Below are 48,145 nucleotides of genomic sequence, written 5' to 3' on the forward strand. Positions count from 1 at the left end.
TACACCGAAGAGGAAACCCGCGCCGTCGGCGAATGGGCACTGTCCAAGGGGATTTTCGTGCTGACCGATGAGATTTACGAGCATCTTACCTATGACGGTGTTGAGGCAGTCTCCATCCTGAAGGCAGTACCCGAGCTCGCTAACCTGTGCGTCATTCTCAACGGCGTGGCAAAGACCTACGCCATGACCGGTTGGCGTGTGGGCTGGATGATTGGCCCGCGCGACGTCATCGCTGCAGCCTCCAACCTGCAGTCCCACATGACCTCCAACGTCAACAACATCGCCCAGCGCGCAGCCCTTGCCGCGCTGACCGGCCCGCAGGACGACGTAGAAATTATGCACGCCGCCTTCGACCGCCGCCGCCGCACCATCGTAGATGGCCTGAACGCTATTGAAGGCGTGCACTGCCCCGTACCCACCGGCGCGTTCTACGCCTACCCGGATGTACGCGAACTGCTCGGCAAGGAAATTGAAGGCGTACGCCCGCAGACCACCGCAGAACTGGCTGAGCTCATCCTCGAAAAGGCTGAGGTCGCTGTGGTTCCCGGTGAGGCATTCGGCCCCAGCGGCTACCTGCGCCTCTCCTACGCGCTGAGCGACGAGGACCTGACGGAGGGTCTGGACCGCCTGCAGAAGTTCCTCGGTCAGGCACGCGACTAGTTCCGTCCCCCTCTGACCACGCCCGCTGAACCGTACAACTCACCTCGGTAGGGACTGCAGTTCAGTGGGGACAGCGGTTCAGGTGTGGGATGAACCGGTACAAAACGATCAATCACAGGGCTATTGACCGTTTTTTGTCCTAAAAACCGAGAACCCCACAAAGATTTAAAAATATTTTTAAAACTGCGGAGGCCTCCTACATCTTTTCAGGTGTGTGGAGGCCTCCGCTGCTTTTTTGGTGTCATACGTGGGAAGAGGCGGCTATTTGTATATCAAACCCAAACATACAGGTATAAAATACCTGAACTTTTATACAGAAATCCTGGCGTTCCCACGCCTCTCCACCACTACCCACACAACCCAAACACCGCTAAAATAGAGACTAAGAGAACGACCTCCCGACCAGTACGCATTCCGGTACCAGATTCGCGGAGGTCATAGTTATATACGCGCGCACAACACCCCAAGGCGCAAACATCCACAAGGAGCCAATATGAAGATCGGTCTGCTTACTTCCGGCGGCGACTGCCCCGGCCTGAACGCTGTCATCCGCGGCGCTGTCCTCAACGGCGTCAAGAAGTACGGCTACGAGTTCGTCGGCTTCCGTGATGGCTGGCGCGGAGTCGTTGAAGGCGACTACATGGACCTGCCCCGCCAGAAGGTCCGCGGTCTGGCGTCCCAGGGCGGCACCATCATCGGCACCTCCCGTACCAACCCCTTCGACGGCCCCAACGGTGGCCCCGAAAACATCGAAATCATGATGGAACGCCACGGTATCGACGCCATCGTCGCCATCGGCGGTGAAGGCACCCTCGCAGGCGCAAAGCGTCTAGCAGACGCAGGCCTGCCCGTCATCGGTGTCCCCAAGACCATTGACAACGACCTGCGCGCAACCGACTACACCTTCGGCTTCGACACCGCAGTGTCCATCGCAACCGAGGCGATGGACCGCATCCGCACCACCGGTGAATCGCACCACCGCTGCATGGTCGCCGAGGTCATGGGCCGCCACGTCGGCTGGATTGCACTGCACTCCGGCATGGCTGCAGGCGCACACGCAATCCTGATCCCCGAAGTCAAGGTCTCCATGGAGCAGGTTGCAAGCTGGGTCAAGGAAGTACACGACCGCGGCCGCTCTCCCCTGGTTGTTGTTGCTGAAGGCTTCATCCCCGAAGGCTTTGACGAGGTCATGGCAAACAAGGGTACTGAGAAGGACGGTCGTCCCCGCCTCGGTGGTATCGGTGACTACATCACCCACGAAATCGAGAAGATGACCGGCATCGAAACCCGCAACACCATCCTGGGTCACATCCAGCGCGGTGGCGCCCCCACCGGCTATGACCGTGTGCTGGCAACCCGCCTGGGCATGGGCGCAGTAGACATGGTTGCTCAGAAGCAGTGGGGCAAGATGGTCTCCGTTCAGGGTACCGAGGTCAAGTACGTACCCCTCGAAGAGGCACTGGACGGTCTGAAGTCCGTACCTCAGGAACGCTGGGACGAAGCATCCGTACTCTTCGGCCGCTAAACTCCTCAACCTCAGCATATTAGCTGGGCGCACATACTAAAACCGCGGAGGCGGGCACTCACAACGAATGTCCGCCTCCGCGGTTTTATGTAGGTCGTCAGATGCTATTGCCTAGCCAGATACTCTAGCGCTTCAAGAAATCTTGACCCGCCAAAGAACGACGCGCCACCTCACCGGACTCCGGCGAAACCACCGTCGTCTGAGCTACCGCATACTCAGTCGCCGGCGCCGGCGAACCATCGGGCAGGAAGTCGCCGCCATCAACCGCACGCAAAGGCGCCTGTGGATCAATACCGCGCTTGATCACAGCCAATGCAATCGGGCCCGCCTCATAATGCAACGCCACCGAGGTAATTCGACCAACCGGGCGGGACTTACCCTCCACAAACAGCTCACTACCTACCGCCGGAAGGGTGTGCTCCGAACCGTCAATATCCAAGAACACCAGACGGCGCGGTGGACGACCCAGGTTATGCACGCGAGCCACCGTCTCCTGGCCCTTGTAGCAGCCCTTATCGAAATGCACCGCGGTACGGGTATAATCCAGCTCCTGCGGAATGGTCTTATCGTCAGCTTCAGTGCCGTAGCGCGGGCGCCACGCCTCAATACGCAGAGCCTCCGCAGCCCACAGACCGGCAAAGCGGGCATCCGAAGATTCAGCCAGGGCGGGCAGAACAGCGCGCGGCACAATGCTCAAGAAACGCACATAGTCCGCACCCGGGTGATGATCGCCCGCCTCATCGTAACGGTAGCTGCCCGGTGCCGGAGTGTGCCAAGGGTCTTCCCACACCAGCGGCTTACCCTCAGCAAGCGCCGGATGCACTGAACCGTCCTGCAGAATCGGGTTGCGGGCGCTCTCCAGCACCGCATACTCATCACTGAGGTTCTGCACCTCAACGCGCATCATGAACTTCATGCGGTTCAGGTAATCGGTCAGCAGCTGCGCCTGGTCGCCCTCCACAATTAGCCAGAGTGCCTCGCCGTCTTCAATTGCGGCGGGTGCATACTCCACGCGGCCCTGAGGGGAAAGCAGCAGGAACTCACGACTCTCCCCGGCGGTCATGCCGGTCAGAATCTGCGAGGCAATGGAGGTCAGCCAGGTCTGGCGATCCGGCCCCTCAACACGCACCACGCCCAGGCAGGAGCGATCCACCAACACTAGCGGCTCCTGATCCTGTGCGGAGCGGTCAAAGCTGAGGGCGCGCTGCTCCAGCATCGGATTGCCGTAGTGTACGGCAACGCCAGTATCCAGTCCGGAGGCAGCAAAAGCGCCATGCAGGCTCAACAAGGGGCTCACCGGGCGGGCAGTCTCAGGTTGGGATACCTCAGCCTGAGACGCTTCAAACAAAGATTCAGTCACGGATGGTGCACCTTTCACGCAAAGAGTCTACCCCGCCACGTAGCGGGGCAGACAGAAGTTAACTACTCAGCACCGGGCTCGCCTACTCAGCACCGGGCTCGCCGGTAGGCTCGCCACCGCCCAAAGGCCCGAACATCGATGTGCCCAAGGAAGCACCGGTCATCGAGGAGGTCTTACGTAGCTCGGCGGAGGCGTGCTTGTGCAGCTTGCCCTCGGTATCTGCGATTTCCCAGTCCCACATGAGGTTACCGTTGACCAGGCCCCATAGTCGCACGGAGCCTGCGTACTCATGGGAAATCTCATCGCGCAACAGGTTACCGGTCTGCATACGAATCACAGGGCCCTTGACCATGCCCACGTAGTTTTCGCTAATGCCGCCGGGGTGCGCAATGGTCGCCAGCAGGGAGAAGCCGTCGTCGGCGTTGCGGAGAGTCTCTACGCTTGCCGCGTCAGCGAAGGCGGGAACAATGTCCTTGGGGACGATACCGAAGCCGCCGTCAGCATCGGTGAGGGGGCGGTCAATCTGCCAGAAGCCAGTCTCAACGGTGATGGGGCGCAGCTTCTGGCCCTCATCGTCGAGCAGGAAAGACTCGGCGCGGTATTCGATAAAAGGCAGGCCTTCCTGCTCAAAAGTAATGATCTGGCCGAAGGGGGTGTTTTCCTGACCTTCGTACCACATGGTTCCGGTACCTTCCCAGGTACCCAGCAGCCAGGAAAGGGGAACAAGTTCGGGGGTTAGATTCGTCGGAATTTCAATAGCCATACCCACCATTTTAGTGCCTGGATCATGACAAGCGCCCATTATGTCCACCTGTTCGCCCAAGGCACCGGGCGGGTTACGGGGCTTTATGATCCGCGCTATTAAGCAAACCCGGCAAAAATAAAACCCCCAACCGGAAGGGACCGGTGGGGGTTTACGCCGTCATTGGCGAGGCGGTACGAACCATATGGGGACACCACCTAAGCCCTGTGTGGGCGATACTTCTGCTCTGTGCAGGAAGACTACTTCTGACCGCTGAAGAGGCCACGCAGTACTGCGAATGCACCGATACCGATGCACACGGAGATAATAGCCATCAGCGACATGAAGAGAGCTTCGAGAGCCATAAGATTGTTATCCATGCCTTAAACCTACCATAGACTCCCCCTGAAAAGGGGCGCGGAATCAGTGCTAAAGACATACTGGACAGAGCTCTCGGCAACAACCTGCTCAGACGAATAAGTAACCAGTCCGGCATACGATACCTACTCCTGCTCTTTGCCGCTTCCACAGCTGCAGCATAGGCGGGCGAGTACACTAGAAAGAGCCTAATATTTTACCGGGGAAGGAGAGGGTGTGTACCGTATTGCGCTTCTGAGTGATACCGCCGCACAGGATATGATCCCCTCGCTGAGTCTACTTAGCCACAAGGTACACGTTTTCTCCCTCGACACCGCCCATACAGCCCTTGAAACCGAAACATTCGACCTGTTCATGGTCGATGCCCGCACCGCCCTCGTCAAAGCACACCGCTGCGCCCAGCTACTGCGCATCGCAGGTGTACAACTGCCGCTCATCGCACTCCTAAATGAAGGTGGCATGGCTGCTGTTGCCGCCTCCTGGCAGGTGGACGATATTGTCTCTGACCAGGCCTCCCCTTCCGAAATGGATGCGCGTCTACGTCTTGCCGTTAAAAGGGAAGCAACCACCGAAGAAGAAAACCAGCAGGAACGAGTGGTACGCGCAGGCAACCTCGTGATTGACACCCAGGCGTACTCCGCGCATCTTTCTGGTACAGCACTGAACCTGACCTTCAAAGAGTTTGAACTGCTCAAATTCATGGCGCTACACCCCGGACGGGTCTTCTCCCGTGCCCAGCTACTCTCCGAAGTGTGGGGTTATGACTCCTACTACGGCGGCACCCGCACCGTGGATGTACATGTACGTCGTCTGCGTTCCAAGCTAGGAACCGAGTACGAGCAGATGATCTCGACCGTCCGTAATGTTGGGTATTCCTTCAATATCACCCGCTAAATTTCGCGGCACCAACCACTCATTTGGTGTACCCACTCTGCCAGTTGCCCCGGTGCTGCACCGAGTACCAGAATGCGTAAATGTTCCGGTTCTTGTCATATTCGCCCAGGACGGAGAACAAACTCTCCAAAGAGCAACTATCCCCGGTAGAGTTGAACCAGAAGGCTACGAAAGAAGGCGATGATGGTACACAACCAGACACCCGATTCCTCCACCCTGCCCGATGCAAGCACCCCGGTATACGCAGAACCGCAGCTCACCGAAGAGCTACTAGAACGCTTCGATTCCTTCGCGCAGAAGGTTGCCCGCCATGACGGCGTCTCGGCGTTCTCTGAGCAGACCCGCATTGAGCTGAGTAAGGCACTCCACGAAAGCACCCTGACCCCTCCGCGTTTCTTTATCGCAGAGGACGAGGGCACCCTCGCAGCCGTCTTTGTGGCGCTTACCCCCACCAATGACGAAGATACCGGCGTGATTGAGGCAGCTGTCGCCCCCGAATATCGCGGACGAGGCGCCGGCAGTGCATTCTTCGACCATGCTGTCCGCCAGCTGGGCAATGACGCGACGCGACACCGTCTCTGGGTGCACGGTACCGCCACCGACACCGGCATTGAAAGCCCCGCCCACACCTTTGCGACCCTGCACGGCTTCAAGCCGGTGCGTGTGCTATACAAGATGGTTCTGCCTCTGGACGCTCAAACTCGTGAAGACCTTGTGGAACGCTCCGACGCGCGAACCCTGCCCGAAAACCTACGCATGCGCACCTTCACCAGTGTGGACGAGTTTCCCTGGCTACGCGTGAACGCTGCAGCGTTTGCGCACCACCCCGAGCAGGGCAAGCTCACCCTTGCTGATTTGCGCGAGCGCACCGGCTCCTCCTGGTTTCGTCCCGAGGGTTTCTTCATCGCCTCCGAGGTGGATGATGACTCCGCCATTGCGGCATTCACCTGGACTAAGATTCCGACCGGTCAGGAGCAGGGCAAGCTGTCCCCCTCCGGCGAGATTTACGTGGTGGGCGTGAACCCGCAAGCTCAGGGATGCGGTTTGGGCCGCACCCTCACTCTGCGTGCGCTGGCGTACCTGGCGTGCGCTGAGGATGACAATGGCGAGCCGCTGCGCGCCATTGACCTGTACGTGGACGCCGATAATGACACCGCCTATGCCCTCTACACTTCCTTGGGCTTTGGTGTGGCGACGGTTGATCGCATGTACGCTCCCGAGCAGCAAGATGCGCCTGCCGCATAGTTTCTGTACGCAGTCTTTGGCGTGCTTCTTTACGACTTATCCCCGATCAGAAAGGCAAGTACAGTATGGTACCCGCCCCCAATGGCCTGAATAAGGCGCCTAAGCCCAAGCCGTCTGAGCCTGCGCCCATGACCGGTGTCATTCACATTGGCCACGATATTTCAAAGATTGAGCGCGCCGAATCTCGCGGTGACCGCATTGAGAAGGGTGAGAAGCGCTCCTACTTCAGCTTAGAAGAGGAGTTCGGCCCGGAGCGTTTCTTCGACCGTGAGAGCAGCTGGCTAGATTTCAATACCCGCGTGTTGGAGTTGGCGGAGGACCCAAACCTGTTTCTGCTGGAGCGTCTGAACTTCCTGTCGATTGTGGCGTCTAACCTGGACGAGTTCTTCATGGTGCGCGTGGCCGGTTTGAAGCGTCGTATCGCCACTGGCTTGGCGGTGCCTTCGGCAGCCGGGCTGAGCCCCGAGGAGCAGATGGAAGAGATTGCTGAACGCGCTCACCAGCTGCAGGCTCGTCACGCTGATGTATTCCATAATCAGGTTCTGCCTGCTCTGGAGGAGCAGAACATCCGTATCGTGGGTTGGAACGATCTGGATACGGACGCTAAGCAGCGTCTACGCCAGGAGTTTATGCAGGATATCTTCCCGATTCTGACCCCGCTGGCGGTTGACCCGGCACACCCCTTCCCGTACATTTCGGGTCTGTCGCTGAACCTTGCGGTGCTGGTGCGTAACCCCCAGACCGGCAAGGAGCTGTTCGCTCGCGTGAAGGTGCCCGATCAGCTGGACCGTATGGTCTCTGTGGATGGTTCGCGCGCCGCCAACACTGCGGGCCGCGAAAGCCGCTACATTGCGCTCGAAGACATCATTGCTGAGCACCTGGATACCCTCTTCCCTGGCATGGAGGTTGTGGAGCACCACGTCTTCCGCGTGACCCGTAATGAGGATCTTGAGGTAGAAGAGGACGACGCCGAGAACCTGCTGAAGGCTCTGGAGAAGGAGCTTCTGCGCCGTCGTTTCGGCCCGCCGGTCCGTCTGGAGGTTGAGGACACCATCAACCCGACCATCCTGGATCTGCTGATTTCTGAGCTGAACATCCACGAGTCCGAGGTGTACCGTCTGCCGGCTCCGTTGGATTTGCGGGGCATGAGTGCGATTGTTCGTGCGAACCGTCCGGCTCTGCACTATCCCAAGCACATTGCGCACACGTCCCGCTGGCTCAACGCCACCGAGACTGCGAAGGCTGCGGACGTTTTCGCTGCCGCCCGCGATCACGACGTGCTGCTGCACCACCCGTACGATTCCTTCGCAACCAGTGTGCAGGCGTTCTTGGCGCAGGCTGCCGCCGACCCGCGTGTTCAGGCGATTAAGCAGACCCTGTACCGCACCAGTGGCGATTCCCCCATCGTGGATGCGCTGATTGAGGCAGCCGAGGCTGGCAAGCAGGTTGTGGCGCTGGTGGAGATTAAAGCTCGCTTTGATGAGGAAGCCAACATCTCCTGGGCTCGTAAGCTGGAGCGCGCCGGTGTGCACGTGGTGTACGGCATCGTGGGTCTGAAGACTCACTGCAAGCTGTCGCTGGTGGTGCGCCGCGAGGGTAACCACCTGCGCCGTTACGCGCACATTGGTACCGGTAACTACCACCCATCGACCGCTCGTTTCTACGAGGATTTGGGCATCATCACCTGCGACGAGCAGATTTGTGAGGATGTCTCCCGCCTGTTCAACCAGCTGTCCGGTTACGCGCCGAAGACCAACTACCAGTCGTTGCTGGTGGCGCCGCGTACTCTGCGTAGCGGCCTGATTGAGTGCATCGACCAGGAGATTGAGAACCACAAGGCTGGCCGCCCGGCGAAGATTCAGATCAAGTGCAACTCCATGGTGGATGAGGCCGTCATCGATTCGCTGTACCGCGCTTCGCAGGCCGATGTGCCGGTGGATGTGGTGGTTCGCGGTATTTGTGCGCTGCGCCCGGGCGTTAAGGGTCTGAGCGAGAATATTCGCGTCCGTTCGGTGCTGGGCCGCTTCTTGGAGCATTCGCGTGTGTTTGCGTTTGAGAACGGTGGCGATCCGATCGTATACATTGGTTCTGCCGATATGATGCACCGCAACCTGGACCGCCGCATTGAGGCGCTCGTGCCGGTGAAGGATCCGCGCCACGTGAAGTACCTGCGTGACATGTTCACCACTTATATGAGTGATTCTTCGCGTACCTGGCACCTGGATTCTGAGGGTAACTGGACCCGCCACGACACCGATGACAAGGGCAACCCGCTGCAGGATGTGCAGTCGTACTACCTAAGCTCGCGTTCCCGTAAGAACGTGGTGGATAAGGTCTAAGGATTTGCTGCTGACCTACCGGTGATTTCTGGTGGTGAACCCCGTCTGTTTCCGCGCTTTATGGTGTGGGGCAGGCGGGGTTTTCCGCGTGTCGTGCAAAAACGTGCGGTGGACTAGTGCACTTAGCACAAAAGTGAACAACAGGTTACGTTGAGATTACAACTTGACCGTTCTCTCACCTACAATTAGACGCGGAGCATGGTGCCCGTTGGCATTGTGCACAGCCTAGCGAAGAGGTTCAGAGAGAGATATGGCACCGCTGGATTCCCCCTCCATCTACTACTCGGCACGACGTTTTGACGCGATCAACACCATTGACCGCGCCCCCACGAACACTGCGGATATTGTTGCTTCTGGCGCGCTGATTTGGCGTATGCGCGACGGTGCGCTTGAGGTCCTCATCATTCACCGCCCCCGCTACGATGACTGGTCCTGGCCTAAGGGCAAGCAGGATCCGGGCGAGTCCCTGGCTGAGACCGCTATTCGTGAGATTCGCGAAGAGGTCGGTCTGCAGGTTGTTCTGGGTGTGCCCCTGGCGGTGACTTCCTACCCGGTGGGCGGCCGTCCGAAGGATGTTTTCTACTGGGCTGCGGAGCTTCCCGAGGGTGCCCGCGCCCTGGCGGATGAGGGTGAAGTGGATGAGCTGCGCTGGGTATCCACCGAGGTTGCTCGCGCCCTGCTGACCAACGAGGACGACCTGGCACCCCTGGAATCTCTGGAGGCTCTGGCTGAGGCGGATGCGCTGCGTACCCGCCCGATTCTCATTGCCCGCCACGCGAAGGCTAAACCGCGTTCGAACTGGGCTGCTGCTGAGGATGACCGTCCGCTCGCGGCGACCGGTAAGCGTCAGGCGTTGGCCTCTAGCCGTCTCTTTGCGGCGTGGGCTCCGAGCCGTATTATTTCTTCCCCGTGGTTGCGTTGCGTTCAGACCGTGACCCCGTACTCGGTGGATTATGGTGTGTCGGTGAAGGAGAAGAAGTCCCTGTCTGAGGCTGGCGCTCAGCGTCACCCGGCGCGTGTTGCCCGCACCGTGGCGTCGCTGTTCGATAAGGATTCTTCCTCCCTGCTGTGCACTCACCGCCCGGTGCTGCCTCAGGTGATGGATGTTCTGCGTGAGTACCTGTTTGAGGGTTCCGCGGAGGTTCTTCCGACTGAGGACCCGTACCTGGAGCCCGGCGATGCCCTGGTTCTGCAGGTGACTGAGGGCGATGACCCGCGTATTGTCTCGGTGGAGCGTGTACGCGCGGCCCTGGACTAACACCCATATACTTTGATCTTCTAACGGCGAGCGCGCTGGGCTTTATGCTCAGCGCGTTTGCTCTACCTGCGCCCATTCGAGGGTTTACAATAGAGGGGCGGTTGATTTGTGACCGTCTCTCACGTCTACTGACAGGATTCAAGGTTTTTCTTATGACTCACGCAATCCCCACTCCCTATGAAGATCTTCTGCGCGACATCCTGGAGGAAAACAAGGACGCCATCGCCGCCGACGCTCAGCGTTCCGACCGCACCGGCACCGGCACCTTCGGCGTGTTTGGCCGCCAGATGCGCTTCGACCTGCGGGATTCCTTCCCGCTGATTACCACCAAGCGTGTGCACTTCAAGTCGGTTGCTATTGAGCTGCTGTGGTTCCTGCGCGGTTCCTCGAACGTCCGCTGGTTGCAGGAGCGCGGCGTGACCATTTGGGATGAATGGGCCGACGAGAACGGTGACTTGGGTCCGGTGTACGGCGTGCAGTGGCGTTCGTGGCCGACCCCCGACGGAGGCACGATTGATCAGATTGCCAAGGTCATCGACTCGCTCAAGAACAACCCCGCCTCGCGCCGCCACATCGTTTCGGCGTGGAACCCGGTCGAGGTGGACAACATGGCGCTTCCGCCCTGTCACGCGCTCTTCCAGTTCTACGTGCACGAGCGCCCGGACGGCGTGAAGGAGCTCTCCTGCCAGCTGTACCAGCGTAGCGCGGACATGTTCCTGGGCGTGCCCTTTAACATCGCCTCCTACGCCCTGCTGACCTACCTGATTGCCGAAGAGGTGGGCATGGTTCCGGGCGAGTTCGTGTGGACCGGCGGTGACTGCCACATCTACTCGAACCACCTGGAGCAGGTGAAGAAGCAGCTGGGCTACGGCACCGATCCGGAGGGCAACCCCTACCCGCCGCGCGAGCCCTACCCGTACCCGAAGCTCGTTATTAAAACCAAGAAGCCTTCTATTTTCGATTACGAGTACGAAGACTTCGAGCTGGTGGATTACAAGCACCACCCGGGCATCGCCGCCCCGATTGCGGTCTAGCAAGTGTGAGGAGTCATGATGTATTGTCTGGGCGCTATCTGGGCTCAAACCGATGCCGGAGTCATTGGCCGCGCGGGGGATATGCCCTGGCGCGCCCCGGAGGATTTGGCGCATTTCAAGGCGGTTACCCTGGGGGCTCCGGTCATCATGGGGCGCCGCACGTGGGAGTCCTTCCCGCCGCGTTTTCGTCCCCTGCCGGGCCGCACGAATATTGTGATTAGCCGTTCGGTTTCTGAGGCTGAAGAACGCGATGGTGCCCTGTGGGTTCCCTCGCTGGATGCGGCACTGTACGCGGCTCGCGACGCCGTGGGCGCACCGGTCGAAGCTACCCCGGCAGATACCGCTACAGATACCCCCGCGGTTGATGCCTGGATTCTTGGCGGCGGCTCCGTCTACGCGGAGGCGCTCTCCCGCAACGACCTGCCCGCCTTCGGTCGGGTGGAAGTGGTGGAGCGTACGTTCTTCTACTGCCAGGAAGGCAACGAGATTACCGGCGATACGCGAGCGCCCGAACTGCAGCTCGCGGACTCTCACGGAAACTGCGCGGCAGGCTCCCCAAACGGATGCTGGCACGTGGTCTCCGAGACGGCCTGGGAGAAGAGCGAGAAGGGGTACCTGCTCGATGAGTCGGGCACGAAGAACCCCATGTACTTCTCCTTCCAGAGGCTCGAACGTCTCTAGCGTTGGCTCGGCTTCTCCGGCCCGAACGCATCTTTTAGGTACATCGCTCAAGCCCGCGGATACTTCACCCGGAGTGCCGCGGGCTTGAGCGTTTAACCCGCCCCGAGCGCCCCGAGGATAAGCCCCGGCGGTAAGCTCCGCGCCTCCGCGAGATGTTCCGTTCCGAATACCAGATTTTTTGTACGGTGTTATCCCGGATACGCCAACCTGAGAGTACACTGGGAACCATGAACTTTAATCCCGGTGACTCTGTAGGTTTTGTTGGCTGGCGCGGCATGGTGGGCTCCGTCCTCATGAAGCGCATGGTTGAGGAAGGCGACTTCGAGGGCATTACCCCCGTTTTCTTCACCACCTCTAACGTTGGTGGCCAGGCGCCCACCTTCGACGGCGTTCTCGAGCCGTCCGAGCTGAAGGACGCCTACGACATTGATGAGCTGCGCAAGCACTCCATCATCGTGACCGCTCAGGGCGGTGGCTACACCGAGGCCGTGCACCCGAAGCTGCGTGCGGCCGGCTGGGACGGCCTGTGGATTGACGCCGCCTCTACCCTGCGCATGAACGATGACTCCATCATCGTGCTCGACCCCATCAACCGCGAGGTCATCGACCGCGGCCTGGCCTCCGGCGTGAAGGACTACATCGGCGGCAACTGCACCGTCTCCTGCCTGCTGATGGGTCTGGGCGGCCTCTTCAAGAACGACCTGGTCGAGTGGGCAACCTCCATGACCTACCAGGCCGCTTCCGGCGGCGGCGCCCGCCACATGCGCGAGGTGCTCGCACAGTTCCGCGACCTGGGCAACGAGGTCTCTGAGGAGCTGAACGACCCCGCATCCGCAATCCTGGACATCGACCGCAAGATTCTTGCGAAACAGCGCTCCGGTGAGCTGGATTCTACCCAGTTCGGTGTGCCGCTCTCCGGCTCCCTGATTCCTTGGATTGACTCGGATTTGGGTAACGGCCAGTCTCGTGAAGAGTGGAAGGCTGAGGTCGAGACCAACAAGATTCTGGGCCGTTCCGACGATGACAAGATCACTATGGACGGCCTGTGTGTCCGTATCGCTGCGATGCGCTCGCACTCTCAGGCGCTGACCATCAAGCTCAAGAAGGACCTGCCGTTGGAGGAGATTGAGCGTATTATCGCTGAGGATAACCCCTGGGTCCGCTTCGTGCCGAATGAGCGTGAGGCTTCTATGGAGCAGTTGACCCCCGTGGCAGCTTCGGGTGCTCTGGAGATTCCGGTTGGTCGCGTGCGTAAGCTCGCTATGGGCCCCGAGTACATTAGCGCATTCACCGTGGGTGACCAGCTGCTCTGGGGTGCTGCTGAGCCGATTCGCCGTATGCTGCAGATTGCTATTGGCAAGCTCTAAAGCTCGCTGACAAGCTATAGAAAAGCCCTCGCTCTCATTCTCTTATCGGATGGGTGCGAGGGCTTTGTGTGTCTGCGTATAGCTTGCGCGGACCGGGTTAGTGCGGGCCTGGTTAGCGTGAGTAGGTTAGCGCTGGTTTGTGGCGGCCGCCTTACGTTCTGCCTGACGTACGGCTTTGCGTTCCTTACGCTGCTGTCGCCAGGCGCGGTAGCGGTACCAGGCGGTGAGCACCACGTGCTTCATGAAAATATTGGCGCGGTGTGCCCAGGTGAATTCAGTACCCCAAATGCCCAGGCCGATAAAGATGAACAGCCAGCCGGGGCCGGGGGTGACGAGCATAATCAGCCCGGCGATAAAGCAGAAGGTGCCTATGCCGATGACGAGTGGCTTGTAGAGATGACGCATAACCGGATGCGCGTGCATGCGCTCCTTGCGGGCTTCAAGCCAGCGGTGAAAGCGACTGGTTTCGCTTTCCTTGACTTCATCTTCAATGGTTTTCAGGGGTGGTCCTTCCAAACATGCCGTAGGTGGCTTTCACCAGGCGGCGGTGGTTAGAGAATAGCATTCACTGCTGTATAGCGGCTGTGAAAGATTTCGTCATGTATGAGATTTTTCGTCATCTTCAAAGTTTTTCATTTAGCGGCGTTCAAGTCGAAAATACCTTTATATACTGTAAGGGAACAATTCACCCGGCACTACGCCTAAACACTATGGAAGCGACCCAATACCGTGTCCTCCTCACGTCCCGTATCAACGGACTCACCCCGCACCAACGCTGTTGCACCCGCTGGTACCTCTGCGCCCGCCACTGAACGCAACGCCGCACCGACCCTCAACGAACGCCTCGAAAACCTGCCCTTCACCCGCGCCCACGGCAAGCTCCTGGGCATCTCGGGTCTCGGCTGGGCACTGGACGCCATGGACGTCGGCCTCATCTCCTTCGTCATGGCGGCACTCATCAAGGAATGGCAGCTCAGCCCCACCGAGGCCTCCTGGCTCGGATCTATCGGATTCGTCGGCATGGCGCTCGGTGCAACCTTCGGCGGTCTACTCGCCGATAAGCTCGGCCGCCGCTACATCTTCGCCCTCACCCTGCTGGTATACGGTCTGGCGACCGGCGCCTCCGCCCTGGCAACCTCCTTGGGCGTGCTGCTCGTCTTCCGTTTCCTGGTCGGACTGGGTCTGGGCGCGGAGCTTCCCGTGGCATCCACCCTAATTTCTGAGTTCTCACCGCGCGCTATTCGTGGCCGCGTCGTGGTTGCTCTGGAGGCTTTCTGGGCTCTCGGTTGGATTCTCGCCGCTCTCATCGGCACCTTCATCGTTCCGCAAGCGAACGGCTGGCGCTGGGCGCTTGCCATCGGCCTGATTCCCGCCATCTACTCGCTCGTAATCCGTATGGGAACCCCCGAATCAGTGCGCTTCCTGGAGTCAGTCGGCAAGCACGACCAGGCACGCCAAATCGTTGAACGTTTCGAGGCGTCCCCCGCGCTCTTCTCCCGAACCGGCAAGAATCAGACCGAAGATGCTTCCGTACACGGCGCGGTAGAAAGCGCCGACAATGCAGAATCTGCGAAGATTCACTCCATCTGGACTACCGGTCAGCGCCGCAAGACCATCGCCCTGTGCGTCATCTGGTTCTGTATCAACCTCTCCTACTACGGTGCCTTCATCTGGATTCCGGCGCTGCTGAACGCCCAGGGATTCAGCCTCGTGAAGTCCTTCGCGTTCACGCTCATCATGACCCTCGCCCAGCTACCCGGCTACGCGGTCGCCGCCTATCTCATCGAAAAGTGGGGTCGACGCGCAACTCTGGCGACCTTCCTGCTTGGCTCCGCACTGGCGGCGGCTGGTTACGGCATGGCGCACACCGAGGTATTCATTATCCTCGCCGGATGCATGCTCTCCTTCTTCAACCTGGGTGCATGGGGTGCTCTCTACGCCCTGAGCCCGGAAATCTTCCCGACCCACCTGCGCGGAACCGGCACCGGTGCCGCCGCCGGTATTGGCCGTATCGCTTCCATCACGGCACCGCTCATTGTGCCGCCGCTGGTCGCGTTCGGTGGAACTCCGCTACTCTTCACGCTCTTCTCCACCGCGTTCCTGGTAGCGGCGACCACCGTGTTCTTCCTCCCTGAACGCCGCGGCAAATCCCTCTAACGAGCTGCCCCCCTACACGATGAGCTGTCCCTCCTGAACGCTCTTTCCGAGCAATCAGAAGGGGACAGCTCATTTGTCATTTAAGCCCCTCTAACCGTGCACCACAACCTTAAACTATGAGAGGATACGTTCTATGCTCGATTCCTTCCTCTCAAACCCCTACCGCACAGAGTTCAGCCCCTGGCCTGTGAGCGAGCACTACGCTGCAGAACGTGCCGCAGGCGTGCCTGAAGCCATACTGCTACCCGGCGAACTCACTGTGTACCGCAACGATGGGGCAACCATGAGCTACTACTTGGATTGGCCCGAGGAATTCAACGAATACACCCGAGCAATTCCTCTACGCCCCCGCACCAAGAATGGCTACCCGCAGGACTTCATACTCAGCGTTGCCGTGCGCGATGGCCAAGCAATTTTTACTGTAACCACCCTCAGCTTCTGGGAGCAGCGCGACGGCCGACCCTATGAGCGTGAACCCATCGCCCGCGGTTACGTGGACGTCGCCTCCTATGAATCCTGCGGGGAATACGCAGGCAATTCCGCTGTGCCTGCACTCATCGGCTGGGATATCGCCGACCTCTACCCGGCACGCATGACGCTCATCCACGCCCTCTGCGAAGGAATCGCCAGCAGCATCATGATGGGCACCCGAATCCTCGCAGACGGAGAAGTACACATCAACCACAAGGACGGGGAATTCCTCGCTCTGCACGTCAACGCGGTGAGCACCGTAGGCGGCATAGTCCGCGCCCTCGTCATTGAGCAGGACCGTGTACCCAGCGGCGTATATACCGGCACCTCCGAGCGTACCGACCTGCAGACGCGCGCCTACTACGCCAACGTACTCTCTCCCGTTCCCGGCGAGTTCGGCAACCTTGTCTGGTCCCACAGCGAGGACGCGGAATACTACCCGTACCGCCCCACGCGCCATAAGCCGATTTTCCACGCCCCCAGCCCACCACAGAAGCTTCCCCTCGCGGTTCAGGTGCTGATGGAGCACCTTCCTGCCGCACCCCTGGCGGCAACGCGCACAGCGCCCAAGCGCAGGCCCTACCTGCCGGGGCAGGTGCGTATCTCTTCCCCTCGCCATTAGCTCAGCGGTCAATACTACGCTTCGGGCGGTCTCCAATAAAGAGACCGCCCGAAGCGTTTATTCTATGTGTCCTCGCGCCATGAGAGGCGAGAAGTTAAGCGTTTAGATTTCGCCATTGACCACGACAGGCTCAGGAACCAGGGTCACACCAAAACGTTCACGCACGCCGTCGCGCACAGCACGGGCAATAGCGAAGATATCCTCAGCGGATGCGCCGCCGCGGTTCGTAATCGCAAGGGTGTGCTTGGTCGACAGGCTTGCGCGACCCTGAGCAATCTCACGAGACTCACCCTCCAGGCCGAAACCCTTATCGAAGCCTGCGTGCTGAATCAGCCAAGCGGCCGAGAGCTTCACGTGATCGGGGTCCTCAACACCCGCGGTGAACGGGGAAGTCTTCACGACCACCGGGAAGTTCGGGGCACCCTCAGGCAGGGACTCCAGGGTAGAGCGCGGAACGATCGGGTTGGTGAAGAAGGAACCGGTGGAGAAGGTGTCACGGTCCTCGGGGTTGAGCACCATGCCCTTGGAGCCGCGCAGCTCCAGCACCTTCTGGCGCACCAGAGCGGATTCGGCACGCTGACCAGGCTCAACGCCCAGGCTCCTCGCCAGCTCAGCGTAACGAATCGGGGAGGACAGGCTACCGAGGGTGAACTGGAAATCAACGGTCAGCACCACGTAGCGGGGCGAGCCATTGACGGTTGCGCGCTTGAGTACCGAGTCGCGGTAGCCGAAGCGCAAATCTGCGCTCGCGAAGGTCTTCTGAGTATTCTTTTCGCGGTCCCAGGTACGTACGGAGGCAATGAACTCGCCCACCTCAACGCCGTATGCACCGACGTTCTGCACGGGGGTTGCACCCACGGTGCCGGGGATGCCGGAGAGAGCCGCAGGGCCAACCCATTCATTATCGATGCTGAGCTTCACGAAGTCGTCCCAGATGGTGCCCGCCTGCACGCGCACGTTCGCGCCGCCGCATGCGGGGATGGGCAGCACCTCTACGCCTTCTGAGGCGATGTGCACGACGGTTCCGTTGAAGCCTTCGTCGGAAACCAGCAGGTTGGAGCCGCCACCCACGATGAGGACGGGTTCGCCTGCGGCATCTGCAGCGGAGACTGCTTCGATAATTTCTGCTTCGGAGGTGGCGCGGACGTAGGTCTTGGCGGGGCCACCTACCTGGGCGGTGGTCAGTTCGCTCAACAGCTTTTCAGTCATAACTTAAGAATACCGGCCGTTGTGCGGGGTCAGCACCCACCACACGTTAAAGTCACGAAAACCTTATAATGATTTTATCTTCATTTTCCGGCGCGCCTCCCACAAAAAAGAAGTGCTACCACCCGCCGGCGAGTGCGCAGCCGAACGCACAAAAGCCCCGGCACTACCGCATCGGGGTAGCGCAGGGGCTTTCACACTGTTGCTTTTACAGGGTTGCTTTCACACGGCTATCTGCAAGCGCAGAAACTCTATGCCGAGAGACGAACCACAGCCTGGCTCTTCATCAGAACCTTCTGCTCCTTGCCTTCCTCATCACGAGCGGTGACTGTCAGGTCAATGCGGGCGGTACACTCTTCCTCATTCAGGGCACCCACCTTACCGCTGATGGTCAGGGCGTTCGTGGGGGTGTCGGGGTTTTCACCGCCAGGTGCATCCGCCACGGGAACGGGCTTGGTGAATCGAGTCTGGTAGTCCACAATCGCGCCGGGATCACCCACCCAGTCACTCACGAGCTGCACTGCGGTACCCATGGTCAGCATGCCGTGAGCAATCACGCCGGACAGTCCCACAGACTGAGCGAAACGCTCGTTCCAGTGAATCGGGTTGAAGTCACCGGATGCGCCAGCATAACGCACCAGCGAAGCGCGGGAGATCTCCACGGTACGCGAACCGATGTCCTGGCTCTTTTCAAGATCTTCAAAACGCACCATTAGTTTTCCTCCTCAGCACGAACCAGCAGGGAAGAGATGCAGGTGGTGACCGGCTCGCCCTGCGCGTCAACGATTTCTTCGCGGGTGGTCAGCATTGCGCCAGCACCCATGACGCGTACGGAGTCCACGTGAACTTCGGTGCGCAGCTCATCACCGGCAACGATGGGGCGGTGGTGGGTGAAGCGCTGGTCGGCGTGCACCACGCGAGAGAAATCAATACCGGCGGAATCATCGTTGATGAGTGCCGCGTCAGCTGCCTGCGCCAGGATAATGGCGAAGGTCGGCGGGGCAATCACATCTGCGTACCCTGCCGCGCGGGCTGCCTCAACGTCGTGGTGGAGGGGGTTTTCTGCGTGAACTGCTCGGGCAAATTCGCGGATCTTTTCACGGCCGACAACGTAGGTGTTCTCGGACGGGTAGACCCTGCCTACAATCTCAGGGTTAATGCTCATGGTTTCAGTCTACCGTTCTTATGCACAGTGTTCAGCTCAAATGCACAGAGTGGACAGACCACTGTGCAGATAACCGGTATGCAGGCAGCCAGAATGTAGGCGTGCAGTATTTCGTCGCATTTTTACCTACTAGCGAAGGCGCCCGGCACACCCCTACCCCTACAGCCTGAGCAAGCGTATGCTGAACGGGTACCCGCAATCAATCAAGAAGGAAAAATTATGTCTTCCAACATAAAAATTTCGGTGCTTGACCTGATGCCGCACCGCCCCGATCAGCGTCAGCACCAGACCATGCTCAATACCATCGATGCCGCCCGCGCGGCTGAATCCTACGGCTACGAGCGTTTCTGGGTCGCCGAGCACCACAATGCCGGCTCCCTGCTGTCCTCTGCAACCGTCGTGGTCATGGCGGAGATTGCCGCCGCAACCGAGCGTATTCGCGTGGGTTCGGGCGGCATTATGCTTCCCAACCATGCACCCTACGTGGTGGCTGAACAGTTCGGTACCCTCAACGCGTTCCACCCCGGTCGTATTGATCTGGGTGTGGGCCGTGCGCCCGGCACTGACCCGATGACCGCCGCCGCTCTGCGCCGCGACGATTCTGCCGCCATGAGCTTCCCCTCCGAAGTACAGCAGCTGCAGCGTTTCCTGGGTGAGCCCTCCCCCATGCACCGTGTGCACGCCATTCCTGGTCAGGGCTCGAATGTGCCCCTGTACATTCTGGGTTCTTCCCTGTTCGGTGCGCAGCTTGCCGCGCAGCTGGGTCTACCCTACGCGTTCGCTTCGCATTTTGCACCCGCGATGCTACAGGAGGCGGTGGACACCTACCGTGCGAACTTCAAGCCCTCGGAGCACCTGGAACAGCCCTACGTCATGGTGGGTGCAACCGCGATGCTCGCCGATACCGATGAGCAAGCACGCTACCTGTACACGACCCAGCAGCAGCATTTCCTGGGTGTGGTGCGAGGCAATCTGTCTTTTGCACCTCCCGTGAAAGATATGGACGCCATCTGGACCGACTCTGAGAAGATGCACATTGAACGTATGACCGCCGAGGCAATCGTAGGTTCCCCCACCACCGCGCAGGCTCGTATTGAGGACCTGGTGGCGCGCACAGGCGCTGACGAGCTTATCGTCATGACCGAGGCGTGGGAGCACGAGGACCGTCTGCGCTCCTACGAGCTACTGTCCCAGCTGCCGGTTGTGCGCCGCACCTCCTAACGCTTAGATTAGAGCATAAAGATGAAGCCCCCGATTTTTTCTCGGGGGCTTTACTATACCCGGCATCGAGCCATGCGCTGAGCGCCTGCAGACCGGGCTTTCGGCAAATAAAATGGGTAAACAAAAAAGCCTGCCTCCGAAGAGACAGGCTTATCTGAGCCCCGACCGGGAATCGATCCCGGGACCTCCATCTTACCAAGATGGCGCTCTACCACTGAGCTATCGGGGCGTAGCGGTGGACGGGCTCGATCCGTCGACCTCACGATTATGAGTCGTGCGCTCTAACCAGCTGAGCTACACCGCCACATCATTAATACGTGCTCTCGCATGAATTAATGAGAGAGCCCCGACCGGGAATCGATCCCGGGACCTCCATCTTACCAAGATGGCGCTCTACCACTGAGCTATCGGGGCAACAGGTAAAACTATACAGGTCTTCACGAATGCTCGCAAGCGGAAAAGCTATGGCATACGCCACATTTTATGCTTGATTGTTCTCCACATTGCCGCATGAGAGCCCAGTGAAGACCAGGAGCCCAGCATTGACCAGATGCCACCGCAACAGCTGCTGGAAACACATCAACACACAAATACATAAAGACCGGCAGGAGAGCTCATCACTCCCCTGCCGGTCTTGAATCATATGCGGATGACAAGGCTACTAACCGATAGCCTCAGCAAGCCCTCATACCGCAGATTCAAGCTTAGCCGAAATCTTAGTAGCGCTTGCCGCGGCCGCCAAAGTTACGGCCACCGTCACGGTTGCCACGGTAGCCACCCTCACGACGATTATCACGGCCACCGAAGTCACGGCCACCATCACGGTTACCGCGGTAGCCGCCATCGCGGCGGTTATCACGGCCACCGAAGTCACGGTCATTGCGCTTGCCACCGAAGTCACGACGCTTGAAATCGCGGTCGCCGCCGAAGTCACGGCCACCGTCACGGTTACCGCGGTAACCACCTTCACGACGGCCACCCTCACGACGATCAAAGTCGCGGAAACCGCCCTCACGACGACCACCACCGAAGCTGCGGCCGCCACCCCTGGGACCGTTGTCCTTGCGGATGTTGATGAACTCGCCAGCAATCTTGGTGTCGCGCAGGCGATCGAAGAAGTCGCGGGGCAGGTCCTCGGGCAGGCCAACAATGGTGAAGTGCTGGCGAATGTCGATGGAGCCAATCTGGGAGCCCTTAATGCCACCCTCGTTAGCCAGCGCACCCACAATAGCACCTGCGGTCACGCGGGAGGAACGGCCAACGTTCAGCTTGTAGTTGACCATACCCTCGTCGTTGTGCGCGCGCTTTGCCTTACGTCCGCCGCGGTCCGAATCATCGTCAGAGAAGGGGCGAGAGTTACGGGCAATATCTTCCTCCTCATCCAGGAAGAAGGGGCGACCCTGCTGAGCGATAATAGCCAGTGCGGCTGCAATGTCCTCAGCGGTGGTGTCGTGCTCGTTCTCATAGTCCTCGATAATCTGGCGGAAGAAGCTCAGGTCCTCAGACTCGATGGTCTCGGTAATCTGCTGAGCGAAGCGCTGCTTACGGGTCTCATTCACTGCCTCTGCGGTGGGCATGTGCATCGGCTCGACCTTCTGGCGGGTTGCCTTCTCGATCTGACGCAGCATGTACTTCTCACGCGGGGTGACAAAGAGGATTGCTGCACCCTCGCGACCTGCACGGCCGGTACGACCGATACGGTGCACGTAGGACTCGGTGTCGTGGGGGATGTCGTAGTTAACGACCAGGGAGATGCGTTCAACATCCAGACCGCGTGCCGCTACATCGGTTGCAACGAGGATGTCGATGCGGCCGTCACGCAGGGCGTCAACGGTGCGCTCACGCAGCTGCTGGGGGATGTCACCGTTAATCGCTGCTGCCGCGAAACCACGTGCCTTCAGCTTGTCGGCAACTTCCTCGGTTTCCTTCTTGGTGCGCACGAAGACGATAATGCCGTCGTAGTTTTCGACCTCGAGCACGCGGGTCATTGCATCCAGCTTGTGGGAGTGCATGACCTGCATGTAGCGCTGAGTAATATTTGCGCTAGTGGTGGTCTTAGCTTTGACACGAATCTCAGTGGGATCATTCAGGTACTGCTGAGCGATCTTGCGGATCGAGTTGGGCATGGTTGCGGAGAAGAGTGCAACCTGCTTGGTGTCGGGGGTGCCTTCGAGGATCTTTTCCACGTCTTCGGCGAAGCCCATGCGCAGCATTTCGTCTGCCTCATCCAGCACCAGGTACTGCAGGTTGGACAGGTCCAGGGAGCCCTTTTCCAGGTGGTCAATCACGCGGCCAGGGGTACCGACAACGACCTGTGCGCCGCGGCGCAGACCGGCCAGCTGCGGGCCATAGGGGGAGCCACCGTAGATAGGCAGAACGGTGAAGTCCGCCATGTGGGTTGCGTAGGAGGAGAAGGCTTCTGCAACCTGCAAAGCCAGCTCACGGGTGGGTGCCAGAACCAGAACCTGGGTGTCGCGGGAGACGCCGTTGATGTCGGCGAGTTCAGCCATGCGGGACAGCGCCGGCAACGCGAATGCTGCGGTCTTACCGGTACCGGTCTGTGCCAGACCAACCACGTCGTGGCCCTCAAGCAGCAGGGGGATAGTCTGTTCCTGGATGGGGGACGGCTTCTCGTAGCCAACCTCTTCCAGGGCAGCCAGGACACGGCCATCCAGGCCCAGGTCGGTGAAGCGTACGCCTTCTTCTTCAGCCTTTTCGGCGGTTTCTTCTGCGGCGGGTGCTTCTGCAGTAGTTTCTACGGTGGTTTCTTCTGCTTCTACAGCAGTGCTCCCAAGGGTATTCTCGGTGGTCACAACGGCCTCTGCCTCGGCATTCAGTTCGGCCGGGGTAGCAGTATTCTCAGTCAATTTTTCCTCTATACGGTAGGGGTGGAAGCGCACGCTTTTCGGCGCTTACCGGGTGTCCCCTTCACGGCCCAGCCACACATCATCCCCTGGGGAGTAGAACGTCCAGGGAGCCTCCGTTACCGGCACATTCTGCAGAGGTATTCTGCGGATGCTACGGGTAGCGGCTTTTGCTGGGGGTGGTCTTGAATTTCTCTGCACATTATCCGCACGTCTACTCATACTCTACGCTCGGCGCACAGTAGTCCCTGTGATACAGGGGTGTACAGGGTGGGTAATGCTCACATGTAATATCACGTATTCCTGGTGGTTCGCCTTCTCGCTCTACGGCGGTGGTGTATCTGTTACAGCAGACGTAGCAAAGACGCTGGACCAGAGATCGTTAAGAGAAGCCCGCGTGTACGGTGTAAACCGCAAGTTTATGGGGCGTATCAATCGGTGATGGTGAGTACGGCGCACCTACAATTCCAGCACCACCTTGGGTGCTGGGTGCGCACAAGACCTTCATCGGGGGTTCCCGTGTTCTACCTAGTGTACCGTAGCGGCACCTATCTGACCTCAAAAGGTGCTTAAAACCTCATCTCTTAACGGCGAGCACCCACCCTCACAGCCGGAGGGCGGGCGCTTTTCAGGCACGCATCATGCCTATGTATTCCTCGGATTAATCTACGCGCCGCACAATATCAATCGTGCCAACGGTCGCGTACTTCGCGTAGGAGTGGCGGTAGCGGTCAGCCGCATACTGTGCGGCGTTGGTCGGCGGGTTGCCACCCCAGGAGTTGCTCATGCGGTCGATGACCACGTAGTCGGGGGCAGGCTCACCATCATGTCCAATCCAGTAGACGGTACGACCAGGAATCAGCTGAGTCAGAATCGACAGGTCAGATGCGACCAATACCCCTTCGGGTACCTTCTGGACGGCGTCCTGCTTCATCTGGTCAGTCCTAGTCAGCGCGGAGGCGGTGAACTGCACATTACCCAGGGATGCGAGGGGCTGCTGGGAGCCGGGCATAAAAATCGGGGATGCAGCAAGGAAGAGCGCCACGGCGGGTAGAGCCCACACGGGCATGCGGCGTACCGTGGCGGTGAGGCGGCTGGGCTGGGTGTTGGTCTGAGGTTTCTGTGCGGAGGCGCTATCGATTGCGCGCGTAGCCGAGCGTATCGGAACCACTGCGGGAACCACGCCGTAGCGTATCCGCATGACGGCGTCAAGCAGGGCGAGGAAGACGATGGGCATGAGCACGAGCGAGTAGTGCCAGGTGCTTGCCCAGTAGGACTCCATGGTGGAGAGCAGACGCCACGCAAGGGTCGGTAGAACTATTGCCGCGAGCGGAGAAATCACCCAGAGGACTGCCCCGGTAATGAGTAGCAGGCTGAGGGTTGCCAGCTTGGTGTTGTTGCTGAGCATCTGCAGTGCCGAACCGAAGGGGTCGCCCAGAGCCGCAGAGAAGTTCACCTTGTCTGCATAGTCGAAGTGTCCCCCACTGTTGAAGTAGGGCAGAATCACGTAGATGGCAACGGCCGACCAGAATACGCCCCAAATCATGACCATGGTCGATTCGGCGACGGCGGGGGTGCGAGCCCAGGAGGAGTAGAGCTGATGCACGCGGATTCGCATCGGGGCCGGGGTGCCCACAGAGAGGCGCGGCATCAGAATGTCTACGGCGGTGCTCAGCCAGCCGGTGCGGATAAAGATAATGAGGCCGATGGCTGCGACAGTAATGCCCATATCTTCTTTGACGAAGGCAATGGGTAGAGCCCACCAGCAAGCATAGGCGAGGTAGCGTGCGCGTTCGGTGCCGCTCACGCGAGAGGCGAGCACCAGGTAACCGAGGCTCATGGCGAGCAGCGGCACGGCGAAGGCTACTTCGTGGAATTGGGCGGCGATAGCTTGCTGAACGCCAAAGCTGAGGGCGAATCCGGCGCCGAGTAGCAGACCGGTGATGGTCGGGATAACGCCCTGAAGTTTTGCGGATTGAACGTTCTGCGTCGGTTCGCTCTTCTGCGCATCTTCAGTTTTCTGCGTATCTTCAGTTTTCTGGGCGAGCGCGAAGGCACGCTGAGTGAAGCGCACAATGGCAAAGCTTGCGAAGGCAACCAGGGCGTTCTGCACCACCAGTAGCGTGGTCGGTGAGGGGAACAACGCATAGACAGGTCCCAGGAGTACCAGAATCGGGTGGAAGTGATCACCCCAGAGGTTAAAATTGGGCCCCTTAATAGGCACGATGGGTACAGAGAAGTGCGAGTACGCCTGTGCCATCTGGGTAAAAATCGCTAGATCCCAAGAGGGGGTAATCCAGTGCTTCATCTGTTGCAGCGAATAGTAGGTGTACAACGCCATAACGGCGGCGGATAGCAACAGACCGGGTAGTAGTTCTAGGGGGCGGATGCTCTTGACGCGCTCAGTAAGGGACTGACGCGACTGTTTCTTGGCGCGCTGAGTACGGCCCGCGCTGGTGGCGGTACTGTTCTTCTGTTCAGGTGCGTCAGTATTCGAGGATGCTTCTTGTGCTTCCGCTGCCATAGGCGTCCTTCTCTCGGGGTGCATGTCCGGGCTGTAGGCGCCCTTGTGAACGGGCAGAACGCATAGCCTATATAGTGCCGGTGGCGGTGTTTGCGTTCATTTCTGCTCTATCTTTTAGGGTATCGCATTAGCGGTGTGACTGCTCTGCCGGGTATTTCTGTCACTTTAGCTGAGGGGCGTATATTGGTTGGGCATCGTCAATGAGGGAATAGACTGGTGGGGTGAGTACGATTCCTCCTGTTTCTCCGCATGGCCGCTCCGAAGCGGATGCACGGCACACCCGGCATCCTTTGGCGGCAGCTGGTGTACCCTATGCACCGGCGCTTGCGGATGCTCTTTACGAACCACGCATTCAGATTCGTACTCTCTCCCCCGCTGTTTCGTCTCTTCCGGGCGTTCTGAGCCCGGAGGTGTGCGAGGTTGTGATTGAGCCGCATGTTCCGGTGCAGTTGGTGCAGACGTTGGGGTCGCTACGCCGCGGTGCCCAGGATCTTTCGTATCGTGCGCTGAGCCGCGCGGATGGTGCCGAAAGGATTTGGTTGACGGCTCGCACGCCGTTTCATGAGTTCCCGGCAGTGCTGTACGCCGAACGATTGGGGCAGCCCGCTAAGCTTCCCGAGGCCCTCCCCTCCCTACATCGCCTGCTGATGCGCCCGGTGCGTATTCGCATCTGGGTTTCTTATAGTGCCGCTAATCAGCAGATGCAGGCGCGAGCCGACCTTCAGGCGTTAGCGCAGGAAATGACGTACTGGCTGGGGTTGCACGACCCCGCTGAGCAGTTCGGCGCGCTGTCTTCTTTTGAGTCTCTTCCGTCCCGTGTTCAGCAGGCCTGGCGGCAGAATCCGGGGCTCCGCCTCAGCGCCTCGGGGCAGCTGGACCGGCAGATGCTCAACGCCATTGTGGAACAGCGCATCACCCAGACCGAAGCGTTCAGAGCCCTGGGCTGGGTTCTGCGAAAGTACGGTTCCCCCGCCCCTTTACCCGGGTTGGGGCATCAGCCGGAAGGAATGCGCGTCTACCCAAGCGCCCGGACCCTGGCGATGATTCCTACCTGGGATTGGCATCGGGCCGGTGTTGATAAAAGCCGCTACGACGCTGTGTACGCTTACGCTCGTTCCGCAGAATCTCTAAAAAACATTGCGGCAGAAGGCGACATCGCGCTACTGGCGCGAAGCCTGCACACTGTGCGCGGTGTGGGCCCGTGGAGTATTTCCGAGGCCCTGCAACGGGTGTGCGGGCACCCTGACGCCATCAGCGTGGGCGACTACCATCTGGCGCACGCGGTCGGTGAGCTGTTCACCGGTCAGCGCACCGATGATGCGGGAATGCTCACTCTGCTGGCGCCCTTTAGCCCGCATCGGCAGCGTCTGGTGCGGCTCATGCATGCTTCAGGCTTTTCGAAGCAGCGCTACGGGGCGCGCATGACCATTGAGGATCACCGCGACCGCTAATGCTCCTGCACCCTCACGAGGTTAAAAGGGGACGGGGCGCCCCTGCCGGTTGTGCCGGCGGGTACACCCCGTTCAAGCTCTTTTGTAGTGTTGAGCCTTACTTCTTCTCTGCAGAGCCCTCTGCTGCTGCGATCTCTGCACGGACCTTGTCCATGTCGAGCTCGCGGATCGAACCGATTACGGTCTCCAGCTGGTCTTCGCGCAGTGCGCCAGCCTGCTGGTAAACCAGGATACCGCCACGGAAGCCCATGATGGTGGGAATGGAGGTGATGCCTGCTGCCTGAGCAAGCTGGCCCTGGTCCTCGGTGTCGACCTTGCCGAAAACAATGTCACTGTGCTTCTCCGAAGCCGCCTCGTAGACGGGAGAGAACTGCTTGCAGGGACCGCACCAATCTGCCCAGAAGTCCAGGAAGACGATGTCGTTGCTCTCGACGGTAGCAGTCAGGTTCTGCTGAGTAATTTCAATAGTAGCCATGAGATAAAGCTACACCCTCAAGACCCCAATCGCTAATTGTTCGCCCTGGGATTCAAACATTGTGAAAGATATGACAAATTGCGGTCATAGTAAGTACTTTTCGCGGCTGTTTCAGCCGGTTTACGGGCGTGCCGCGAATACTCTGGCGAATGCCCTCATAGCCGAATAATGGAGGCGCCCGACTCGGCAGGCGAAGTCCCTTGGTTATCCCCTACAGCGTCCTGGGGAAAGCCCCCAATGTGGGTACCAAGAAAATACGGGCGCAGCCGTGGAAGACCACTATGATAGAAGATCATCGCAGTGGAAAGCGGCTTGGCTAGAAAGCGGCTACGGGATCCACCCTGAAACTAGTTTTAGATACACAAAAACCCGGTTACTTTTGTAACCGGGCTATTTGTGGCAGGTGAGGGATTCGAACCCCCGTAGGCAGTGCCAGCTGATTTACAGTCAGCCCCCTTTGGCCGCTCGGGTAACCTGCCGCCTAGCTAAGTGCTAGTTGCTCGCTCAAGCGAACAGAGACTACTCTACAGCAGTTTTAGAGACTTGTACACTTCACATAGGGTTTTGTGACGAAGGTTATATATCTGGTTGCATTTATCGTCTTTTCATCACGCAAGAGCATCATCACACGCTCACCGCGCACCCATATCTATCGCACACATCTATCGCAGCGCGCGTGCTCTCACCTTATGAATAAAGCCGTGAATAAAGCCACCACCTACAGCAGTTTTAGAAGGAACGGGAAGGAATATCGCCATCCTGTTCAAGCAGAAGCACAATCTCCAGGTGCTCCAGGTAGCGGCGCGCCTGCTCCACAGTACACATGTCACCGGCAATCTCACGTTCCAGATCACGGCGAACACCACGGAAACGTGCCACCAGTGAAGGCTCAGTCAGAGTAATACCAATGCCTTCAAAGGGAGAATCCTTAGATTCTTCCGAATGTGGGTCAAGGTGAATATCGTTGTGGTCAGACTCGCTGAGGCGCTCAGCCTCAGGAATATCTTCGGGCTCAGCACCCAGAGAGGTATGTAAGTCAATGAAGAGCAGGGTTTGCAGATCGCGAGCTTCCTCGCTCGTGTGTGCGTCCGTTACAGACAGATTATGAATAGTCATATCTCTATTGTCCTCTTTTTAGGTTGGTAACACCTGTAAAACAGGCCCGTATTTCTGTTAGTTAGCTGTGAACAAGAGCCCCAACCCGGTAGGCTAGTACTAACCGGTGCCAGAAGCACCTCATTCACGAAAGGAAAGCCCATGGCTAGCGAATCGTCATTCGACATTGTGTCCAAGGTGGACAAGCAGGAAGTTTCCAACGCACTGCACCAAGCGCAGAAGGAGATCTCCCAGCGTTACGACTTCCGCGGCGTTGGCGCAGAAATCGATTACTCCGGCGACAAAATCCTCATCAAGGCAAACGCCGAAGAGCGCGCACTGGCAGTGCTGGACGTTTTCCAGTCCAAACTGGTCAAGCGCGGCATCTCCCTGAAGTCCCTGGACTCCGGCAAACCCTACGCATCCGGCAAGGAAACCCGCATCGAGTGCTCCATCAAGGAAGGCATCGCACAGGATCAGGCAAAGAAAATCTCCAAGATGATTCGCGAAGAGGGCCCCAAGGGCGTGAAGGCGAACATCCAGGGCGATGAGCTGCGCGTCTCCTCCAAGTCCCGCGATGACCTGCAGGAAGTCATTGCAATGCTCAAGTCCGCCGACCTTGAGGTTGACCTGCAGTTCACCAACTACCGCTAAGCTCATGCACTCCCCCGCGAGGGAGCACGGTTAGAGACCAATACATAAAAAACCTCGGGGTAACTACTTCCACAGTAGCCACCCCGAGGATTTTTTGTCTGCCGACCCGTCATCGCGGGTCACAATCGTCACCCCGGGTCATATTCATGCAACGCCATATTCATAGAGGGTCACATTCAAGCCCGGAGACGAGGGCGAGAAAAGACTTAGTACTGACCCATCTCACGAGCCTGCTGCTGCAGACGCGCAATACGCTGATCCATCGGCGGGTGAGTAGAGAGCATATTCTTCAACGAACCGAAGGGATTCGCAATCATCATAGCGCTTGCCGCCTCGGTATTGCGGTTGTTCGGATCCATCGGATACATGGACACACCGCTCTCCAGCTTGTGCAGCGCCGAGGCCAGAGCCAGCGGGTCGCCGGTCAGACGTGCGCCGTCCTCGTCGGCGTCAAATTCACGGGTGCGACTAATAGCCATCTGAATGACCTGCGTAGCAATGGGAGCCAGCATGGCAACCACGAACATGGCGAGAGGGTTGGTGCGTTCACCATCGCGGTTGGATCCACCGAACATCGCCCCAAACGAGAGGAACTGAGCCACAGTACCGATGATAGAGGCGATACCCGCCGCAACGGAGGAGGTGAGGATATCGCGGTTGTACACGTGCATCAGCTCGTGGCCGAGCACGCCGCGCATCTCGCGCTCATCCAGCAGCTGCAGAATACCCTCGGTGCAGCACACCGCCGCATTCTGCGGGTTACGACCGGTTGCGAACGCATTCGGGGTCATAGTCGGCGCCACGTAGAGGGCAGGCATGGGCTGACCCGCGCGGGAGGACAGCTCCTCCACAATGTCGTAAAGCACCGGAACCTCTTCACGACTAACCGGGTATGCATCCATGGAACGCAGGGCGAGCTTATCGGAATTCCAGTAGGTGTACGCGACCGAAGCCAAACCGAACAAACCCATAATCCAGATGAAAATGGAGGAGCGGAAGCTCACCGAGAGCAGACCGCCAATGAGCAACATCATGCCCACCATGGAGCCCATCAGCAGGGCAGTTTTAAATCCATTGTTATGACTGTGCATGGGTATCCTCCTGAGCAAATAGGTCAGCGTGTACTTGACTCTATAGAGTACGTGTAAGCACCCGCCAGCGCACCTTATGGCACGCAGATTCACCCAGAGCGTCACCGGCGCACCGAACTATGCGGAAGGTGTTAGGGAATGGCACCCGGGATATTCACCAGGGGCACCTGCTCCATTACCTGAGCCGTAGCAGTCGGGAAAATACCGAGCAGCAGAATCGTGCCGTAAGCACCCAGGAAAAGGGTGAAGAGCAGACCAAGCATCAGCTGCCCCTCCAGATCAAAACCGGTGGTAGTACTGCGGTATTGACCGTAAATTACGGGGGTCACGATGGGTACACCAAAGAGCAAAACCATCAGCAGAATGTAAATGGGATTTGTGAAGTCGTATACCATGCCCCTATCCTCCTTGATGGTAATCGCCGGTGCGGGTTACTCTAGGTTCTTTGATTGTACGGCATCTTTTTACACCCGAAGCAGAGGGGGGGCGGAGGGGCACCACAGAGTGGATGAAAAGGACACTTCACCGGCTTATTATGAGTTTTTCATAAGATAATTATGAACTTCTCATAATAATGTGTAGACTTATACCTATGACCGACGCAAAGACAACCTCCGATACGAAGAAGACCCAGCATCCAGAACACCACAATACTGGCTGTGCCCACACCACCGGCCTACCTCTACTCCCCGCAATGAGCCCCGAACAGCTCGAAGAAGCATGGACCACCGGCCTGCGCGCCAAGGGCCGCCGCGTCACCAAGCAGCGCCTCGCCGTACTCCATGCAGTACAGGATCACCCGCACTCCACCGCCGACACCATTGTGCAGGCAGTCCGCGAGCGCATCCCCGCCATCACTGTTCAGTCGGTCTACGTGATTCTTGCCGATCTGACCGATATCGACCTGCTGCGCAAGTTTGAGCCGCCGGGAACCCCCGCCCTCTACGAAACCCGAACGGGCGACAACCACCACCACGCCTTCTGCGTACGTTGCGGCAAGGTCGAAGACGTGGACTGTGCGGTCGGTTCCGCGCCTTGCCTGACTCCCAGTAATTTTCATGGCATGGCGCTCTTTAGCGCAGATGTACTGTATCGAGGCGTCTGCGCAGGCTGTCAAACTGAGGCAGAAGCAGAACTGGCGAAGAGCCAGATGCAAGCCGCAGCGAGCGTTCAGCACTAACGAACCACATTCCCACACCTTACTCCGGGCGTGAAAACAGCCCCTCGGTGTTCGTTAGTTGCACCCTAAAACAGGAAGAATGCTCGTCGAAAACCACATAGCATCACCAAAAACACAAGGAGAAGCAAATATGTATCAGACCCCGCAGAACCCCATTCATCCCGGTTCTTACACCACCACGAGCACTGGCACGCCGGTGGCTTCAGATGATCATTCGCTCACCGTGGGCGCCGATGGTCCCATCGTTCTGCACGATGCTTACGCTGTTGAAAAGCTCGCTCAGTTCAACCGTGAGCGTGTGCCCGAGCGTGTGGTGCACGCGAAGGGAACCGGCGCATACGGCTACTTTGAAACCACCGAAGACGTTGCGCAGTACACCCGTGCGGCGCTCTTTCAGCCCGGCGTTAAAACCGAGCTGCTGATTCGTTTCTCAACCGTGGCGGGCGAATCCGGCTCCCCCGATACCTGGCGTGACCCACGCGGTTTCGCGGTGAAATTCTACACCACCGAAGGCAACTACGACCTGGTAGGCAACAACACTCCTATCTTCTTCATTCGCGATGCCATTAAGTTCCCCGACTTCATCCACTCGCAGAAGCGTATGCCCGGTTCGGGTCTGCGCGATCACGATATGCAGTGGGATTTCTGGAGCCTCAATCCGGCATCGGCGCACCAGGTAACCTGGCTGATGGGCGACCGCGGCCTGCCCCGCACCCTGCGCCACATGGACGGCTTCGGCTCTCACACCTACCAGTGGATTAACGCCGAGGGCGAGCGCTTCTGGGTTAAGTACCACTTCAAGACCGAGCAGGGCAACGAGTTCTTCACCCAGGCTCAGGCCGATGAAATGGCGGGTAAGGATGCTGACTTCCACCGCCGCGACCTGCGCGAGGCTATCGAGCGTGGCAACTACCCCGCCTGGACGCTCTATGTGCAGATCATGCCCTATGAGAGCGCGAAGACCTACCGTATTAACCCCTTCGATCTGACGAAGGTGTGGCCACACTCGGATTACCCGCTGATCAAGGTGGGCCGCATGGTGCTGGATCGCAACCCGCAGAATTTCTTCGCTGAAATCGAGCAGGCAGCCTTCTCCCCCTCGAATTTTGTGCCCGGTATCGCGGCTTCGCCCGATAAGATGCTGCTCGGTCGTATCTTCTCCTACCCGGATGCGCATCGCTACCGCATCGGCACCAACTTCGCACAGCTGCCCGTGAACGCACCACACGCAGCGCCGGTGAACAACTATTCGCATGACGGTTCGATGCGTTATAACTTCAACGACCCCTCCGTTCCGACCTACGCGCCGAATAGTCTGGGTGGACCGCATGCGGATGCGGAACGCGCTGGCGAAGGTAGCTGGGAGTCTGATGGCGAGCTGGTACGCACCGCCTACACCCTGCGCCCGGATGATGATGATTTCTCGCAGGCTCGTACCCTCTACGAGGTAACCATGAACGACGAAGAACGCGAACGCCTGATTAGCAACATCTCCGGTCACGTAGGCGCTGTTCGTTCCGACGAGATTCGTGAACGCGCGTTCCAATACTGGGATAGCGTTCACCCTGAGCTCGGTTCTCGCGTTCGCGAGGCCGTGGCAGCCGCCGCATCTGGTTCATAAGATACGGCAGCGTCTGTTCTCCTGTAGATTCGAGAACATGACGCACAGCTGGCTACTACTATGGGGTCGGTGACTTTCAGTGAGGTTGAGTCACCGGCCCCATATTTTAAACCCGTTTGCAGGATTACAACCCTCTCCAAACACAAAAATCGCCCGGAAGAGACAACACCGTGTGGGTGTTTCTTCCGGGCGATTTTACGTGACGGGTTTTACGAACTATGCGGATGCACTAGCACCAGCGGGAGAAGCGCCGAAGACCGCTTCCTGTCCACGCACAATATCGAGGAGCTCGCGAATCTGCGCCGCGCTCAACACAGTGGAAGGGTTAATTGCGTTCACCTTCACGCTCGGTGCGCCAATATCCAGGGCGTAACGCAGAATATCCAAGGCATTTGCCGAACGCGCCTCAACATGCGGGTCCAGTGCCGCGATCTCAATGGGCGAGGTGAACACCAGTAGGCTCTGCGGGTTGCCATTCTCATCCGGGTCAAACACGAAGGAGGTACCAGACGGGTCGGTCGGGTCAACACCCATCAGCAGCACGGACGCCGGGGACGCCAGCGAGCCGAGCAGCATCTGCATGTTGTCCTGCACAAGCGCCATTTTTGCACCGTCATTGCGGGGAGAAGTGACAATCCAGTGCACCTGAGCGCGCTCAATGTAGCACTCATGGTCAGTACCGGGGTCAACCACGATCAAGTCCAGCGCCTCATTGCTGAGGAAGTCAATGAAGACCTTCATCGCCGGTTCACGCAGAATCAGCTCATCCCCCTCGGATTCCTGACGCACGTAGCTCTTGCCAATGTGCTCGGAGGAGGAGAACACGCACAGCGCCTGCATGCTGGTCTCTGGCATCCGAATGACCTGGTGGGTCAGCACCGATTCGGGGCCCATTGCGTCCGTCTCGGAAGGAATCAGCAGGGAACCGGTCGCGTCGAGCAGAACGTCACCACCGAGCATTGTACGAACCACGTTAATGAGGGTTCGCTCCTGCACGTCGTTACGGAAGGTTTCCAGAGCGGAGACCAAGTACGGGTTTGGAATCTCATGCTCGCTCGAAGACAGCGCAGCTACGGCAGAGTGGCGGGCACGGCCCTCCATACGCTCACGAGCCCATGCGGGGACAAGCGAAGCATCACGTGGGAACTCAGCCAAGTGCTCACGCACGTCGGTTGCGGTCAGGGTGCCTTCATTCTTCCAGCTAGCAGGCTCGTCGTCACGGTTGTAGGAGGCACCCACGCTGAACTGCGGGTTGGGCCAGTCGGTAGCCGCAACCACGATGGAGGCGGTAAACCAGGTGCCGCGGTTACCGTCGTAGGCGGCGCGCTGCAGCTTGCGGACCTCAGCAATAATGGGTGATCCGTCCTTGAGCGGGCCGATGGTACCGATGAACTCTTCACCGTTGCGGAATTCACGCACGCGCACGAAAATCTGACCTACCAGAGGTTTGACGTCCAGCACCATTTCGCTCCAGCCGGGGTCAACACTAACGACATCCAGCAGCCAGCTTCCAATGTTGTTCAGCGCGTCCTGGATGCGCGCGGCACGGCTACTCGTCTCGGCGAGGCGGGGTTCAGTCATAGTTCATATATCCTTGAGTGTGATTACGGCGCGGCTGGAAGCATCCGTGTCCGGTCGTAGTGTCGGCTTACAGGGTGCCGGAAGAAGCCGTCCCTTCGATTCTAACGAACACGGGCACTCCACGCAGATAGTTTACGCCGGAAGATATATGCTCTACCTCTCCCTCAGAGCTCTTGGATACGGCTCAATCAGGCACCTTAGAGCCCAATACGCCTAAAGCGCACATTAAAACCGGGGATACACGGCATGGTGAACGCTAAAAGGTTGATAATCTTGAAGCATGACGAATTCTCTGCAGGACCTTATCGACGCATCGATCTTTATCTCCACCGAGTACCAGGCTCGACTCGCCGAGCTCGTGGGTACCTCCGAGTGGAATGTGGATTTCACTTCCCAGTCTCTGGATTTTGACTCCACTCCCCCGCTCTCGCTCAAGCCGCATCTACTGGGCACTGAATCTGAGAACCGCGGTACTTGGATTTGGTCTTGGCAGCAGCTGGGCTACTTCCCCGACTCCGTTGTTTCTGCCGCTATTCAGGCTCGTGAAACAGGTGAGCGTGACGGCTTGGTTGAGCTGACCACCGACGAGCTGCCCCTCTCCGAGTCTCTGGCACGCCGTCTGACCCTGGCGACCAAGACCATTAGCGGCCTGTACACACACTACCCGCTGCCCGCAGGTGCTGGTGTGCGCGCATGGACCTTGCTAGAGGGCGCTGAGCTGACCCTCGAGGCACCGACCTACAAGGGTATTGGCCGCGTCATTGCTAAGACCCTGCAGAGCGAAGAGGTACACAACCAGGTTCTGGCGGTGGACTCCTACGCTCAGCAGCGTGGCTTCCACATTGCCTGGGATACCGAAGCAACCGCAGTGCTGACTGCAACCGACGGCGCCCTGCGCCTGTGGTTCGACGAGGGCCGAATCAGTGGCATCGAGCAGGCTGAACCTCAGGTTGGCCCCGAAGTTCTGGAGCAGTGCGCAGCTGCTGCCGCACAGCGTCGCGAATCCCTTGCAGCACTTCGGGCCGAGATTGAGCGCGTGGCAGCTGCTGAGGCAGCGGCTCAAAACGCACAGCGCGAGCAGGAGGCGGCAGAACGCGCCGCTGCACGTGCCGAAGCTGAGGCTGAGCGTGCCGCAGAAATTGCCGAGCACGCACCGGTCGCAGAGACCGAGGTTGCCGGCGTTGAGAGCACCGAGAACCTCTACCCCACCGACGAGGCTCCCTTCGATCAGGACCCGGCAGAGCACGTAGAGCCCGGCCTGGTTACCGTGGAGACCCTGCCTGGCGAGTACGAAGCAGAAGAGACCGAGCAGGCTCGCGTCTACACCGACGAATCCATCGGTACCGAGCAGCCCGAGCACAAGACCGTTGAGGCTTCTGGCGAGTACGTTAAGGTTAAGGAGCCGGTCGCAGCTGAACCTGTTGCTGAGCAGCCCGTCGAGGTTGAGCAGAAGGAAGCAGAGTACGAGGAGCAGCACGCGGAGCCCATCCGCAGCTCTGGTGCAACTCCCGACCTGCAGGCAGAGCACGAAGAGGCAGCCCGCCGCGAGCAGGAAGAATCTGCACGCCACAAGGCAGCGCAGCCCAAGAAGAAGAGCTTCTTCTCCCGCTTCTTCGGCCTCTAAACCGAATACGCAACATTCCTCAGGCGCGGTATCCTCGTGGTACCGCGCCTGAGGCGTGCCCGGCAGGTAGAGTACCCCCAGTGCGATTCAAAGCCCCCGCTGGCGCATCCCGAGGACTAGCATTAGAAGAACGTAACCGAGAACTTAGTTCAGAAGAAGAAACCATGTCAGAAACACAGAAGCACACCACCCGCAACGGGTTCATCGCCATCATCGGCACCTACATTATTTGGGGTCTGCTCCCCCTGTATTTTGTGATGATGGCGCCGGCAGGCCCTATTGAGATTGTCGTGGCGCGTGTGGTCTTCTCCCTCATCTTCTGCGCCCTGCTGCTACCGATTTTGAGGGTAACTGCAGACTTCCGCCGTGCGCTACGGGACCGCCGCATCATGCTGGTGCTGACGGCGGCATCATTCCTCATCTGTGCGAACTGGCTTATCTACGTGATGGCGACAACCAGCGGCCACACCATTGACGTGTCCCTGGGATATTTCATTAACCCACTGGTCTCCGTGGTGCTGGGCGTCATCTTCCTGCATGAGCGCCTACGCCCGGCACAGTGGGTATCTGTGGCGATTTCCTGTATTGCGGTGCTGATCATGAGCCTCATCTACGGCCAGGTGCCCTGGACGGGTCTGGGCGTGGCGTTCACCTTCGGCATCTACGGTCTGCTGAAGGCACGCATCGCCCACGATGTCAGCCCCATTATTTCGCTGTCTCTAGAGACTTTCATCCTGGCGCCCTTCGGTGTTGCCGCCCTCTTGGTGCTCAACGCGCAGGGACAGATGACTCTCCTCAGTGAGGGTCCCGGACACTTCTGGCTTCTCGCCTCCACGGGTGTGGTCACCGTTGTGCCGCTCATGCTCTTTGCTGCGGCCACCAAAGCTCTTCCGCTTTCCGTCATCGGCATGGTGCAGTACCTGGGCCCGACCATCCAGTTCGTTCTGGCACTGACCGTTCTGCACGAGCAGATGAGCGCCGATAAGGTGCTGGGTCTGAGCCTCATCTGGGTCGCTCTCGTCATTTTCACTGTGGATGCGTTGCGTGCCTCCCGTGCCTACCGCGTCTCCGCGCTGTCCGACCCGGAAACCGGCATGATCCCGCTCGTGCAGGCTGAAGACGTACAGAGTAAGTAGCTCTCCCTACCCCGCGCAAAACGCAGTCCCGCATAAAACACAGTGATGCCCCGCAGGCGTTAGCCTGCGGGGCATCACTGTGTATCGCGTTCACACTCTAAAGCTCAGAACCCTGAGCTTCAGCAGCATCATCGAGAGCATCCAGATCCGGCTGACGGTGCAGGTTCAGCAGAGCCAAACCCAGGCCACCCCAGATAATCAGGATTGCCACAATGAGCATCACAATTGCGGAGATAGACATGAGGGCTCCTAACGGGTAATGGTCGAATCAACGTGGCCGTGCTCCACCTGACCGGCAATCACCGGAGGCGCCGGAGGCTCTTCAGCAGCACGAGACTTCTTCGACCAGGGCAAGAGAGAAACAACAATCGCGCCAACCAGCAGGAGTGCACTCATACCCCAACCGAAAATAGCCAGCATATCTGCCGGGTAACCCTCATAGGGGGTTGCCACAAGCTTAATGACGCTCTGAATCAGGGAGTAGCCCAGAATCAGCGGGGTCACGACAGCCAGCAGAATCATCCAAATCTTGCCAGCCTTGATGGAGGAGTAGCGGTTCAGGTGCTCAGCCAGAGCCGGCAGTGCACGCACCACGTATGCAACCACGATAATTGCGCACAAGCCAGCTGCCAGAATACCGAAGAGGTTCACGAAGTTATCGAGAATATCAAGCACGTACAGACCGGTGGTGGTCGGCATCAGCAGTAGCGAAATCAGAGCCATCGGAACAACCACCAGAATGGTAGATGCCAGGCGGGACGTCGCGAACTTGTCCTGAATACCGGCAATAATCACCTCAAGAATCGAGATGAGGGAGGTGAAACCAGCAAAGAGCAGGGAGCCGAAGAAAAGGATACCAATCAGCACGCCGCCGGGCGCCTGAGAAATAATGGTCGGGAACGCGATGAACGCCAGACCAATACCGCTGGTTGCAACCTCGCTCACCTGGGTGCCAGCAGCCTGAGCCATGAAACCCAGAGCAGCGAACACACCGATACCCGCAAGAAGCTCAAAACCGGAGTTTGCGAAACCAACCACAGCACCGGAACCGGTCAGGTCAGTCTTAGGCTTCAGGTAGGAGGAGTAGGTAATCATAATGCCGAAGCCGATAGACAGGGAGTAGAAAATCTGGCCATAAGCTGCAACCCACACATCGGGGTTAGCCAGGGAGTCCCAGCTGGGAGTGAACAGAGCATTCAGACCATCAGCAGCACCGGGCAGGGTCAGCGAGTAAATCACCAGACCAACAAACATGACCAGCAGCAGCGGGATAAAGATGATGTTGGCTGCACCCACACCCTTCTGAACGCCCAGAGCCATCACAGCAAGCAGGACGCCCCACACAAGAACCATGGGAATCAGGACGTTCATGTTGAAGTCCAGGGAGACACCGGGAGTGTCTGCAACCTTCAGGAACTCCCCCTGGAAGAACGCCTTCGGATTGTCGCCCCACTCATTGGTGAAGGAGAAAACCATGTAACGCAGCGACCACGCCACAATAGCGGCGTAGTAGATAGCGATGACGAAATTAATACCCATGTGCCACCAGCCGATGAACTCGGTCTTACGGTTCAGACGGCGGAAAGCTAGCGGGGACGACGCACGCGCACGGTGACCGATAGCGTAGTCAAAGAAAAGGAAAGTCAGACCGGCGGTCAGCAGGGCGACAATGTAGGGAATCATGAAGGCGCCGCCGCCATTATCAAATGCGATGTAGGGGAAACGCCAAATATTGCCCAGACCAACAGCAGAACCGATGGCGGCAAAGATAAAGACGCGACGGCTAGAGAAGCCTTCGCGCTTCGTGGGCGCCTTAGGGGTAGATGCTCCCATAGTTGTAAACCTCGAATGTGTGGGGACGCGGATGGTTGGTGCGAGAATAACCCGTTGGAGTGGTTGGGTTCTACTCGCGTCCAGAAATAGTAAACGGCTCTCCAACACGGGTTGGGTGTGGGAGCCGTCAGGCTTCTGAGGGGTGGATGTGCACCTCGGACATTCCATAAGGTTTACCTTAAAGGCGGAGAGCTGGTCAAAAAGGCCCCAGTATGCGGAACTTCTTGGGGTAAAGCACATACCCCTAGCTATCCCATAAATCGGCGCGGACTAGCCAAAAGACAGAAAACCCCCGCCAAATCCAGGCAGATTTAGCGGGGGTTTTGAAGTGTGAGACGCCCGGAGTCGTTAGACTCGGGCACACGCTAAACGGCAGGTTTTAGCCTTCGCGGTGAACCACAGCGTGAGCAAAAGACTCCAGTGCAGCCTTTGCTGTAGACTCGGGCAGCGGAGCAATCGCGGCAATCGCGCGGTCCGCCCAGTCGTAGGCAATCTGCCATGCTTCCTGGGTGACCGGGTGGGCGGCGAGCGCCTCCACTGCAGTCTCCAAGGCCTCATCGGAGCTCAAATCGGCATCCAGCAGGGCGCGAACAGCAATAGCGGATTCTTTGTTGGCAGCTACCGCACGGTCCAGCAGGATGGTCGGCAGGGTGGGCACACCCTCGCGCAGGTCGGTGCCGCGGGTCTTACCGCTGGTCTTGCCGTCACTGACAATGTCAATCACATCGTCGGCCAGCTGGAAAGCCACGCCTACCAGCTCGCCGTACGCCTTGACCATAGAGATAACGTCTTCGGAAGCACCCGAAAGCAGGGAGCCGTACTCACCGGCTGCGGCAATCAGGGAGCCGGTCTTGCCCTCAATGACAGCAATGTAGTGGTCGAGTAGGTCCTGACCCTCGCGCGGACCGGTGGTTTCGAAGAGCTGGCCGAGCACCAGACGCTCAAAAGTCTGGGACTGAATCTTCATGGGGCGGGTGCCCAGCTCGGACACCAGTAGGGATGCACGGGAGAAGATCAGATCGCCGGTCAGAATCGCGACGGAGTTGCCCCAAATCATCTGGGCGCTGTCCACGCCGCGGCGCTTGGGCGCATCATCCATCACGTCATCGTGGTAGAGGGTTGCCAGGTGGGTCAGCTCAACGACCACAGCAGCTTCTATGACGTCATCGTTGATTTCGCCGTCGACCGCTGCGCAGAGCAGTGCCAGCAGTGGGCGCACGCGCTTGCCGCCCGCCGAGAGCAGGTGACGGGATGCGACGTCTGCCAGATGGTCAGTCTGTTCAATGGCTTCTGCCAGGCGCTCCTCAATACGTGCGAGAGAGGAGAGAATTTGCGGACCCAGCTTGGGGTCTGCGGCGATGAGTTCGAAGCCTGCGGGAAGCTTCAGGTCGAGATCTCCCAGCAGGTCGGTTGCGGCAATGGGTTGCTCTGCGTTGCTCACGGTGTCTTCTATCTTCTTGGTGTTGGTATCTTCGGTAGAGTGTGAAGGCGGTGTCTATGCGTTATGGGCTCCAGGCTTGAAACCGCGGTGAATGGCGACGATGCCGCCGGTAAGGTTGCGGTACTGCACGGAGGCGAAGCCCGCTTCCTTGAACTTCTGCGCCAGTTCCTGCTGGTTGGGCCATGTGATGATGGACTCGGCGAGGTATTCGTAGGATTCGGGGTTGGAGGAGATTGCGCGGGCGATCGGCGGGATTGCCTTCATAATGTAGTTCTTGTAGACCGCGCCGAAGGGGGCGAAGGTTGGGGTGGAGAACTCGAGGATAACGATGCGGCCGCCGGGCTTGAGCACGCGGTAGATTTCGCTCAGTGCTTTGGGGTAGTCAGCGACATTGCGCAGGCCGTAGGACATCGTGACTGCGTCGAAGGTTTCATCTTCGAAGGGCAGGGCGGTGACGTCTGCCTGCACGAAGGTCATGTCGGGACGACGGCGGCGGCCCACGTCGAGCATGCCTTCGGAGAGGTCTGCTGCGATGACATCCACGCCGGCGTCGGCGAAGGGTTCGGAGGAGACGCCGGTACCTGCGGCTACGTCCAGTACTTTCTGGCCGGGGCGCGCGTCGACGGCGGCGACGGCCTGTTTGCGCCAGTAGATGTGCTGACCAAGCGAGAGGATGCCGTTCATGAGGTCGTAGCGTTCAGCGACGGTATCAAACATGGCGGCGATATCGCTGGTTTTCTTGTCTAGGGTTGCGCGGGTTGCGCGGGTGTTCTTCTCTGCGTTCACGCTCTCAATTGTGGCATGGAGGTTACTAGATTCAATAGTTGGGTAACCCGTAGTAGTGTCGCACGGTGCGTTAAGGTGCGTTCTGAAGTTATTTTTAAGTCGCCAATTCGGGGTTTTATTCAGTTTTTTCGATGGGATTTATGCACATTCAGCAAAATTTATGAATATTTATGTATATTCTTGCATTTTTTAACATAGGGGCGCACAATGGAGCCTAGAGTTCATAGAACACACCTCACACAGGAGCATCCCAATGAACACCGCAATCTTCAAAATGGTATCCCTCAAACCCCTCGCACTGCTGGCAGTGCTCCCCCTGGCACTGACCGGCTGCGTCTCCACCGCCAATGAGAACACCGACCCTAACGGCGAGGTCAGCCTCGTAAAGTCCGGCACCCTCAGCGTCTGCACCAACACCCCCTACAAGCCCTTCGAATACGAAGAAAACGGTAGCATCGTCGGTCTGGATGCAGACATCGCCAACGCTATCGCCTCCGACCTGGGTGTGAAGGCTCAGCTGACCTCCATCAGCTTCGAGGGTCTGGACTCCGGTACCGGCCTTGTCACCGGTCAGTGCGATATCGCTCTGGCGGGTATCGGAGTAACCGATGAACGTAAGAGCAAGATGGAATTCACCACCGTCTACTTTGACGACAACCTGGCAATCCTGGTCCCCAAGGGTTCCTCCATCACCTCCGCAGCAGACCTAAAGGGTGTCAGCGTTGGTGCACAGCAGGCAACCAGCGGCGAATCCTACGCCAAGGAAAACGGTGCAGAGGTCATCCAGTACGAAGACACCTCCCTCATGTTCTCCGCTCTGAAGACCGGTCAGGTCAAGGCAGTCGCAGCGAACCTCTCCGTGGTTTCCGAGGCACTGACCAACAACCCGGACTCCTTCAAGATCGCCTACCAGGATTCCGATAACACCGAGCAGATTGCCGCAGCAGTTTCCTCCAACAACAAAGCCCTGCTGACCAAGGCAAACGCCACCATTACCAAGCTCAAGGAAAACGGCGAGCTCGACAAGATGAAGGCCAAGTGGGTTGGTGTCACCTCCACGAGCGCCTCTTCCTCCGCTTCCTAAGCGTCTAGCCGGTTAGCTTCTCCCCCAATTCAGGAGTACCCTTACTACTTTTGGGTTGGGGGATTCTCCGGCCTTTACCCTTGTGAGCGTATAAAACGCTCTTGACCGAATAGCACACGGATAAGAAAGCGCATGTCCTCTAAACTCTCACCCCGCCAGAAGCAGAAGCTCTTCAGCTACGCACAGTACGCCCTTCTGTCAGTTATCGCCCTGACGGCCATTCTGCTGGCTGACTGGAAGACCCTCAGCCAGCAGGTATTCAACCTTGATGTTGCGGCTCAGCAGTTCCCCGACGTCATCACCGTGGCATTGAAGAACACCCTGCTGTACACCACCTTGGGCTTTATCGTGGGCCTCTCCGGCGGTCTGCTGCTGGCGCTCATGCGTATTTCTTCCATCGCCCCCTACCGTTGGATTGCGACCCTGTACGTGGAGCTTTTCCGCGGTATCCCGGCGCTGCTGGTCTTCTTCGCCTTCGGTTACGGTATTCCCCTGGCGTTCAAGATCCGCTTCGTGGATAACCTGATTCCGGTGACCCTGTCCCTGGGTATGGTTTCGGCAGCTTACATTAGTGAGGTTCTGCGTGCGGGTCTACAGGCGATTCCGAAGGGCCAGATGGAGGCGGCACGTTCCCTGGGTATGTCCCACACTCGTGCAATGATTTCGATCATTATTCCGCAGGCGTTCCGCGTGGTTCTGCCCCCGCTGACCAACGAGGTTATCCTGCTAACCAAGGACTCCTCCCTCGTGTACCTGCTGGGCGTGACGGTTTCTCAGTACGAGCTGGCAAAGTTCGGCCGTGAGGGCCTGACCGCCGCTAACGCGGGTCTGACTCCCCTGGTGGTTGCAGGTCTGTGCTACCTGATTATCACTGTTCCGCTGGGCCAGCTCTCCGCATATTTTGAGCGCCGCACCCAGCTTGCGGGCCGCAAGTAAGCGCAACGACAGATACGGATTACGGAAGATACTATGACTGCTTCAACTTCATCCATGGCCGCCTCCTCGGTGCGCATCTCCAACCTGCACAAGTCCTACGGCAAGGTTCAGGTTCTTAAGGGCATTGACATGCAGGTCGAGCCGGGCGAGGTCGTGTGCCTTATCGGCCCTTCGGGTTCCGGTAAGTCCACCCTGCTGCGTTGCGTGAACCTGCTGGAGGAGCCGAACGACGGCACCATCATGGTGGGCGATACCGAGGTCACCGACCCGGACGTAGACATTAACCGCGTGCGTACCCACATGGGTATGGTGTTCCAGCAGTTCAACCTGTTCGGTCACCTGAACATTCTTGATAACTGCACGATCGCTCAGATTAAGGTTCTGGGCCGTTCCACGGCGGAGGCGGAGGCGGTTGCCCTCGAGCAGCTCGCCAAGGTGGGTCTGGAAGGCAAGGAAGACCGTTTCCCGGCTCAGCTGTCCGGTGGTCAGCAGCAGCGTGTGGCTATTGCACGCGCGCTGTCCATGAACCCGGACCTAATGCTCTTTGACGAGCCGACCAGTGCGCTCGACCCGGAGATGGTCGGCGAGGTTCTGAGTATTATGCGCAACCTTGCTAACGAGGGCATGACCATGATCGTGGTGACTCACGAGATGGCATTCGCCCGCGAGGTCGCCGATAAGGTCGTCTTCATGGCCGACGGCGTGGTCGTGGAGGAGGGCCCCGCCGATCAGGTGATTGGCAACCCCCAGCACGAACGTACTCAGGCTTTCTTGGCGCGCGTGCTCGATCCGACCCACACCGTAGTAGACTAGTACTAGCTCTTGAAAAACATAGCGGGCGGTGCTGTACGAAACATTCTGTTTCGCGCAGCACCGCCCGCTTTTTAATGCTCTAGTTCGCGGCTATTTCGGTTCTAGAAGATACGGCGCGCCACCTTGTCAAAGAGACGGTCCGGCAGCACGGTATGCAGGAACACGGAGGGCTTAGCACCGAAACCCACCAGGTAGCGGGTCTTGGGTCGGCGCGCCTCCAGGGCTCGCAGAATAGTCCTAGAGATCACTTTGGGCTCTGAGAGGTTGGAGGACGGCGAGTAGAGCCTACGCATATTTGCAGCAACACGCTGTGCCTGCTCAGCGTAGACACCGTTTCGGGAAGATTCCTCCAGGTGGTCTGCCGCGATGAGGCCCCAGGGGGTCTTAATACCGCCGGGCTCGATAATGACCACGTCAATACCGAACTCTTCAACTTCCATGCGCAGTGCATCGCTGAACGCTTCGAGGGCGTACTTGGTGGCGTGGTACCAGGCTCCGAGGGGCATGGTAATACGCCCCGCCATCGAGGAGAGGTTCAGGATGCGCCCGCGACCCCGTGCGCGCATATGCGGCAACACCAGCTGGGTGAGGCGCGCCAGGCCGAAGAGATTCACCTCGAACTGGCGACGTGCCTCGTTGATGGGGACGTCTTCAATAGCGCCGTAAAATCCGTAGCCCGCGTTGTTGATGAGCACGTCAATGCGGCCTTCTGCGTCAATGATCTGCTGTACGGCGGCTTCCATGGATGCCTCATCGGTAACGTCCAGGCTCAGCGCTTTCACACCCTCGGAGGCGAGCTCTTCAATCTTCTCAACGCGGCGGGCGGCACCGTATACGGTGTAGCCGTAGCGCACCAGTAGCGGCGCCACGTCGTATCCAATACCGGAGCTGGCGCCGGTGAGAAGAACGACGGGGCGTTGTACTGATTTGGGCATTGCGTATCCTTTCGGGTTGTCCTCTGCAGTATTAGCGGGAGTGTACTTCTCAGGGTACGCTACACGCGGTGTATAAGCATGCAGAGAGCTCGGGGTGTAGCGTGAGGGTATTCTCACCGGCATACGTAAGGGCATGAAGGCATACAAAAAGCTCGCCGCGGCATCCTGTGCAGATGCGGCGGCGAGCTAATGTTTTGGGGTCAGGGGTTTAGAGACCGGGGTTTAGACCTCTTCGACGTCAATATTGACCTTGGGTTCGGGGTGCGATTCGCCGGTCAGCATAGTCACCAGCAGGGTGGAGTCCTGAACGGCGCGCAGGGAGTGCAGCAGCTTGGCAGTCACGTGGATGGGCTTGCCGGGCACCAGGGTAATATCGCGGTCCTTCACGTGGAAGAGGACCTCGCCCTTGAGCACCTGCACGAAGATGGGGTGTATGCTATGGTGCTCGTGCCAGGACTGGCCTGCAGCCAGTTCCATGAGGGTCAGGTTACCGCCGTCGGCATCAACGATCTTGCGTGCCTGGGGTTTATCGTCAAAGGGGGTCAGCGCTTCGGTGAGCTGGGGAAATACGAGGACGCGGCCTTCATGGGTACCTGCCATGGTACGCACCTTTCTCTTCAGGGGTGAGCGAAAGGGGGAACACAATCCCCTCCCTATATTTGGTATAGAAAATACTAAATTATTTATTATTGTATTCCCCTGCTAGCAACGAAACAATGCCTCAGCTCACATCAAACTAAAACACCCGCGCAGGAAGGGGAACAATATTTACTGGTAACTCCACACCTTAGAATAGGCGGAGCGATTACTATTACGCGGACGCAACAGGCTCACCAACATCGCCGTCGTACCAAAGCTCACCGCAGTAATCATGCAGGTTGCCGCGGTAAATGCACCACCGGGAATCGGCGCAAAAATCGCAATCAGATACAGGATGACCGCGCAGAACGACAGGAACAGCGTTGCAATCGTCATCAACGGCACCAGCACCAAACCACCACGCGCCGGAACCGCAAAATCTGCTGGACGCACATAACGCAGCACACCCATACCCACAACCGTCCAGATGGCGGTAACCAGAATAGCGGTCACAACATCCGCCGGGCGATGCCACCCGTTAATAATGGTGGAGGCACCCGTCAGACAGGTCGCCAACGCGGCACACAGCGCTACCGTAGGCCGCAAAAAACGAGGTGCCGCCAAGAACAGAGCCGCACCCGCTGCTGCCGCGAAGGTCGTGTGGCCGCTGGGTGCCGAGTTGATCAGTGCCTCCTGAACGCCCAGATCAGGCTTCACAATCAGATAGTGCTTGAGCAGATACGTACTCGTCACCGCGGCAACCCCGACCAACACACCAATCAGCAAGGGCAGGAACCGATGCTTCCAAATCAGCACCGCGACCAGACCCAAGACGGCAATCATGCCGACAACCGCGGGGAGAGAATCCAGCGCGGTCAGGGTCGGACCGCTGTAGCTCTTGAACTGGTTTGCATACTCGGTGTACGCCTGCTCATCAACCTGCTGGCCGGTCGTCGTGTAAATGAAGAACGCGAACACACCGTAGAGCAACAGCCCCAAGAACAGCAACGCCATCACGTGACGCATCAGAATACCGCTACTCGGAAGATGGTGCCCTTGCTCTTCGCCGGGACGATCCACCGGGCGGCCCGAAGCATCCACGGGGACCTGACCGGTCTGAACATACGCACCGTTCGGGTAGGCAGCTGCAGGATACGCCTCGGGCGGATAAGCCACCGGCTGCGGAGGCGCCTGCGGGGGCATCTGCGGAGGAACAGGCTGCTGCGCGCCCATCTGAGGCACACCCCTCTGGCGCGCACCCATTGGGGAGGCGCCCGTCTGATTGTTTAGCGGAAAACCGCTCACCGGAGGCTTCGGTGGATTGAGACGGCGAGTAGCCTGCATCGGCTCATCCGCACTGTAGTTGCCCTGGGAATCACGTTCCTGTAGCGAGGGAATCGTCTCAGGAATCTTGATGGGGGCGCGGTAGGCACGCGGCAGAGGACGGGTTGCACCTATAACCTCTGAAAGTTCGGGGTGCAAAGAAATAACTTCGGTATTCGCGGATTCAGCGTTCGCGGAACCCTCATTTGTGGGACCTACAGACGCAGCTTCGTGAGCCAGCGATAAACCGTAATCCTTCAGAACTTTCGTACGGTCATCACTGTGCCTTGCAGCAGGGGTGGCCGTTTCGTGGGCTCTAAGCACCTGGGTAGGGTCCTGATAGTCAGAGAGCACTGCAGCGGCATCAGAGCTAAAAGCCGTGGTAGGCGCGTTATCAGAAGGGTGAAGAGCGCGAGTAGCATCCAGGTTCTCCGAATCACCCCAACCGGGATTCCCCGCACCTGTTGCTTGCTCTTTTGATGTCTTCTTCATAACCTCTCCGTACCTTCTGACCCTCATATCTATTAGCGGTATTCACCCTGCCGGTACCCACTGTTTGGGCGGTAGCCCCCAAGCCACCGATTTCACGTACCACAGCGCCGGTTCTTTCGGGTGAATAACTACCTACTATTCCAGGTTAAGCTATGAAAAACTAAAGTTTTTTCGACCATAACCTGAGAGTTTCCAGAGAATGCGTGATAGGGTGCGAGCGCGCCCACCCCCCCAGAATGCTATGGTGAGCTCATAGCGCATCAAAGAAGGGCAGATACCTTGAACACCAGTATGAGCGTGCC

41 protein-coding genes and 4 tRNA genes are annotated in these 48,145 nt (G+C 58.6%); 21 read left to right on the forward strand and 24 right to left on the reverse strand.

What is annotated here, in order from left to right; genetic code table 11:
* The coding region (locus O3648_RS06040) for an aminotransferase class I/II-fold pyridoxal phosphate-dependent enzyme (protein ID WP_371569082.1) at window positions 1-660 on the forward strand (660 nt) is incomplete at its 5' end.
* Window positions 661-1,153: 493 nt separating this feature from the next.
* Window positions 1,154-2,185, forward strand: a complete 1,032-nt coding sequence (locus O3648_RS06045) for a 6-phosphofructokinase (RefSeq protein ID WP_279754858.1) — start codon at window positions 1,154-1,156, stop codon at window positions 2,183-2,185.
* A gap of 124 nt (window positions 2,186-2,309) precedes the next feature.
* Here O3648_RS06045 and O3648_RS06050 read toward each other — a convergent pair whose 3' ends face one another.
* Together O3648_RS06050 and O3648_RS06055 are read right to left on the reverse strand one after the other, a co-directional pair.
* Window positions 2,310-3,545, reverse strand: coding sequence for a folate-binding protein (locus O3648_RS06050; protein WP_279754857.1), 1,236 nt, complete (start codon window positions 3,543-3,545; stop codon window positions 2,310-2,312).
* Window positions 3,546-3,627: 82 nt separating this feature from the next.
* Entirely contained in the window at window positions 3,628-4,308 is a 681-nt protein-coding gene (locus O3648_RS06055; protein ID WP_279741358.1) for an FABP family protein, read from the reverse strand.
* 573 nt (window positions 4,309-4,881) lie between these two features.
* On the opposite strand from O3648_RS06055, the gene O3648_RS06060 reads away from it, so the two are divergent.
* The 7 genes from O3648_RS06060 (at window position 4,882) to asd (ending at window position 13,483) form a co-directional block, all read left to right on the forward strand.
* A complete protein-coding gene (locus tag O3648_RS06060) occupies window positions 4,882-5,559 on the forward strand; it encodes a response regulator transcription factor (protein ID WP_279741360.1) in 678 nt (225 codons plus the stop codon).
* A gap of 180 nt (window positions 5,560-5,739) precedes the next feature.
* Entirely contained in the window at window positions 5,740-6,804 is a 1,065-nt protein-coding gene (gene mshD / locus O3648_RS06065) for a mycothiol synthase (protein WP_279754855.1), read from the forward strand.
* A 65-nt stretch (window positions 6,805-6,869) separates the two neighbouring features.
* Entirely contained in the window at window positions 6,870-9,143 is a 2,274-nt protein-coding gene (locus O3648_RS06070) for an RNA degradosome polyphosphate kinase (protein ID WP_279754854.1), read from the forward strand.
* A gap of 250 nt (window positions 9,144-9,393) precedes the next feature.
* A complete protein-coding gene (locus O3648_RS06075) occupies window positions 9,394-10,401 on the forward strand; it encodes an NUDIX hydrolase (RefSeq protein ID WP_279754853.1) in 1,008 nt (335 codons plus the stop codon).
* A 152-nt stretch (window positions 10,402-10,553) separates the two neighbouring features.
* Window positions 10,554-11,435 (forward strand): thymidylate synthase, encoded by an 882-nt coding sequence (locus O3648_RS06080; protein ID WP_279754852.1) that lies wholly within the window; start codon window positions 10,554-10,556, stop codon window positions 11,433-11,435.
* 18 nt (window positions 11,436-11,453) lie between these two features.
* On the forward strand, window positions 11,454-12,116 hold the full coding sequence (locus O3648_RS06085) for a dihydrofolate reductase (RefSeq protein ID WP_279754896.1): 663 nt from the start codon (window positions 11,454-11,456) through the stop codon (window positions 12,114-12,116).
* A gap of 227 nt (window positions 12,117-12,343) precedes the next feature.
* The gene (asd, locus tag O3648_RS06090; protein ID WP_279754850.1) at window positions 12,344-13,483 is read left to right on the forward strand and encodes an aspartate-semialdehyde dehydrogenase; all 1,140 of its coding nucleotides are present in this window, start codon (window positions 12,344-12,346) and stop codon (window positions 13,481-13,483) included.
* A 126-nt stretch (window positions 13,484-13,609) separates the two neighbouring features.
* On the opposite strand, the gene O3648_RS06095 is transcribed toward asd, so the two are convergent.
* A complete protein-coding gene (locus O3648_RS06095) occupies window positions 13,610-13,999 on the reverse strand; it encodes a PGPGW domain-containing protein (protein ID WP_279741368.1) in 390 nt (129 codons plus the stop codon).
* A gap of 213 nt (window positions 14,000-14,212) precedes the next feature.
* Between O3648_RS06095 and O3648_RS06100 the strand changes: the two genes are divergently transcribed.
* Together O3648_RS06100 and O3648_RS06105 are read left to right on the forward strand one after the other, a co-directional pair.
* Window positions 14,213-15,640 carry an MFS transporter gene (locus O3648_RS06100; protein WP_371569089.1) on the forward strand — a complete coding sequence of 476 codons (1,428 nt, stop codon included), beginning with the start codon at window positions 14,213-14,215 and terminating at the stop codon, window positions 15,638-15,640.
* 133 nt (window positions 15,641-15,773) lie between these two features.
* On the forward strand, window positions 15,774-16,733 hold the full coding sequence (locus O3648_RS06105; protein ID WP_279741373.1) for a histidine kinase: 960 nt from the start codon (window positions 15,774-15,776) through the stop codon (window positions 16,731-16,733).
* A 102-nt stretch (window positions 16,734-16,835) separates the two neighbouring features.
* Here the strand turns inward: O3648_RS06105 and O3648_RS06110 are convergent, their stop codons facing one another.
* The 3 genes from O3648_RS06110 to O3648_RS06120 all read right to left on the reverse strand — a co-directional run bounded on the left by O3648_RS06110 (window position 16,836) and on the right by O3648_RS06120 (window position 19,104).
* Complete coding sequence (locus tag O3648_RS06110; RefSeq protein ID WP_279741375.1) at window positions 16,836-17,942, reverse strand: UDP-N-acetylmuramate dehydrogenase; 1,107 nt, start codon at window positions 17,940-17,942, stop codon at window positions 16,836-16,838.
* Between the two features lie 248 nt (window positions 17,943-18,190).
* Complete coding sequence (locus O3648_RS06115; RefSeq protein ID WP_279741377.1) at window positions 18,191-18,652, reverse strand: MaoC family dehydratase; 462 nt, start codon at window positions 18,650-18,652, stop codon at window positions 18,191-18,193.
* Window positions 18,652-19,104, reverse strand: coding sequence for a MaoC family dehydratase N-terminal domain-containing protein (locus tag O3648_RS06120; RefSeq protein WP_005504824.1), 453 nt, complete (start codon window positions 19,102-19,104; stop codon window positions 18,652-18,654). The genes O3648_RS06115 and O3648_RS06120 overlap by 1 nt, the downstream gene beginning before the upstream one ends.
* Before the next feature lie 219 nt (window positions 19,105-19,323).
* Between O3648_RS06120 and O3648_RS06125 the strand changes: the two genes are divergently transcribed.
* Window positions 19,324-20,325: an LLM class flavin-dependent oxidoreductase gene (locus tag O3648_RS06125; protein WP_279741380.1), complete on the forward strand. Its 1,002-nt coding sequence runs from the start codon at window positions 19,324-19,326 to the stop codon at window positions 20,323-20,325.
* Window positions 20,326-20,482: 157 nt separating this feature from the next.
* Here the strand turns inward: O3648_RS06125 and O3648_RS06130 are convergent.
* The 5 genes from O3648_RS06130 to O3648_RS06150 form a co-directional block, all read right to left on the reverse strand.
* Window positions 20,483-20,554 (reverse strand) — tRNA-Thr (locus O3648_RS06130).
* Between the two features lies 1 nt (window position 20,555).
* Window positions 20,556-20,629 (reverse strand) — tRNA-Met (locus O3648_RS06135).
* Window positions 20,630-20,667: 38 nt separating this feature from the next.
* A tRNA-Thr gene (locus O3648_RS06140) sits at window positions 20,668-20,739 on the reverse strand.
* A gap of 302 nt (window positions 20,740-21,041) precedes the next feature.
* Window positions 21,042-23,192: a DEAD/DEAH box helicase gene (locus tag O3648_RS06145; protein WP_371569093.1), complete on the reverse strand. Its 2,151-nt coding sequence runs from the start codon at window positions 23,190-23,192 to the stop codon at window positions 21,042-21,044.
* Window positions 23,193-23,850: 658 nt separating this feature from the next.
* A complete protein-coding gene (locus tag O3648_RS06150) occupies window positions 23,851-25,713 on the reverse strand; it encodes a DUF2079 domain-containing protein (protein ID WP_371569095.1) in 1,863 nt (620 codons plus the stop codon).
* 221 nt (window positions 25,714-25,934) lie between these two features.
* Between O3648_RS06150 and O3648_RS06155 the strand changes: the two genes are divergently transcribed.
* A complete protein-coding gene (locus O3648_RS06155) occupies window positions 25,935-27,164 on the forward strand; it encodes a DNA-3-methyladenine glycosylase (protein ID WP_371569099.1) in 1,230 nt (409 codons plus the stop codon).
* Between the two features lie 97 nt (window positions 27,165-27,261).
* On the opposite strand, the gene O3648_RS06160 is transcribed toward O3648_RS06155, so the two are convergent.
* The 3 genes from O3648_RS06160 to O3648_RS06170 all read right to left on the reverse strand — a co-directional run bounded on the left by O3648_RS06160 (window position 27,262) and on the right by O3648_RS06170 (window position 28,755).
* Window positions 27,262-27,639: a co-chaperone YbbN gene (locus O3648_RS06160; RefSeq protein WP_005504813.1), complete on the reverse strand. Its 378-nt coding sequence runs from the start codon at window positions 27,637-27,639 to the stop codon at window positions 27,262-27,264.
* A gap of 397 nt (window positions 27,640-28,036) precedes the next feature.
* A tRNA-Tyr gene (locus tag O3648_RS06165) sits at window positions 28,037-28,118 on the reverse strand.
* A 250-nt stretch (window positions 28,119-28,368) separates the two neighbouring features.
* Window positions 28,369-28,755: a hypothetical protein gene (locus O3648_RS06170; protein ID WP_070685751.1), complete on the reverse strand. Its 387-nt coding sequence runs from the start codon at window positions 28,753-28,755 to the stop codon at window positions 28,369-28,371.
* Between the two features lie 141 nt (window positions 28,756-28,896).
* Between O3648_RS06170 and O3648_RS06175 the strand changes: the two genes are divergently transcribed.
* A complete protein-coding gene (locus tag O3648_RS06175; RefSeq protein ID WP_070685752.1) occupies window positions 28,897-29,388 on the forward strand; it encodes a YajQ family cyclic di-GMP-binding protein in 492 nt (163 codons plus the stop codon).
* 206 nt (window positions 29,389-29,594) lie between these two features.
* On the opposite strand, the gene htpX is transcribed toward O3648_RS06175, so the two are convergent.
* Both htpX and O3648_RS06185 read right to left on the reverse strand, forming a co-directional pair.
* Window positions 29,595-30,479 (reverse strand): zinc metalloprotease HtpX, encoded by an 885-nt coding sequence (htpX, locus tag O3648_RS06180; protein WP_070685754.1) that lies wholly within the window; start codon window positions 30,477-30,479, stop codon window positions 29,595-29,597.
* Window positions 30,480-30,610: 131 nt separating this feature from the next.
* Window positions 30,611-30,874 (reverse strand): hypothetical protein, encoded by a 264-nt coding sequence (locus tag O3648_RS06185; protein ID WP_070685756.1) that lies wholly within the window; start codon window positions 30,872-30,874, stop codon window positions 30,611-30,613.
* Between the two features lie 197 nt (window positions 30,875-31,071).
* Here O3648_RS06185 and O3648_RS06190 point away from each other — a divergent pair, with 197 nt between their 5' ends.
* A complete protein-coding gene (locus tag O3648_RS06190; protein WP_070685758.1) occupies window positions 31,072-31,659 on the forward strand; it encodes a Fur family transcriptional regulator in 588 nt (195 codons plus the stop codon).
* Between the two features lie 130 nt (window positions 31,660-31,789).
* Complete coding sequence (locus O3648_RS06195) at window positions 31,790-33,280, forward strand: catalase (RefSeq protein WP_371569105.1); 1,491 nt, start codon at window positions 31,790-31,792, stop codon at window positions 33,278-33,280.
* A 216-nt stretch (window positions 33,281-33,496) separates the two neighbouring features.
* Here O3648_RS06195 and O3648_RS06200 read toward each other — a convergent pair whose 3' ends face one another.
* Window positions 33,497-34,861, reverse strand: coding sequence for an SseB family protein (locus tag O3648_RS06200; protein WP_371569108.1), 1,365 nt, complete (start codon window positions 34,859-34,861; stop codon window positions 33,497-33,499).
* A 280-nt stretch (window positions 34,862-35,141) separates the two neighbouring features.
* Here O3648_RS06200 and O3648_RS06205 point away from each other — a divergent pair, with 280 nt between their 5' ends.
* Window positions 35,142-36,485 carry a DUF6882 domain-containing protein gene (locus O3648_RS06205; protein ID WP_371569111.1) on the forward strand — a complete coding sequence of 448 codons (1,344 nt, stop codon included), beginning with the start codon at window positions 35,142-35,144 and terminating at the stop codon, window positions 36,483-36,485.
* A gap of 164 nt (window positions 36,486-36,649) precedes the next feature.
* Complete coding sequence (gene rarD, locus O3648_RS06210) at window positions 36,650-37,621, forward strand: EamA family transporter RarD (RefSeq protein ID WP_070685765.1); 972 nt, start codon at window positions 36,650-36,652, stop codon at window positions 37,619-37,621.
* A gap of 97 nt (window positions 37,622-37,718) precedes the next feature.
* Here rarD and O3648_RS06215 read toward each other — a convergent pair whose 3' ends face one another.
* The 4 genes from O3648_RS06215 to O3648_RS06230 all read right to left on the reverse strand — a co-directional run bounded on the left by O3648_RS06215 (window position 37,719) and on the right by O3648_RS06230 (window position 41,681).
* Window positions 37,719-37,862, reverse strand: coding sequence for a methionine/alanine import family NSS transporter small subunit (locus O3648_RS06215; protein ID WP_083311170.1), 144 nt, complete (start codon window positions 37,860-37,862; stop codon window positions 37,719-37,721).
* A gap of 8 nt (window positions 37,863-37,870) precedes the next feature.
* Complete coding sequence (locus tag O3648_RS06220; protein WP_279740771.1) at window positions 37,871-39,454, reverse strand: sodium-dependent transporter; 1,584 nt, start codon at window positions 39,452-39,454, stop codon at window positions 37,871-37,873.
* Between the two features lie 379 nt (window positions 39,455-39,833).
* Window positions 39,834-40,895, reverse strand: a complete 1,062-nt coding sequence (locus tag O3648_RS06225) for a polyprenyl synthetase family protein (RefSeq protein ID WP_279740772.1) — start codon at window positions 40,893-40,895, stop codon at window positions 39,834-39,836.
* A 54-nt stretch (window positions 40,896-40,949) separates the two neighbouring features.
* Window positions 40,950-41,681, reverse strand: coding sequence for a demethylmenaquinone methyltransferase (locus O3648_RS06230; protein WP_314078841.1), 732 nt, complete (start codon window positions 41,679-41,681; stop codon window positions 40,950-40,952).
* Between the two features lie 253 nt (window positions 41,682-41,934).
* Between O3648_RS06230 and O3648_RS06235 the strand changes: the two genes are divergently transcribed.
* The 3 genes from O3648_RS06235 to O3648_RS06245 all read left to right on the forward strand — a co-directional run bounded on the left by O3648_RS06235 (window position 41,935) and on the right by O3648_RS06245 (window position 44,514).
* Window positions 41,935-42,765, forward strand: a complete 831-nt coding sequence (locus O3648_RS06235; RefSeq protein WP_279740775.1) for an ABC transporter substrate-binding protein — start codon at window positions 41,935-41,937, stop codon at window positions 42,763-42,765.
* A 132-nt stretch (window positions 42,766-42,897) separates the two neighbouring features.
* Window positions 42,898-43,701 (forward strand): amino acid ABC transporter permease, encoded by an 804-nt coding sequence (locus tag O3648_RS06240; RefSeq protein ID WP_279740777.1) that lies wholly within the window; start codon window positions 42,898-42,900, stop codon window positions 43,699-43,701.
* Between the two features lie 33 nt (window positions 43,702-43,734).
* Window positions 43,735-44,514 carry an amino acid ABC transporter ATP-binding protein gene (locus tag O3648_RS06245; RefSeq protein ID WP_279788530.1) on the forward strand — a complete coding sequence of 260 codons (780 nt, stop codon included), beginning with the start codon at window positions 43,735-43,737 and terminating at the stop codon, window positions 44,512-44,514.
* Between the two features lie 101 nt (window positions 44,515-44,615).
* On the opposite strand, the gene O3648_RS06250 is transcribed toward O3648_RS06245, so the two are convergent.
* From O3648_RS06250 to O3648_RS06260, 3 genes are all read right to left on the reverse strand, one after another.
* The gene (locus O3648_RS06250) at window positions 44,616-45,449 is read right to left on the reverse strand and encodes an oxidoreductase (RefSeq protein ID WP_279740779.1); all 834 of its coding nucleotides are present in this window, start codon (window positions 45,447-45,449) and stop codon (window positions 44,616-44,618) included.
* A 222-nt stretch (window positions 45,450-45,671) separates the two neighbouring features.
* Window positions 45,672-46,049, reverse strand: a complete 378-nt coding sequence (locus O3648_RS06255; RefSeq protein ID WP_371569116.1) for a cupin domain-containing protein — start codon at window positions 46,047-46,049, stop codon at window positions 45,672-45,674.
* 168 nt (window positions 46,050-46,217) lie between these two features.
* A complete protein-coding gene (locus O3648_RS06260; protein WP_371569118.1) occupies window positions 46,218-47,510 on the reverse strand; it encodes a phosphatase PAP2 family protein in 1,293 nt (430 codons plus the stop codon).
* Window positions 47,511-48,145: the final 635 nt, after the last annotated feature.

This window comes from Rothia sp. 27098_8_161, assembly GCF_041432905.1.
Taxonomy (GTDB): Bacteria; Actinomycetota; Actinomycetes; order Actinomycetales; family Micrococcaceae; genus Rothia.

What these genes read in the sequence shown, in the direction of transcription:
- O3648_RS06045 (WP_279754858.1), top strand. Translation starts at nt 1,154, where the DNA reads ATGAAGATCGGTCTGCTTACTTCCGGCGGCGACTGCCCCGGCCTGAAC.
- O3648_RS06055 (WP_279741358.1), bottom strand. Translation starts at nt 4,308, where the DNA reads ATGGCTATTGAAATTCCGACGAATCTAACCCCCGAACTTGTTCCCCTT.
- mshD (WP_279754855.1), top strand. Translation starts at nt 5,740, where the DNA reads ATGATGGTACACAACCAGACACCCGATTCCTCCACCCTGCCCGATGCA.
- O3648_RS06070 (WP_279754854.1), top strand. Translation starts at nt 6,870, where the DNA reads ATGGTACCCGCCCCCAATGGCCTGAATAAGGCGCCTAAGCCCAAGCCG.
- O3648_RS06075 (WP_279754853.1), top strand. Translation starts at nt 9,394, where the DNA reads ATGGCACCGCTGGATTCCCCCTCCATCTACTACTCGGCACGACGTTTT.
- O3648_RS06080 (WP_279754852.1), top strand. Translation starts at nt 10,554, where the DNA reads ATGACTCACGCAATCCCCACTCCCTATGAAGATCTTCTGCGCGACATC.
- O3648_RS06085 (WP_279754896.1), top strand. Translation starts at nt 11,454, where the DNA reads ATGTATTGTCTGGGCGCTATCTGGGCTCAAACCGATGCCGGAGTCATT.
- asd (WP_279754850.1), top strand. Translation starts at nt 12,344, where the DNA reads ATGAACTTTAATCCCGGTGACTCTGTAGGTTTTGTTGGCTGGCGCGGC.
- O3648_RS06105 (WP_279741373.1), top strand. Translation starts at nt 15,774, where the DNA reads ATGCTCGATTCCTTCCTCTCAAACCCCTACCGCACAGAGTTCAGCCCC.
- O3648_RS06110 (WP_279741375.1), bottom strand. Translation starts at nt 17,942, where the DNA reads ATGACTGAAAAGCTGTTGAGCGAACTGACCACCGCCCAGGTAGGTGGC.
- O3648_RS06115 (WP_279741377.1), bottom strand. Translation starts at nt 18,652, where the DNA reads ATGGTGCGTTTTGAAGATCTTGAAAAGAGCCAGGACATCGGTTCGCGT.
- O3648_RS06120 (WP_005504824.1), bottom strand. Translation starts at nt 19,104, where the DNA reads ATGAGCATTAACCCTGAGATTGTAGGCAGGGTCTACCCGTCCGAGAAC.
- O3648_RS06125 (WP_279741380.1), top strand. Translation starts at nt 19,324, where the DNA reads ATGTCTTCCAACATAAAAATTTCGGTGCTTGACCTGATGCCGCACCGC.
- O3648_RS06150 (WP_371569095.1), bottom strand. Translation starts at nt 25,713, where the DNA reads ATGGCAGCGGAAGCACAAGAAGCATCCTCGAATACTGACGCACCTGAA.
- O3648_RS06160 (WP_005504813.1), bottom strand. Translation starts at nt 27,639, where the DNA reads ATGGCTACTATTGAAATTACTCAGCAGAACCTGACTGCTACCGTCGAG.
- O3648_RS06170 (WP_070685751.1), bottom strand. Translation starts at nt 28,755, where the DNA reads ATGACTATTCATAATCTGTCTGTAACGGACGCACACACGAGCGAGGAA.
- O3648_RS06175 (WP_070685752.1), top strand. Translation starts at nt 28,897, where the DNA reads ATGGCTAGCGAATCGTCATTCGACATTGTGTCCAAGGTGGACAAGCAG.
- htpX (WP_070685754.1), bottom strand. Translation starts at nt 30,479, where the DNA reads ATGCACAGTCATAACAATGGATTTAAAACTGCCCTGCTGATGGGCTCC.
- O3648_RS06185 (WP_070685756.1), bottom strand. Translation starts at nt 30,874, where the DNA reads ATGGTATACGACTTCACAAATCCCATTTACATTCTGCTGATGGTTTTG.
- O3648_RS06190 (WP_070685758.1), top strand. Translation starts at nt 31,072, where the DNA reads ATGACCGACGCAAAGACAACCTCCGATACGAAGAAGACCCAGCATCCA.
- O3648_RS06195 (WP_371569105.1), top strand. Translation starts at nt 31,790, where the DNA reads ATGTATCAGACCCCGCAGAACCCCATTCATCCCGGTTCTTACACCACC.
- O3648_RS06200 (WP_371569108.1), bottom strand. Translation starts at nt 34,861, where the DNA reads ATGACTGAACCCCGCCTCGCCGAGACGAGTAGCCGTGCCGCGCGCATC.
- O3648_RS06205 (WP_371569111.1), top strand. Translation starts at nt 35,142, where the DNA reads ATGACGAATTCTCTGCAGGACCTTATCGACGCATCGATCTTTATCTCC.
- rarD (WP_070685765.1), top strand. Translation starts at nt 36,650, where the DNA reads ATGTCAGAAACACAGAAGCACACCACCCGCAACGGGTTCATCGCCATC.
- O3648_RS06215 (WP_083311170.1), bottom strand. Translation starts at nt 37,862, where the DNA reads ATGTCTATCTCCGCAATTGTGATGCTCATTGTGGCAATCCTGATTATC.
- O3648_RS06220 (WP_279740771.1), bottom strand. Translation starts at nt 39,454, where the DNA reads ATGGGAGCATCTACCCCTAAGGCGCCCACGAAGCGCGAAGGCTTCTCT.
- O3648_RS06235 (WP_279740775.1), top strand. Translation starts at nt 41,935, where the DNA reads ATGAACACCGCAATCTTCAAAATGGTATCCCTCAAACCCCTCGCACTG.
- O3648_RS06240 (WP_279740777.1), top strand. Translation starts at nt 42,898, where the DNA reads ATGTCCTCTAAACTCTCACCCCGCCAGAAGCAGAAGCTCTTCAGCTAC.
- O3648_RS06245 (WP_279788530.1), top strand. Translation starts at nt 43,735, where the DNA reads ATGACTGCTTCAACTTCATCCATGGCCGCCTCCTCGGTGCGCATCTCC.
- O3648_RS06250 (WP_279740779.1), bottom strand. Translation starts at nt 45,449, where the DNA reads ATGCCCAAATCAGTACAACGCCCCGTCGTTCTTCTCACCGGCGCCAGC.
- O3648_RS06255 (WP_371569116.1), bottom strand. Translation starts at nt 46,049, where the DNA reads ATGGCAGGTACCCATGAAGGCCGCGTCCTCGTATTTCCCCAGCTCACC.